Origin of the sequence: Herbaspirillum sp. SJZ107 (assembly GCF_006715485.1) — a bacterium.
Taxonomy (GTDB): domain Bacteria; phylum Pseudomonadota; class Gammaproteobacteria; order Burkholderiales; family Burkholderiaceae_D; genus Telluria.
The window spans coordinates 971,934-1,027,818 of the sequence record NZ_VFNH01000003.1 but is presented as its reverse complement, the minus strand read 5'-3'; the positions used below and the strand labels follow the sequence as shown (position 1 = coordinate 1,027,818).

The window sequence follows — 55,885 nt, the reverse complement described above, 5'->3', positions numbered from 1 at the left end:
GGTGTTAGCGCAAAAACCTAGATTCTTCGGTGCAGGATCAACTAAACAGAATGAAATATTGCCTAAACAGAGCCAAAAATCACATCCGCGCCAGTGCTCCCCGCGTCACGAAATGTCACATTCGTATTGAGCCATATCAAACGCGCCTCAATGTTCTTTGACAAATAAAAAAGGCCGCGATCGCTCGCGGCCTTTTTGTCAACCAGCTGACGGGATCAGAAGTTGCCCTTGAACTGCACACCGTAGGTGCGCGGCTCGTTGGTGAAACCGGTCAGGTTGTTGAAGTCGATGGCACCGGTGATGCGGCGCTGGTCGAGGATGTTGCGGCCGAAGGCGGCGATTTCATACTTGCCGCCGGCCCAGTTGTAGCCCACGCGCAGGCCGCCTTCGGTCAGCGGCTTGCCGGTGTATTCCACTGCTTCGTACAGGAAGAAATTGATCTTCGTACGGTAGGACCAGTCCGTGAAGACGAAGAACTCGCCGTCGCCCATCGGGATGCTGTAGCGTGCGGTGGCGTTGAAGATCCACTTCGGTGCCTGCGGCAGCGGGTTGCCGTTGATCGACACCAGGCCGTTGGCGCCGACCGGATCGGTGACGGTACCGGTCGTGGAACGGGTCACGTACAGGTTCGGGTCTTCGATCTTGGTGAAGTTGTAGCTGGCGCTGCCGGTCAGGCGCAGCGACGGGCTGACGATGCCTTCGACGTCGAACTCGGCGCCCTGGCCCTTGGTCTTGTTGGCGTTGATCAGCTTGGTGATGTTCGAGTTGCCACCCACCACGGTCAGCTGCTGGTTCTTGACTTCGTAGTCATAGATCGAGAAGTTGGCGCGGGCGCGGCGCTCGAACAGGTCGGCCTTGATGCCGGCTTCGTACGAGGTGATGGTTTCGGCATCGGCCACGGTGACCGGCACGGTCGCCGAAGCGGCGGCGATACTCGGGGCGCGGAAGCCGGTCGCCACGCGGGCGTAGGCGTTCACGTCGCGGTTGATTTTATAGGTACCCGACAGGTCCCAGCTGACCTTGCTCTTGCTCTCGCTGACGCCGGCCGGTCCGATCAGGGTGACGTTGGTGTGCTCGAGGGTATTGAAATCCTTCTTGTCGTCGGTGTAGCGGATACCGCCGCGCACGGTGAGGTCGTCGCTGACCGTGTAGTTCACGGAACCGAAGGCGGCCCAGGCCTTGTTCTTCTGGTTCGAGACCACGCGCGAGGTTTGCTGCTGGGCGTTGTCGAAGTTGTCGCTGCCGCCGGTCGCATCTTCATCGAAGTAGTACAGGCCGGCCTGCCAGTTCAGCGGACCCGCGTTCTTCGATTCGACACGGAATTCCTGCGAATACTGCTTCAGGTCGGTCATGCGGCTGGCGGTCTGCACCTGGAAGGGCACGCCGGTCTGGCCGGGGACGCCGCCGTCGATGTCGCCGCGGCTGTTGTAATGGTTGACGGTTTCGTAGCCGGTGATCGAGTACAGCTTGACCGCGCCCAGATCCCACGACAGGCGCATGTTGGCGCCTTGCGTCTTCAGGTCCTGGCCGTTCAAGGCGTTGCTGACCAGGCTGTCGAGGTCGGTGCCCGGTGCGAAGCCGTTGGTGCCGCGCCCGATCAGGTTGGCGCGGAACAGGCGCGCGCTGCCGGTGGTGGTGCGCTGGTGCACGTTGAACAGCGCGTTGAAGGTCGAATCCGGGCTGTACAGGAACTGCACGCGCTCGGCGTGTTCGTTGTAGCCGTCCAGCTCGCCGGTCTTGTTGGTTTTCGCGACGTCGCTGTAGTTGTCGACGTAGTCGTCGCGGTGCTGGCGCAGGGTCGAGACGCGCATCGCCCACTTGTCCGACAGCGGCACGTTGACGGCGCCGTCGACGTTGGCCGTGCCGTGGGTGCCGTAGGACAGGTTGTAGTAGCCCTCGACCTTTTTCAGGTTCGGCTTTTCGGATTCGATCTTGACCACGCCGGCCGGGGTGTTACGGCCGAACAGGGTGCCCTGCGGGCCGCGCAGCACTTCGACGCCGGCGACGTCGAAGATCGGGAAGCCTTTCAGGATCGGGTTTTCCTGCACGATGTCGTCGACGATCAGCGACACCGGCTGCGAGGCGAACAGCGAGAAGTCGGTGTTGCCGTAGCCACGGATATAGAAACGCGGGAAGGTGCGGCCGTTGGAAGACTCGATGTTCAGGCTCGGTACCTTACCGGCCAGCAGACGGATGTCGTCGCCGCCCGATACCAGCACATCCAGCCGTTCGCCCTTGATGGCGCTGACCGATACCGGCACTTCCTTGATGTTTTCGGTACGGCGCTGGGCGGTCACGGTGACCGTCTGCAGCTCGTTGGCCTGGGCTGCCTGGGCCAGGGCGGAGCCAGCCGGCAGGACGGACAGTGCGAGCACCGCACCATGCGCGGCAACGACGCGCTTGTGCATCTTGGACATCTTGATCATTGAGTTTTCCTAAGGGAAGGGTGAAAGAATTCCGCGTGTCTCCGCTATTTCCTTCGGCCGCCTTAAGTCGGCCTGCGCCGGCAACGCATCTTGTTGACGTCTATATATTGCCGGTTTGTAAAAGCATAATTGTCAGGCATGTACATAAGCTTATGCAAGAAATTACGCAGTCCATACGCAGGCATACAACAGTCGATGCCCAGCCCCCGCCACAGGAAATGTTCACTTTTTTCCGTAAAGGCCTTGCATCATTTCAAATGGATACGCTATGATGCGTGCCTCTTCGGACGTGATGACAAACGCCTGACAGAGATACTGGATAGTGAATCCGGGCGCTTAGCTCAGTTGGTAGAGCGGATCCCTTACAAGGATTAGGTCGGGAGTTCGAGCCTCTCAGCGCCCACCAGACAGTATCTCGAAGCACGAAGAAAAGATCAGAGTAAAACGGAGCGGTAGTTCAGTTGGTTAGAATACCGGCCTGTCACGCCGGGGGTCGCGGGTTCGAGCCCCGTCCGCTCCGCCAGTATTTGGTAGTACCGAAAAAGGTCCGATTCGTCGGACCTTTTTTCGTTTCTGCCTTCGTTTATTCTGACTTTTACGCGCATACGATCTCGATGCACACCTACACCCGGTTCCGGATCCGGCTCACGCTGCAAACGCTCGCGCAGTTGACGGCGCGCCTGCGCAGTTCCGGCGAAATCGTGGTGCTGGCGCTCGGCCCGGCCCTCCTCGGCCTGCTGGCCGTGGCGGCGCTGCCGCCGATGTATTTCACTTCTTGCCCACCGGTGACCGCCCTCGGTCTGCTGGTACTGCATGCGCTGGCGATGAGCCTGCCCGTGGCGCTGCTGCGGCCGCGCATCCTGCCCGCCGCCGTGCAGGCCTGGCTGGCGCCGCTGCCGGTGCCGCCCGCCCTGCTGCTGCGCGCATCGCTGCTGGTGGCCGGCCTGCTGCTGGCGCCGCTGGCGCTGGCCTATGCCGCGTCGCTGGCGATCTGGCTGCTCCAGCATGCGCGTCCGGCCTGGCTGCTGCCGCTGCGCGCCATCGCCGGCACCCTGTTCTCGTTCCTGCTGACCTGGGCCTGCGCCTGCGGGTTGCTGGTGCACGGCGCCCTGCGCCCGCCGGCGCCACGCGCATCGTCTACCGCCAGCGCTGCGGCCGGTGGCGCCGGGTATGTGCCGCAGCCGCGGCCGGGATGGCGCTTCCTGTGGCGCCACCTGTTCTGGCTGCCGCTGTGGCGCCAGGGCAGCCTGGCCGGCCTGCGCCAGGCGGCGCTGCTGGGCGGGACGGTCCTGGCGAGCGCACTCTGGATGGCGCGGCCGGCGCTGCTGCCGCACCCGGCCGGCGCGCTCATGGCCAGCGTGCTGCTGGTACTGTTCGTGCACGAGGCCGACGATGCGCTGCGCAGCCAGCTGGTCCGGCTGCAGGCTGCGGTTGCCGGCCTGCCGCTGATGGCGGGCACGCTCGGCTGGCGCGCGCGCGCCACGCTGCTGGCCGGCCTGGCGCTGCCGCTGCTGGCGCTCACTGCGGGCGGGCTGGCGGCCGGCGCCTGGACCCATACGGCAGGCTACGCCTGGCTGGCGCTGGCCTGGAGCATGGGACCGCTGCTGGTGTGCACGCCGCCGTTCACGCCGCGTGGCCGCACGGCGCTGGTCGCGCTGTGCATGCTGTTGTTGTGCGCAACCGGAAGCAGGATATGGAATTAGACAAAAACGTGCAGCCGCGGACGGAGGTCGAGATCGAGGTCGACGCCCTCGCCTTCCACTTCAAGACACGCAGCGTGTTCACCGGCCTGGACCTGCGCCTGGGCGCGGGCCTGACCTGGCTGCGCGGACGCAATGGCCGCGGCAAGACCACGCTGTTGAAACTGCTGGGTGGGGCGCTGGCACCGGCCGGCGGCAGCATCCGGCTGAACGGCATGGACAGCCGGCGCGACGCCCTCGCCTACCGCCGCCACACTTTTTATTGCGGCGGCGAAGCCCCGCAACTCGACTGGCTGACGGCCGGCGAATGGCTCGACCTGCACCTGTCGCTGTACCCGCAGGCCGACCTGGCGGCGCTGCAGGCCCGCCTCGGCCTGTTCCACATCGCCGACGTGGCGCGCCAGCCGGTCGGCGGCCTGTCGCTGGGCCAGTATAAAAAGCTGCAGCTTTCCCTGGCGCTGGCCCTGCCGCTGCAGCTGCTGCTGATCGACGAGCCGTTCAACGGCCTCGATGCGCAGGCGGTCGAGGTGCTGCAGCAAGACCTGGCGCGGCGCGCGGCGGCGCGCGCCGGCTGCATCGTGCTGACCAGCCACCTGGCGCTGCGCGTGGCCCCGACCGTGACGCTGGACCTGGACGCGCAGCCCGGCGTACCGCTGTAGATGTGGATCAGGACAGCGCCAGGCGGCCTGCCGGCGCCGTCATGTGCCGGTCCTGTCCGCGCACGTCGCCATGCGCCAGCTTGAAGGTGCCGACCACCTGTTCCAGCTCGCCGGCCTGGTCCTGCATCGCCTGCGCCGCGGCGCTGGCCTGCTCGACCAGCGCGGCATTCTGCTGGGTCACGCGGTCCATCTCGACGATCGCGTGATTCACCTGCTCGATGCCGGCGCGTTGCTCTTCGCTGGCGCTGGCGATCTCGTTCATGATGACGGTCACCTGGCCGATGCTCCTGACGATCTCGGTCATGGTGGTGCCGGCGCGGTCGACCTGGCTGCTGCCGGCCTGCACCTTCTGCACCGAATCGTCGATCAGGGCCTTGATTTCCTTGGCCGCGGTGGCCGAACGCTGGGCCAGGTTGCGCACCTCGGAGGCGACCACGGCAAAGCCGCGGCCCTGCTCGCCGGCGCGCGCCGCTTCCACCGCCGCGTTCAAGGCCAGGATATTGGTCTGGAAGGCGATACCGTCGATGACGCTGATGATGTCGACGATCTTGCGCGACGAGGCATCGATCGATCCCATAGTGGCGACCACTTCGGCCACCATCGCGCCGCCCTGGTCGGCGATGCTCGACGCCTGCGCCGCCAGCGTGTTGGCCTGGCGCGCGTTTTCCGCGTTCTGCTTCACGGTGGAGGTCAGTTCTTCCATCGAGGCCGCGGTTTCCTCGAGCGAGCCGGCCTGCTGTTCGGTGCGCGCGGACAGGTCCTGGTTGCCGGCCGCGATCTCGCCGGCGGCAACCGTGATGGTGCCGGTACCGCTGCGCACCCGGCCGACGATCTCGGCCAGGCTGTCGTTCATCGCGCCCAGCGCGCGCATCAGCTGGCCGGTCTCGTCGCGGCTGGTGGCCTGGATGCGGCTGCTCAAGTCGCCCGACGCCACTTTTTCGGCCAGCGCCACGGCCTGGTGGATCGGCGCCGTGATCGAACGCGTGATCAGGATGGCGCAGGCGATGCCGAGGCCGATCGCGGCCAGTCCGAGGACGATCAGGAGGGTGCGCGTGCTGGCGTAGGAGTCGAGGATGGTGGTGGCGACGCCGTCGGCCGCCGTGATCTGCATGGTTGCCAGCTTGGAAATGGCTGTGGTGAAGGCGGCGGTGGCCGGCTTCATGCGGTCGCGGTAGATGGTGACCGCCAGTGGGTCATTGGCCTCCAGCTTGGCCTTGAACAGGGCTTCGCGCGCCGCCAGGTAGGTCATGCGCGTTTCCTTGACCACCTTGAACTGCGCCTTGACGCCCTCGTTGCGCAGCGAGCCTTCGATCGCCTCCTGCAGTTCATTCGAGCGGCTCGACGCTGCCTTCATGCGCTCCGCCACATCGCGGACGATCGCCGGATCGCTGGCGACGAACACGGTTTCGATCATCGCGCTGTTCAACTCGATGAGCTTGGCCCATTCGGCCACGTTGCGCTGGTTCTTGATGCTCGTATTCACCAGGCGGTAGGTCAGGTCGCCCGCCGACTGCATGCGCCCCAGCGCGGTCACGGTCAGTACGAGCAACAAGGATAGGACAATGGCAAAGCCGATGCCGAGCCGGGCACCGATCTTGAGGTTCTTCACGGGTGGATTCCTTCTGATGGAGCAGCGCGCCGGAGGCGGCGACGCAGGAGACTTGCTGGTGACGCCGGGGGATCGCCCCGGTCAGGCTGCAAACCAGCGCGGATGGCTGGTGCAGCACGGAGGCAGTATAACAGCGCACTGCCGGATTTTGATGCTCTGCGGCAAAATTACGACACGTATCCGGCGCGCGGATTCCACAATTTACAGACTGTTCACGCCCGTTTCAGCATCGCCGGTCCGACTTCGACGCGGTTGCGTCCAGTGGTCTTCGCCACATACAGGGCGTGGTCGGCGCGGGCCAGCGCCGCCGTCAATTCCTCGCCCGTGTCGATCATCACCAGGCCGATGCTGACCGTCATCCGGTAGCTGCCGGCACACGACAGCAGCGGCGCTTCGGCCACGGCGACGCGCAGGCGTTCGGCCGCGTGCAGCGCGCCCTCCAGCCCGGTGCCGGGCAGCGCCAGGGCGAATTCCTCGCCGCCCAGGCGGCCCATCAGGTCGTGGTCGCGCAGCACGCCGCGCGCGGTATCGGCGAACACGCGCAGGGCTTCGTCGCCGCAGGCGTGGCCGAAGCCGTCGTTCAGGCGCTTGAAATGGTCGAGGTCGAGCATCATCAGCGCGATCGGCTTGCGCAGGCGCAGCGCCAGCAGGCGCGCACTTTCGGCGCGTTCGAAGAAGGCGCGCCGGTTCAGGGTGTCGGTCAGGCCGTCGATGGTGGCCAGGCGCTGCATCTGCAGGTCGTCCTTTTGCTTGCACAGCAACAGGAAACCGAAGCCGTTGACGATCATCATCATATAGCTGAGCAGGTAGGTCGCGCCGCCCACCGGCGTGATGGCGACGTCCAGCCGGCCATGCTCGAACACGATCCAGGCGCCGATCGCCAGCGCGAACAGGGCGTCGTTGACGCCGATGATCCGCTGCAGCAGCGACGCCCCGCGCTCGCGCAGCAGGAGCACCGCGGCGCAGGCGGCGAACCACGCCATGATGAGCGATACGATCCATTGCATCTGCAGGCGCGACACGCCTGCCGCCATCGCCCCCACCAGCACCAGTCCCGATGCCAGCGCGGCCAGGTAGGCCAGGCGGCGCCAATGCGGCATGCCGAAGAACAGGCAGTAAGCGGCCACTTCGATGATCACGCCGCCGATCCAGGCGAACGGCGTCAGTATGTCGATCACGGGCAGGTTGACGACCGGCGCCAGCCACCAGCACGCCTGGCCGACGCCGCCGAGCAGGCGTGCCCACATCCAGTAGCGCAGCGCAGGGGTGTTGTCGACATTGCGCATGTAGCCCGCCATCAGCAGGGCAAACACAATGTTGCCGACGCCGATCGCCAACATGAAGGTTTGATTATCGATCACTGATTATCCTCGGGGCGCTATCCATACAGCATCGATGTATTTTATATAACGCATATTTCCCAAAAGAACTATATTACACAATTTCAAGTTGGGGGGTTGCACGGCAGAATTCCCGACCCGGGCGACATATGTTGCTTCACAGCAGCGCACACTTGAAAACAGTTTGCCTTACAGCAACCACCCATTCTATAGTGACAGACCTTACCAAGACGAAACATTTATGCCACAAGGTTGCAAAGAATGAAACTCAACCGCATCGGCATCGCCCTGATCGCAGGCGCATTGGTCGTCATTGCCCTGGTCGTCATCCTCCTCGTGCATCGCCAGCAGTCCAGCCGCAGCGCCGAAGTGCGCGCCAGCGGCGTCAGCCTCGTGCGCGCGCTCAGCAGGATCCCGTTCAAATACCTCGACAGTGACTCCCAGGGTCCGAGTGTACTGAATACCCTGTTCGCGTACCAGAACAATGGTGAGCTCGCTTACGCCGCCATCCTGGATGCGAACGGTCGTACGCTGGCCGACGTCGCCGGCCGCGGCACCTTCGTGCCGGGCGCCGCACTGCCGCCGGAAGCGGCCACCAGCTTCGGCCAGCGCACCCTGCCGAACGGACTGATCGAATTCTATGGCCCACTCTACGACCGCAGTGCAGGCCAGGCTTTCGTGCGGGTCGGCTTCCACCAGCCGGGCTACGCGGTGCTGGCGCGCGACGTCCAGTTCCTGGCCTTGCTGGCGCTGACGATGTTCCTGCTGGTACCGCTGGTGTATGTCGTGATCAAGCGCGAAATGGCGCCGCTGGATGCGCTTGGGCGCCAGTTGCGCCAGCTCGGCGATGTTGGAATTGCACAACAGGCGAGCGCCAGCGACGTGCGCGAACTGGCCGGCAGCCTGCAGGCCTACCTGGAATTCGCCAGCCAGCGCATCGCCCAGCTCGAACGCGGCAGCCTGAACGCCAGCGCCGACAACCAGGTCCTCCAGTACGGCAGCAAGAAGCTGACCGCCGCCCTGCAGTCGCTGCCGGACGGCCTGCTGATGCTGGCGCCGGGCGGACTGGTGACCTTCGCCTCGGACAAGGTCGAGCCCCTGCTCGGCGTGGCCGTCGACGCCATCCTCGAGCAGCCGGTCGATGCCTGGTGCCGCGATCCGGCGCTGCGCACCCTGCTGGCCCGCTATGCAGGCAACCAGCGCGACACCCTGCATGCGCACAGCGTCGACTTCACCCCGGCCAACGTCGAAGGCAAGTACCTGTCGGCGACGGTACAGCCGCTCACGGCGGCCCACGGCGCGATGGCCTTCGGCACCCTGGTGGTGCTGCGCGACGTCACCCGCGAACAGCTGGCGCGCCAGGCCGGCAACGATTTCGTCGCCCACGTCTCGCACGAACTGAAGTCGCCGCTGAACGTGATCGGCATGTACGCCGAAACCCTGGCCGATGCCGACGCCGACGACGAGACCCTGCGCGTCGAATCGCTGAACGTGATCCAGGACGAGATCGAGCGCATGAATGCGCTGGTCGGCAACCTGCTCAACGTCAGCAAGCTGGAAACCGGCAGCATGAGCCCGGAACGCAACCGCGTGCGCCTCGACGACCTGCTGCGCGACGCCTACGAGCACGCCCTGCCGCGCGCCGAAGGCAAGCAGCTGCGCGTGTCGCTCGACCTGCCGCGCGAACTGGAAGCGGTGGCGATCGACAAGGACCTGTTCCGCATCGCCCTGAACAACTTGCTCACGAATGCCATCAAGTACAACCGCCCGGGCGGCAGCGTGCTGCTGTCGGCCCGTAACGAAGACCACGAGATCGTGATCAGCGTGCGCGATACCGGCATCGGCATCGCCGGCGCCGACCGCGAGCGCGTCTTCGACAAGTTCTACCGCGTCAGCGAGCGCGATGCCAAGGTGGCGCGCGGCGGCCACGGCCTCGGCCTGTACCTGGCGGCGCAGATCGTCGAGCTGCACCATGGCCGCATCGCGCTCGACAGCGAGCCCGGCATCGGCAGCACCTTCTCCATTCACCTCAAGATTGCGCCGGCAGCCACCGGCGTGGTGACCTTATGACCCAACGACATATCCTGCTCGTCGACGACGAACCCCACGTCACGCGCGTGCTGCGCCTGGCACTGGAAAAGGCCGGCTATGCCGTGACGGTCGCGCACGACGGCCATGCGGCGCTGGCCTGCATGGCGCAGCAGCTGCCGGACGTCCTGATCAGCGACATCCAGATGGACGGCATGGACGGGCGCACCCTGTGCCCGCTCGCGCGTTCCACCTATCCGGACCACGACTTCCCGATCTTCGTGATGACGTCCATGACCGCGCTCGAGGAGCGCGACTGGGCCCGTGCCTTGTCCAACACCGAATTCCTCGAAAAGCCCCTGAGTCCGCGCCAGCTGGTGGCGCGCCTCGCCAGGTACTTCGCTTGAACCCCGCTGGAGCCTCCATGTCCCCCCTTCTTCCCGCCCTGCCCGACCTCGATCTCGACTACGACCGCTACGCCCGCTGGCTGCAGCGCAGCTGCGGCAAGGAACTCGCGCTGCTGGTCTGCGATGCCGCCGGCATGCCCTGCTGGACCGCGCCCGGGCACGGCGACCTGGCGGCCTGGCTGGACGGCCTGGCCGCAGGCGGTTTCGCCTGGAGCGCCAGCGGCGACGGCATGCAGCGCCATGACGCCGGCGGCTTCTCCCTTTTATATGCCCCGGTGACGGTCAAGGGCAAAGTCGCCGGCTGGATCGGCGTGCGCGAAGCCGCCGCGCCGCCGGAGGGCGGCGTGCCCTTCGCATGGGATGCGCTGGCCGAGGGCCTGGAAGACGTCGCCGCCGCGCTGGCCGACGAATGCCGGCGCCAGGGCGAACTCGACCAGATGGCCGGCGAGCTGTCCGACCGCTACGAAGAGCTGCACCTGGTGTACGCGATCGACCGCCAGGTACAGGACATGGACAATGGCGAAGACGTGTTCGGCAGCCTGCTGGAGAGCTGGGCCGAGCACATGGACGCCGACGTCGCCGCCTTCATCAAGCCGGGCGAGAACCTGTGCGTGTCGGCCACCAACCTGTCGAAGCCGATCCACAACCTCGATTTGGTGCTGGTCGAGATGCGCGGCGATTTGTACCGCTTCGCCCACTCCTCGCGCCAGCCGATCGTCATGAACGAGCCGGGCGACCCGCGCCGCGCCTACATCTTCACCGACATGCCCTTTAAAATCCTGTGCTGCCCGGTGTTCCAGGACAAGTCGGTGGTGGCGATCCTGGTGCTGCTGAACCACGCGCACAAGGAAGATTTCAGCAACAGCGACCGCAAGCTGGGCGAGGTGCTGGCCAATCACCTGTCCAGCCTGTCGCGCATGCACAGCATGCTGGCCGAGACCAGCAAGTTCAACCAGCAGATGGCGGCGGCGCTGATCGAGGCGGTGGAAGCCAAGGACCCGTACACGCGCGGCCACTCCGAGCGCGTGCACCACATCGCGATGGAGATCGGACGCGCGCTGCGCCTGCCGGCGCGCGAGCTGGACAACCTGTTCTGGGGCTCGCTGCTGCACGACGTCGGCAAGATCGGCATCCCGGACGCGGTGTTGTGCAAACCAGGCCGCCTGACCCGCGACGAGTTCACCTTCATCATGGTGCACCCGGAGCGCAGCTACGAGATCCTGCGCCACATCGACCGCCTGCACGGTGCGGTCCCCGGCGCGCGCCACCACCAGGAAAAATACGACGGCACCGGCTATCCGCATGGCCTGGCCGGCAACGACATCCCGTACAACGCGCGCATCATCGCGGTGGCCGACACCTACGATTCGATCACCAGCTCGCGCGCCTACCGCGCCGGCCGCAGCCACGAGGTCGCGATGGCGGAAATCGTGCGCGTGGCCGGCACCCAGCTCGATCCGGGCGTGATCGCCGTGTTCGAACAGGTGTGCCGCCTCGAGCCCGAATGGATCGCGCGCTTCGGCATCCAGCGCGATCCGGCGCCGGCCGCCGCCGAGATGGCATGAACGACAGCGCTTTATCCGCCGCTGCCAACGCCGGCGCGAGCAGCATCACGCGCAGCCGCATCGGCGCGATGACCTATCTCGCCCCCGGCGCGGCGCTGGTCGCCGACGAGGCGGTGAAGGACCTGCAGGAGGCCCTCAGCGAATGCATCGGCCGCCACCAGGTCGCGATCGTGATCGACCTGGCCAAGGTGACCCTGCTGTCGGGGCGCGCGCTCGGCATGCTGGCCGACATGGGCGAACGCCTGGCCGGCCTGGGCGGCTGGCTCAAGCTCGCCTATCCGAGTCCGCTGCTGCAGGAAATCCTGGCCGCCACCGGCCTGCAGGAACAGCTGCCGCTGTTCGATGCGAAAACCGGCGCGCCCAGGAAGGCGGCGCAGGCCGGCGCCAAGCTGGGCGACCTGCTGGTCGAACGCGGCGCCGCCAGCGCCGAGCAGGTGGCCGAGGCGGCGCGCCTGCAGGACCAGACCGGCAAGCGCATGGGCCTGATCATGGTCGAGAAAAAATGGATCACCGAGACGGTGCTGTACCAGGCGCTGGCCGACCAGCTCGGGCTCACCTACGTCAGCCTGCGCGCCGGCATGTACGATCCGGCCGCGCTGGCACTGCTGGAGCGCGACGTGGCGCGCCGCCTGAACGTGCTGCCGCTGTTCAGCGTGCGCGGCACGCTGACCGTGGCCACCGCCGAGCCGCAGGCGATCCATTACTTCGACGAGATGCGCACCCGCACCGGCTGCAAGATCCGGGTGGTGGTGGCGCCGCCGGCCGACATCCGGCGCCTGGCCGACGATGCCTACGGCGGCTCCCTGCCCGAATTCGTGCACAGCGAGGCCAACGACCTCGAGCTGATCCAGTCCACGATCCCGGACGACTACACCCAGATCGACGAGATGGCCGGCGCCAGCCCCGTCATCAACATGGTCAACGCGGTGATCCAGCGCGCGATCCGCGACAGCGCCAGCGACATCCACATCGAGATCTCGCGCAACCGCGCGCGCATCCGCCTGCGCATCGACGGCGTGCTGTACGAGATCATGGCGCCCAAGGTCGAGCAGCACCCGGCCATCGTCTCGCGCCTGAAAGTGATGGCGAACCTCGACATCGCCGAACGGCGCCTGCCGCAGGACGGCCGCATCCAGGTCGCGACCCAGGGCCGCACGGTCGACCTGCGCTTTTCCTCGCTGCCCGGCATCTACGGCGAAAAGGTGGTGCTGCGCGTGCTCGACAAGAACCAGTCGATCCTCGACGTCGACAAGCTCGGCATGAACGAGACCGCGGTCGGTTCCTTCAAGCGCCTGCTGGGGCGCAGCCACGGCCTGATCCTGGTGACCGGCCCGACCGGCAGCGGCAAGACCACCAGCCTGTACGCCGCGATCAGCCACCTCAAGAGCATCGAAAAGAACATCGTCACGATCGAGGACCCGGTCGAATACCAGCTCGACATCATCAACCAGAACCAGGTCAACGATGCAATCGGCTTGACCTTCCCGAAGATCCTGAAGCACGTGCTGCGCCAGGACCCGGACATCATCATGATCGGCGAGGTGCGCGACCGCCAGACCGCGGAAATCGCGGTGCAGGCGGCGCTGACCGGCCACCTGGTGCTGACCACGCTGCACACCAACGACACGCTGGGCGCGGTCTCGCGCCTGGTGGAGATGGGGGTGGAACCGTACCTGCTGTCGTCGGCCCTGATCGGCGTGATGGCGCAGCGCCTGGTGCGGCGCGTCTGCCAGGGCTGCCGCACCAGCTATCTCGCCACGCCGGAAATGGCGGCGGCCTACCGCTGGCGCGGCAAGGGCGACCTGCGCCTGGTGCGCGGACGCGGCTGCCCGGCCTGCTACGACTCGGGCTACAAGGGACGCCTGGGCATCTACGAATTGCTGGAAGTCGGCCCCGATCTGCAGCGCATGATCGTCGCCAACGCCAGCAAGGAGCAGATGGCCACCCACGTCGCCGCCACCGGTCACCACGACCTGTACGCCGACGGCATGGCGCGCGCCTTCGACGGCCACACCACGCCCGAGGAAATCGCGCGCGTGGTGCATTCGCTGTAAGCCATGCCGATCGAATTCGACCTGCCTGCCGCCGGCGCGGACGCGCCCGCAGCCACCGCGGCGGCCCCCTGGTACAAGCTGGGAAGCCGGCCGCTGGGCGTGCGCGAGCGCGTGCTGTTCACCGAACGCCTGGCGCTGCTGCTGGAGACCGGGGTGCCGCTACACACCGCCCTGCAATCGCTGTATGAGCAGAGCGAGCAGCCCGCGCTGCGCGCCATGATCACGGCGATATCGGACGATATCCTGGCCGGCGAACGTTTTTCGAGCGCGCTGACCAGGCATGCGCTGTTCCCGACAACCTACGTCAACCTGGTCGCGGCCAGCGAAGCCGGCGGCTTCCTGCCCGCGGTGCTCGACCAGCTGGTCGAGATGGACGAGAAGGAAGAACGGCTGCGCCGGACCCTGGTGTCGGCGCTGTCGTACCCGCTGATCCTGATGACGTTTTCGGTGGCGGTGGTGCTGTTCATCCTGATCTCGGTGTTTCCCAAGTTTGCCGTGATGTTCGAGGGTATCCGCGACAGGCTGCCCTGGACCACGCGCGTGCTGATGGACGTGAGCAAGCTGCTGACCGCGCATGGCGCCATCGTGGCGGCATGCGTGGCCGGCCTGTGCGCACTCGGCTGGATGCTGGCGCGCCGCCCCGAAGCCCGGCTCGCGATCGACCGCGCCACCCTGCGCCTGCCGCTGCTGCGCGACGTGTTCGCCAAGATCTACCTGACCCGCCTGCTGCGCGTGATGGGCATTTCGCTGGAGCGCGGCGTGACCGTGCTGGCCACGCTGGAAGCCTGCCGCGCGGTGGTCGCCAACCACGACGTGCAGCAATTCATCCTGGGGCTGGAAAGCGACGTCACCGAAGGCAAGGGCATCTCGTCCGGCTTCCAGCGCAGCCCGTTCATTCCCCCGGCCGTGCGCCAGATGGTGGCGACCGGCGAAGCCACCGGCACCCTCGGCCGCGTGATGGGACGCATCGCCGACGCCTACGACCGCGATCTCACCCGGCAGCTGGCGCAACTGTCGAAGCTGGCCGAGCCGGTGATGCTGATTGTGATGGGCGCCGTGGTCGGCACGATCGTCAGTTCACTGATTTTGCCGATTTTCAAGCTCTCCAGCGCGATCCACTGAGCATCATTGTTAAAGCTACGCCACAGTTGCTCGATAGATAGAAACTTGCCGAGGATTACCAATAATTTCGTGTTACTCTGCGGAACTATCAGATTCGTCACATTAAGTCGTCACCCGATGACCCAAATCAAAATGAGAACTCAAAATATGTCCTCCGTTATTAAGCGCAGCGTTGCACGCGGCTTTACCCTGATCGAACTGCTGATCGTTGTCATTATCCTGGCGATTCTGGCGGCGATTGCCATTCCGCAGTTTTCGTCCAGCACCGTCGATGCACAGTTGTCGGCGCTTGATTCCAACTTGGCGACCGTGCGTTCCGCGATCGAGCAGTATCGGGTGCAGCACAACGGCAACGTGTATCCGGGCGCGGTTGCCGTTGCCGGCGGTACGGTCTGCCCGAACAACGGCGGCAACTCGGTTGCGGCAGCAGTCGGCGAGGCCGCCTTGCGGGCACAGCTGTCCATGTTCACCAACGCGGCCGGTGAAGCCTGCCCGACCGGCGACACCACCTTCCGCTTCGGTCCTTACCTGCGCCAGGGCATCCCCACCGAGCCGTTCAGTAATTCGAATGCTGTGACCGTTCCCGCCAACGGCGCCGCCCCAGTCGCGGTAGCAGCCGGCCTAGGCTGGGCATACAGCACCGGCACCGGCCAGTTCATCAAGAACAATACCGCTGCGGATGGTGGCGTCAACAACCGTCCCTTCAACCAGCACTGATCTTAACTTCCGGCATGCCTGAACGCCGCCGCAGCCGCGGCCTTACGCTGGTCGAGCTGCTGGCGGTATGTACCGTGATCTCGATCGCTGCGGCGGTCGCCCTGCCCTCGGCGCAGCCGGTAACCGAAGTCCGCGCCGATACTGCCGCCGGCGAAGTCGTCCAGGCACTGCGCTTCGCGCGCCAGGAAGCCATGCGCAGCGGCGCCTACCGCATGCTGCGCTGCGACGCCGTCCGCAACGAGGTGTCGGTCTACATACCCGACACCAACGGCGCCGCCGCCACCATGCTGAAGCACCCACTGAGCAAAATGGACTACACGGTCAACCTGGCCCAGGCGCCTGCCGGCAGCAATATCGCGCTCACCGGCTGCCGCTTCCAGTTCGCCGACCGCACCACCGCCGCGACACTGGCCTTCGACGGCAACGGCAATCCGGTGCGCGGTACCGGCACGGCGTCCGACCAGGCCCAGGCACTCAGCAGCGGCGCCGTCGTGCTCGGCGCCGGCAACGTGACCCGCACGGTCGCGGTCGACGTCAACGGCCGCGTCACCACCTCCTGATCATGGGCAGCTCCGGGAACCGCCATCGGACCCGCCGCAGCGGCGGTTTCACGCTGCTCGAGGCCGTCATTGCCATGATGCTGCTCGCCGTCTGCCTGCTGCCCGCCGCGAGCGCGCTGCGCGACGCGGCGGCGGCGCCAAGCGTGGCCGCCACCGCAGCGCGCAACCTCGATTGCGTCAGTTCGCTGATGGAGACCGTGCTGGCCGAACCCTACAACCGCCTGCTGTCGCTGGCGACGACCGCGGATGCCTCGGCCTATCCGGTGGCGCTGGACCCCGCCTGCCCGGCGCGCACGGTGCGCATTGCGCGCTACGGTGCCAACGGCACCCGCAAGATCGGCCCCGGGGCAACCGACGATTATCTGCTGTACGTGAGCGTCGCCCTGGCCGATCCCGCCGACGGCAATCCGTACACCCTGGTCACGCTGGTGTCGCGATGAGATGCAAGGCTGTTCAACGCGGCATGACCCTGGTCGAGCTGCTGCTCGGCCTGGCCATCACGGCGGTCCTGATGGTGCCGCTCGGCGCCATGTTCCAGAATGCGTCCAGCGGCGCCGCCGCCGTCCAGAACGCGCTCGGCCTGAACGGCGAGCTGCGTTTCGCCATCGACCGCATCGCCCGCCGCGCCCCGACGGCCTCGATCCTGAGCGACGCCTCGGGCGTGGTCCTGCAGCCCGGCGTCGCGCCGGCACCGGCGCTGACGTATGCGATCAGCGGAACCGACCTGGTCGAGACCGAAAACGCCACCACCACGTCGCTGCTGGGGGCCATCGTCACGACGCTGCTGCCGTCGCCGCCGCGCGTCAGCGTGATCGCGTCGAATGCCATCGCCTTCAAGCTGTCGGCGCCGGCCAGCGCCAGCCAGCCGCTGCTGAAGATCGACCTGACCCTGCGTGCGCCGGACGGCACCACCGTCAGCGCCAGCCGGACCATCCGCATCGGAAGCCCGTCATGAGCCGGGCGCCGATGCTGTCGAATCCGGTGCGTGCCCGGCGCCGCGAGTCGGGCGTGCTGGCGCTCACGGTGGCGCTGCTGCTGGCCGTGATGGCGGCCGCGGCGTTCGGCATGCACCGCGCCGCCGGCATGGATGTGCAGGCCGTGAGCGCCGAGTACGACCGCCGCAGCGCCGCCTACCTGGCCGAAGCCGGCGTCGCCGCCGGCAAATGGTACAACCAGATCAAGTGCGGCAACGCCGTCCCGTCGGCGTTTTCCCTGGTGCCGGGCGCCACGCTGAACATCAACGTCGCCAAGGTGGCGCCGCACCAGATTGCGGTCAGCGCCACCGCGACCACGGCCGCCGGCAGCACCAGCACGCTGGTGCGCAACCCGATCGATATCTATAACCTCGGCAGCACCGAACAAAAGGCGCTGGGCGGCGGGGTCAGGGACACCTATATCGACGCCAGCCTGACCGCGCCGAAGAACACCGACACCAGCCTGGTGCTGTCAAGCCAGTCGAATGCCCTGCTGTTCTGGGACACGAAGGATATTCCCAAGGATTCCATGGTCCTGTCGGCCTTCCTCACGCTGGTGCAGAACGGCAGCAGCGGCGAAAAGCGCACGGTCAACCTGCACCGGGTGACCACGCAGTGGGATGACAAGGCGACCTGGACCACTCCCCGTCCCGGCGTGGCCTGGAACGGCGGCGACTACGATCCGCAGGTCATCGCCAGTTTCGACGCCAGGAGCGACAGCAGCTACACCCTTGACCTGACCGCGCTCGTGAGTGCCTGGTACAACGGCACCCAGCCAGTCTACGGCATGCTGCTGCGCCTGCCCAACCCCGGCCAGGGCGTGACCTTCTACAGCCGCGAGGCGCCCACCGTCCAGGAACCGGCGCTGAACGTAACCTTCAGCAAATTGTGCCCGTGATTGAAATAATGCCCTTCCAGCGGAGCCTGTCCGCATGAGCCTGCGCACGCTTGCGGCAAGGTTCGCCTTGCCTGCGCGGTCCCCGACGCCGCCGATCGGCGCCGACTTTGCCGCCCATGGCCTGAACCTGGTGCAGGCGGCACCGCGCGACGGTGGCTTCAGCCTGATGGCGGCCGCCTCGCTGCCCTACCCGATCCCGCGCGCCGACCTGCTGGCGGCGCCGGCCGAGCTGGCGCGCTTCGTCGCCGGTGCCCTGGCATCCGCGCCGTTCAAGGGCCGCCGCGTGATCTCGGCGCTGCCGCCGGCCGACGTCCGCATCCTGCCGCTGACGCTGCCGGTGGCGCCGAACCAGTCCGAAGCCCAGGCCGTGGCCAAGGCCGCCACCGAGCAGCTCGGCGTGGACGCCGCCAATGCCGTGCTGGATTATTACCCGATCCGCGGCGCCGACGGCGACACCAGCGGGCGCCAGGTGCTGGTGGCAGCAAGCGACAAGGCGCGCGTACTGGATTACCTGGCAACGCTGGAAGCGGCGCGCCTGGAACCGGTGGCGCTCGACATCGGCCCGGCCGCGATCGCGCGTTTGCTGGCCGCGATCCACGGCAGCGATATCGGCCAGTCGACCCTGCTGCTGAATTTCGGCAGCGCCCGCAGCTTCGTCACCGTGATCTGGGGCCGCCGCCTGATGCTCGACCGCGAGATCGATTTCGGCGAAGCGCAGCTGGCCGCCACGCTGGCGGCGGCGCTCGAGCTGCCGCCGGAAACCGCCACCAGCCTGCTGCGCGAACACGGCATCGGCATGGGCACGCGCGGCCATGCCGATGGCGCCAACACGGAATTACGGCGCACCATCCACGAGGTGCTGCATCCGGCCTGCCTGGGCCTGGCCGACGAGCTGGCGCACACCCAGGTGTACGTGGCCTCGCGCACGCGCGGCAGCACCATCAGCCGCGTCTACCTGAACGGCAGCCTGGCGCGCTACCCGGACATCCAGGCGCGCATCGGCGAACTGATCGACGTGCCGGTGCACCTGCTGGATCCGTTCGGCGCTTTCCATGAAGGTGCGGGCAAGGACCAGGACCGCATCGGCCGCGAGATCGCCCTGGCGTCCGGGCTGGCGCTGCGGGGAGCCGTGCATGGCTGACATCGACATGATCCCGCGCGAATACCGCGACGGCGTACGCGTGCGCCGCACCCTGCGCCTGGCCGGCATCGCCTTGGCGCTGGTGGTCGCGGCAGGTAGCGTCGCCGGCGTCGGCCTGCGCTGGCGCACTGCGGCGCTGGAACGCAGCGCGACCGCGCTGGAGGCCGTGGCCGCGCAGGCGCAGGCCGACAGTGCGCGCGGCGCCGAGCAGCAGGCCGAGCGCAGCCGCCAGGAGCAGGTCCACGCCGTCCTGCGCACGCTGCGGCGCCAGGGCGAGCTGGCGGCGCTGGCCCGGGGCCTCGACGCATCGCTGGGCGACGCGGTCTGGCTGACCGGCCTGCGGATCGAGCGCGACGTGCAGGGCGCCCCTGCCGCCGCCAATGTGGCGGCTGCCGCGCTGCCGGAGGGCACCGAGACCTTCAGCGCACCCGGCGCCAGCCCTGCCGCCCCGGTCCAGACCTGGCACCTGCGCAGCGCCATCGAACTGAATGGCCAGGCGGCCAGCTACGAAGCCGTCACCGCCTTCCTGGCCACGCTCGGACGCCAGCCCGGCATCGCCGGCCTGCAGCTGGTCAGCAGCAGTATCGCCGAAGGCGGCGCCATCGACTTCCGCGCTACCGGCGCGCTGGTCCATCAAGGAAAAACACCATGACACCTTCCCTGCGCCAAGCGCTGGCGGCCATGCCGGCGCGCCAGCTGAACCTGGTCGCGATCGGCGCCGTCGCCATCGTCGCCGCCCTGATGTGGACGCTGGCGATCCGGGCGCCGCTGGCGGCGCTGCGCCAGCAGCAGATACGGCTGGTGTCGCTGCGCGCGGCCCAGGCGAACGCGCCGGCACCGCTGCCCGCCGCTACCCAGACGTCCTTGCCGCCGCTGCCGGCGGCGCCGGCCCCGCTGGCGCTGATCGCCGCCGCCGGCGCCAGCGCCCGTGCCGCCGGATTGACGGTGGGCGGCGCGGTGCCGGGTGCGCAGCGCAGCATCGCCGGCCTGCGCCAGCAGACCCTCGACATCGAGGCCAGCGGCAGCTACGGCGCCATCCTCGAGTGGCTGGACGGGATCGAGGCGCGCCAGCCGGCGGTCGGGATCGTGCGCCTGAACCTGCGCGCTGTGCCGGAAGAAGCGCGCCGCCTGGTGCAGCTGCAGCTCGGCGCCTATGAAGCGGAGGCGAAGCGATGATGCGCACCATGGCCATGCTGGCGCTGCTGTGCGTCGCCCTGGCGACCATGGCCGCGGCCCTCCCGCCGGTCACCGCGGCCCTGCCGGCAGCGGCGCCGGCACTGCGCACGCTGCGCGATCCCTTCGTGCGCCCGGCACCGCCGCCGCCGGCGCCTGCGGCTGCGCTACCAGCCGAACCGGCGCCCGAACCGCCGCCGCTGCACCTGCGCGCCGTGATCCTGAACGGTGCCCGCTCGGTTGCCAACATCGACGGCGACATCGTCGGCGCCGGCGACCAGGCGCGCGACTACACCGTCGTCCGCATCGACGCCCACGGCGTGCTGGTGACGCGCGCCGGCAAGCGGCAACTCCTGACAATGACTGAAAAGGACAAGCAATGAAACTCCGGCAATCGCTCCTGGCGCTGTGCCTGCTGGCGCCGGCCCTGCATGCCGAGGTACGCACGGCGTCCACCCCTGCCGCCCCTACGGCAGCAGCGAACGTGATGTCCTATACCTTCCGCGACACGCCGATCGCCGAGCTGTTCAACATGATCGCGCACACCGCCCACATCAACATCGTGCTGGCGCGCGGCGTCACCGGCAACGTGTCGATCAGCCTGTACGACATGACGGTGCGCGAGGCGATCGAGGCCATCGCCGAAGCCGGCGGCTATGCGGTGACCGAGCGTGCCGGCGGCTTCCTGATCTCGGACGCCAAGGTGGCGCAGAAGGAAATGGCGGCCTCGATGCAGGTGCGTGCGATGAAGGTGCGCTACACCGACGTCAAGAAGGCCGGCGACATCCTGATGCGCCAGGTCGGCGCCAACGGCACGGTGACGGTGCTGGAGCCGACCCGCACGCTGGTGGTGGAATCGAACGAGGCCGGCCTGGCACGCGCGGCCAAGGTGCTGCGCGAGATCGACAGCCCGCCGCGCCAGATCCTGATCGAAGCCAAGATCCTCGAGATCACGCTGGACCGCAGCGACGTCTTCGGGGTCGACTGGACCCGCATCTTCAACGAGAACGGGCCGAACAACGCGGGCGCCACCGGGCTGTCGACCGCGGTCGGCCCGCGCTTCTTCCTGAATGTCGTCAACAGCAATATCGAAGCCCACCTGACGGCGCTGACCAACAAAGGCCGCGTGCACACGCTGGCGACGCCGCGCCTGCTGGCGCTGGAAGACCAGGAAGCCAGCACCAACGTCGGCGACCAGCTCGGCTACCGTCTCACCACCACCATCAACAACGTCACCACCGAGTCGATCCAGTTCCTCGACACCGGCGTGATCCTGCGCGTGACCCCGTCGATCGACATCGACGGCCGCATCATGATGAAGGTGCGGCCGGAAGTCAGCTCGGGCTCGGTCTCGGGCGGCATCCCGTCCAAGAAAACCACCGAAGTCAACACCCAGCTGATCGCGCACGACGGCCAGCCGGTGCTGATCGGGGGCCTGATCAAGAGCAGCAGCAATTACCGGCGCCAGGGCATCCCGCTGCTGAGCGACGTGCCGCTGCTGGGCCGCGCGTTTTCTAGCACCGACGACGGCGGCAGCACCACCGAGACCATCGTGCTGATCACGCCGCGCATCGTGGGCGTGGACGGACCGGCCGTGGATGCGGTGACGGAGAAGAAGGTGGACGAGGCGGAACGGGTACTGAAGGTGCGGGGGGAGGTGCTGGAGCAGAAGATCGAGCGGATCATGCCGGCGCGGACCGGGCCTGGGATTGAATAGCGGCCCGCGGCTTGAAACCGTCGCCCCTGCGAAGGCAGGGGTCTAAGTTGCACGCGTATCGTTAACGCTCGCAGAACTTGGACCCCTGCCTACGCAGGGGCGACGTGCATCGGCCAACAAAAGAATAACGCTTACTTCCGGGCGCCTTTCGGCTTGCTCTTGATGGTCGACAGGATCGACGGCTTGACCTTCGACGGCGGCGCCATGAACGGCGTGCTCGCCGGGACCCGGTCGCCACCGCGCGTCTTGGCGCCGGCGCGGCCTGCAGCGCCACGCTCAGTGCCACGTTTGGGCGCCACCTCGATCACCCGCCCGCGCGGCACCGCATCGCTGCGCGGCCCCATCGGCGCATTCGGCGCCGGACGGCGATCGCCGCGCCCCTGCTGCAGGGCGGCCTCTTCGCCACCTTGCGCCGGCACCAGGTGCCGCTCGCCATTGCCGATCAGGTCGCCGCGGCCCATGCGGCGCAGACCCTCGCGCAGGGTCGGCCAGTTTTCCGGATCGTAGTAGCGCAGGAAGGCTTTATGGAGCTTCCTGGTCTTGCCGCTCTTCGCGGTCTCGACGGTTTCAGAGTCCTCGGTCACCTTGTGCAGCGGGTTCTTGCCGCTGTGGTACATGGTGGTTGCCATCGCCATCGGGGTCGGGGTGAAGGTCTGCACCTGGTCGAGGTGGAAGTTGTTCTTCTTCAGCCACAAGGCGAGGTTCAGCATGTCCTCGTCGGTGCTGCCGGGGTGGGCCGCGATGAAGTACGGGATCAGGTACTGCTTCTTGCCGGCTTCCTTCGAATACTTGTCGAACAGCGCCTTGAACTCGTCGTAGGCGCCGATCCCCGGCTTCATCATCTTGGACAGCGTGCCCTCTTCGGTATGCTCGGGCGCGATCTTCAGCAGGCCGCCGACGTGGTGGGTGACCAGTTCCTTCACATACTCGGGCGAGCGCACGGCCAGGTCGTAGCGCAGGCCCGAGCCGATCAGGATCTTCTTGATGCCGGGGATGGCGCGCGCCTTGCGGTACAGCGAAATCAGCTTGCTGTGGTCGGTGCCCAGGTTGGAGCAGATCGTGGGATAGACGCACGACAGGCGGCGGCACGATTCCTCGATCGTCTTTTCCTTGCACGACAGCCGGTACATATTGGCGGTCGGGCCGCCCAGGTCGGTGATGGTGCCGGCGAAGTTTTTCGTGGTGTCGCGGATCAGCTCGATCTCGCGCAGGATCGACGGTTCCGAACGGCTCTGGATGATGCGGCCTTCGTGCTCGGTGATCGAGCAGAAGGTGCAGCCGCCGAAGCAGCCGCGCATGATGTTCACCGAATAACGGATCATTTCCCAGGCCGGGATGTGGGCCTTGCCGTAGCTCGGGTGCGGCGCGCGCGCGTACGGCAGGTCGTAGATGTTGTCCATCTCGTCCATGGCCAGCGGCAGCGGCGGCGGGTTCAGCCAGACGTCGCGGTCGCCGTGCGCCTGCACCAGCGCGCGCGCATTGCCCGGGTTCGACTCCAGGTGGAACACGCGCGAGGCGTGCGCATACATCACCGGGTCTTCGCTGACGGTCTCGAAACTCGGCAGGCGCACCACGGTCTTCCGCGCTTTTTCGCGGGCCGCGGCCTGGCGCTCTTCGCGCGTCATGATGACGATCGGTTTGACGACCGGCTCGGGCGCGGCGTTGTCGAGCGCGCACTGCTTCGGGTCTTCCAGCGCCATCGCGTACGGGTTCGGCTGCTTGTCGATGCGGCCCGGCACGTCCACGCGGGTGGAGTTGTGGACTGTCCATTCCTCGTCAGGCATCCAGCCCTGCGGCACCAGGAAGGCGGTGCCGCGCAGGTCGCGGATGCTCTTGATGCTCTCGCCTGCCGCGATGCGGCGGGTGACGTCGACCAGGGCGCGCTCGGCGTTGCCGAAGATGACGAGATCCGCCTTCGATTCGAACAGCACCGAGCGGCGCACCTTGTCCGACCAGTAATCGTAGTGCGCGATGCGGCGCAGCGAGGCTTCGATCGAGCCGGCGATGACCGGCACGCCCGGGAAGGCTTCGCGCGCGCGCTGGCAGTACACGGTCACGGCGCGGTCGGGACGCTTGTTCGGCGCGCCGTCCGGCGTATAGGCGTCGTCCGAGCGGATCTTGCGGTCGGCCGTGTAGCGGTTGACCATCGAGTCCATGTTGCCGGCGGTGATGCCCCAGTACAGGTTGGGCTTGCCGAGCGCGCGGAAGGGCTCGACCGAGGTCCAGTCCGGCTGGCTGATGATGCCGACGCGGTAACCCTGCGCCTCCAGCAGGCGGCCGACCAGCGCCATCCCGAAGCTCGGGTGGTCGATGTAGGCGTCGCCGGTGATCAGAATGATGTCGCACGAATCCCAGCCCAGTTTGTCCATCTCGGCACGCGACATGGGCAGGAACGGGGCGGCGGGCGCACGGCTGGAACGTTTGGCAACGTTCACGAAAAGATTGGTGGGGGAGTTCATTGGCCGGTATTCTACCGGAATTCCAGTTTATGTTCTCCTCCCCCTCCCAAAAATGGCTTGAATATCAACGACTTGGCTCAGCCATAATGGGTTTTTTGTTGTTTCAGATCCCCATGTTGGCCAGGATGTTGCCGAGCTGGCGCAGGGCCGGTTCCAGCGTCGGGTGGCGGGCCGCGAAGCGCGCCGTGATTTCCTGGCTGCGCGAGGCCAGGCCGTAGGTGTTGGCATCCGGATCGTCGGCGCGGCGCTCCAGCACCTTGTTGATGTCGCCGTCGAGCTGGCGCAGCAGCATTTCCAGTTCGTCGTCGACCTCGCCGCGCTCTTCGAGGCTGCGGTGCAGGGCCTTCAGGTGCGCCTTCAGGGTGTCTTCACGCGTTTCTTCACGCATTTGCTCGTTTTCATTCTGCATGGCGTTCCTCTAATCGTTGAACCTGGTCGCGAGATACAGCTGCTCGACCTTGTCGCGGGCCCAGGGCGTCTTGCGCAGGAACTTCAGGCTCGACTTGATGCTCGGGTCCTTGATGAAGCAGTTGATGTCGATACGGCGGCCGAGTTCGGCCCAGCCGTAGTGCCCGACCAGGCGGGTCAGCAAGGATTCTAAGGTAATACCGTGTAAGGCTTGAACACTCATTGCAGGGCAATGTTAATAGGGGGTGTTGGAGAAAGTTTATACCTGCCGGGGAAGCATTGGCGCGCGAAGAAAGAAACGTGACTTGAAAACCGTCGCCCCTGCGGAGGCAGGGGTCCAATTTTTTCGCATATTCGCGGAACTTGGGTCCCTGCCTTCGCAGGGACGACGTGCTGACGGAGCAGACCGAAATATTATCTGCCTGCTCCGCCAACCATTATTCGCCGGTGAGGCCACGCCGCTCCAGCAGCGGCTCGATCTTCGCATCGCGTCCGCGGAAGCCACGGTACATCTCCATCGCATCCATGGTGCCGCCGCGCGACAGCAGGGTCTTGCGGAAATGGTCGCCGTTCTTGCGGGTCAGGCCGCCGTGTTCCTTGAACCACTCGACGGTGTCGGCGTCCAGCTTCTCGGCCCACAGGTAGCCGTAGTAGCCGGACGAATAGCCGCCCGAGAACACGTGCGAGAAATAGGTGGTGCGGTAGCGCGGCGGGACCAGCGGGAAGTCGACGCCGGCGTCCTGCAGCGCCTTGGCTTCGAAGGCCAGCACGTCGGTCGGGATCTGGTCCGGGCCGAGCTGGTGCCAGCGCTGGTCGAGGATCGACGCCGCCAGGTACTCGGTGGTGCGGTAGCCCTCGTTGAACTTGCTCGAGGCCTGCACCTTGTCCAGCAGTTCCTTCGGCATCGGCGCGCCGGTCTGGTAGTGCTTGGCGTAGTTGGCCAGCACTTCCGGCCAGGCCATCCACATCTCGTTCACCTGCGACGGGAACTCGACGTAGTCGCGCGGCACGCGCGAACCCGAGAAGCGCGGGTATTTCACGTTCGAGAACATGCCGTGCAGCGCATGGCCGAACTCGTGGAACATGGTGCGCGCTTCGTCATAGGTCAGCAGGGTCGGCTCGCCGGCCGCGGGCTTCGGGATGTTCAGGTGGTTCGCCACCACCGGGTGCGTGCCCAGCAGCTTGTTCTGGCCGACGTAGGCATTCATCCAGGCGCCGCCGCGCTTGTTGGCGCGCGCATACGGATCGTGCAGGAAGATCGCCAGCTGCTTGCCGTCGGCATCGAACACATCGAACACGCGCACGTCCGGATCGTACACCGGCAGGTCCTTGCGTTCCTTGAAGGTGATGCCGAATTCCTTGGTGGCGGCGAAGAACACGCCGTTCACCAGCACGTTGTTGAACTCGAAATACGGACGCAGCTGGTTCTCGTCGAAGGCGTAGCGCTGGGCGCGCACCTTGTCGCTGTAGTAGTTCCAGTCGTAGGCCGCTGCCTGGAACGGGGTGGCTCCATTCGCGCCTTCGGCATCGATCACCTTCTGCAGGTCGGCCGCTTCGCGCTTGGCGTTGCGCACCGCCGGCTTGGCGAAGTCGGCCAGCAGCGTGTTGACGGCGCCGGTGGTCTTCGCCGTCTGGTCTTCCAGCATGTAGGCCGCATGGCTCGGGTAGCCCAGCAGCGCGGCACGGTCGGCGCGCGCCTTGGCCAGTTCCAGCACCAGCGCGCGGTTGTCGTAGTCGCCGCCGCGGCTGCCGCGTGCGAGCGAGGTCGCCAGCAGCTTTTCGCGGGTCGCGCGGTTGGTCAGCACCGACAGGGGCGCCTGCTGGGTGGTGTTCACGACCGGGATCACGAACTTGCCGTCCAGGCCGCGCTTTTTGGCTTCCGCCGCGGCGACGTCGATCGCCCGGTCCGACATGCCGGCCAGTTCCGCGCGGGTGTCGACCACCAGCGCCGAGGCGTTGGCTTCCTTCAGCACGTTCTGGCTGAACTGGGTCTGCAGGGCGGCGATCTTGCCGTTGTACGCCTTCAGCTTTTCCTTGTCGGCGGCGGACAGCTTGGCACCGGCGCGCACGAAGTCGGTGTGGTAGCGCTCGAGCAGGTATTTCGATTCGGCGTCCAGGTGCAGCTTGTCGCGCTTGTCGTACAGGGTCTTGATGCGTGCGTACAGCTTTTCGTTGAGGCGGATCTTGTCGCTGTGCGCGGCCAGCTTGGGCGCCAGATCCTTGTCCAGTGCATTCAGGGTGTCGTTGGTATTCGCACCGACCAGGCTCGAGAAGACGGTCGAGACGCGGTTCAGCAGCTGGCCCGAGCGCTCCATCGCGACCACCGTGTTCTCGAAAGTAGGCGCCGCCTTGTTGTTGGCGATGGCCTCGATTTCCAGCGACTGCTGGCGCATGCCTTCCTCGAACGCCGGCGCGTAGTCCTCGTTCTTGATCTTGTCGAAGGCGGGATAGTTGAACGGCAGGGTGCTCGGCTTGGCAAACGGGTTGGATGCCGGCAGCAGCGACGCCGGTTCGGCGTGCGCGAAGTTGGCGACGGCCGCGGTCACGGCCAATGCCAGGAGAGTGGAACGGTACATGGTCTTGGTCTCTCGGTGGTGGTTATTGATTGCCGGTCAGGCCGCGGCGCTCGAGCAGCGGCTCGATCCTGGCGTCACGGCCGCGGAAATTGCGGAACAGGTCCATCGCGTCGGCCGAACCGCCGCGCGACAGCAGGGTCGCGCGGAAGTGGTCGCCGTTCTTGCGCAGCAGGCCGCCGTTTTCCTTGAACCATTCGACGGTGTCGGCATCCAGCTTTTCGCTCCACAGGTAAGCGTAGTAACCGGCCGAATAGCCGCCCGAGAAGCTGTGCGAGAAATAGGTCGTGCGGTAGCGTGGCGGCACCGGCGCGAAGTCGACGCCGGCATCCTTCAGCGCCTGCGCCTCGAAGCCGGTCACGTCGGCCGGCACCTGGGCCGGGGTGATCTGGTGCCAGCACTGGTCCAGCAGCGAGGCCGCCAGGTACTCGGTCGTGATGAAGCCCATGTTGAACTTCTTCGACGCCTGCACCTTGTCCAGCAGCGCCTTCGGCATCGGCGCGCCGGTCTGGTAATGCCTGGCGTAGTTGGCCAGCACCTCCGGCCAGGTCGCCCACATCTCGTTGACCTGCGACGGATACTCGACGAAGTCGCGCGGCGTGTTGGCGCCGCCAAAGGTCGGGTAGGTCACGTTCGAGAACATGCCGTGCAGCGCGTGGCCGAACTCGTGGAAGGCGGTGCGCACTTCATCGTAGGTCAGCAGCGTCGGCTGGCCGGCGGCCGGCTTCGGGATGTTCAGGTGGTTCGCCACCACCGGCATGTTACCCAGCAGCTTCGACTGGGTGACGTACTCGTTCATCCAGGCGCCGCCCTGCTTGTTCGGACGCGCGTAGTAATCCAGGATGAAGATCGCCAGCTGCTTGCCGTTGGCATCGAACACGTCGAAGGTGCGCACGTCCGGGTCGTACACCGGCAGATCCTTGCGCTCCTTGAAGCTGATGCCGAATTCCTTGTTCGCGGCAAAGAACACGCCGTTCTGCACCACGTTGTTCAATTCAAAATACGGCTTCAGCTGGCTCTCGTCGAATGCGTACTTCGCCTGGCGCACCTTGTCGGTGTAGAACGCCCAGTCGTGCGCGGCGACCTGAAAGCCTCCCTTCTCGGCGTCGATCACCTTCTGGATTTCAAGCGCTTCCTTCTTCGCGTTGTTGACGGCCGGCGCAGCCAGCTCGCCGAGCAGCTTGTTCACGGCTTCCGGCGTCTTCGCGGTTTCCTCTTCCAGCGAATAGGCGGCATAGGTCGGGTAGCCGAGCAGCGCCGCCTTTTCGGCACGTAGCCTGGCCAGGCGCTGCACCAGCGTACGGCTGTCGAATTCGCCGCCGCGGCTGCCGCGCGCCAGCGAGGCCGCCATCAGGCGCTCGCGCGTGGCACGGTTGGTCATCAGGGCCATCGGGGGCTGGATCGTGGTGTTCACCAGCGCGATCACGTACTTGCCATCCAGGCCGCGCTTCCTGGCTTCCGCCGCGGCGGCATCGATGTCGGCGTCCGGCAGGCCGGCCAGTTCGGCGCGGGTATCGACCACCAGCGCCGAGGCGTTGGCTTCCTTCAGCACGTTCTGCGCGAACTGCGATTGCAGGCCGGCGATCTCGCCGTTGTACGCTTTCAGCTTGTCCTTGTCGGCGCTGGACAGGTTGGCGCCGGCGCGCACGAAATCGCGGTGGTAGCGCTCGACCAGGTGCTTCGATTCGGCGTCGAGTGTCAAGCTGTCGCGCTTGTCGTAGACCGTCTTCACGCGCTGCCACAGCTTCGCGTTCATGAAGATCGCGTCATGGTGCGCGGCCAGTTTCGGCGACATCTCGCGGTCGATCGCATCCAGCGCATCGTTGGTGTTCGCGCCCTGCAGATTCGAGAAGGTGACCGACACGCGCGCCAGCAGCTGGCCCGAACGCTCCAGCGCGACGATCGTGTTCTCGAAGGTCGGCGCAGCCTTGCTGGCGGCGATCGCATCGACTTCGCGCAACTGCTCGCGCATGCCGGCGTCGAAAGCCGGCTTGAAGTGCTGGTCCTTGATCTTGTCGAAGGCGGGATAGTGGAAAGGCAGCGAGCTGACTTTGGCGAAGGGGTTCGATGCGTCGAGGGAAGCGCCGGCGGGGATGGGTGCGGCGATCGCTGCCTGTGCCAGCGCAGCGGTAGCAGCGGCGGCAACGATGAAGCTGTAAGAACGATTCATTGGATCTTTCACGGACATGAAAAAAACACTGCCGGGGACCGGGCCCGGCAGCATGCGCGCGAAGATCATAGCAAAGTTATTGCCGCATCGTCACATTCGATGCGCGGCCAGTTCACGCTTCCCGCCGGTTCTCCTCAGTGACCTTTTTCTCGATGCGCCGGTCCGGGATCAGCCACATGATGGCCACGCCGACATAGACCAGGAAACCGAGCCAGGCCACGAACCAGGACGCCGCAACGCCGACCAGGTACAGCACGATCGAGATCTTGCCCTTGCGATCGTCGCCGATGGCTTCGGCCAGCCTCGCATTCTTGTCATGGTGCTGGATCAACCTGTGCACCAGCAGCGAATACGCCATCGCGCACATGAACAGCACGATGCCATAGGCGACGGTGGGCGCGGTCTCGAAATGGTTTTCGCCCATCCAGGCGGTGACGAAGGGAATCAGGGAAAGCCAGAACAGCAGGTGCAGGTTGGCCCACAGGATGCTGCCGCTGACTTCTTCGACGGCGTGCAGCATGTGGTGGTGGTTGTTCCAGTAGATGCCGACGTAGATGAAGCTGAGCACGTAGCTCATGAGGACGGGCCACAATGGGATTAAAGCCTTGAAATCGGCTTCGTGCGGGACTTTAAGTTCCAGCACCATGATGGTGATGATGATGGCGATGACGCCATCGCTGAAGGCTTCCAGGCGGTTCTTACCCATGGGCTTCCTTGTGTACGGAGGTATCAGCCTGACAAGGCTGCAAGTCCCATTCGACATACGTGTCGTGGTCTTTTACGTGAAGCATGACATGAATGCCCGTCGAAGCAGATCGCAGGATATTGATTCTTTTCTTTCCGAACACATACCACCGCGCTTCGCCGTCAGGACCTGACGATTTACGCATTTTGGACTTACGAATATTCACCCCAAGCGCGTTGAGTATTCTCTGGTCTGTCCACGCGGCAGATAAAGCGGTGTGGTAAGGCTTTTCATCGGCGCTCTTGCCTTCAACGAAACAGTTCTCGGCGGCTCCAGCGATCCGGGTAAAGAGCGAAAACGCCAAGAAGATCCATGCAGTGTGCCACCATCGCTTCATGAGCCTGCCCTAAAGTGTGGAGTAGCTTCCAGACTGGCGCTTGTTCCAGTTGATGTCGACGTAGATGCAGCCGAGCACCGAGCTCATGAGAGCAGGCCGCCAGATTTATCTGTTCTGGTCCAAGGTAACATTCACGTTCAAGCCGGAAGCATCCATTCCGCCGGCAAAACTGACGTTCAGAAGCCGATGCGAGTTTTCCCAGGTTTTTCGATCGTAACTCGACCAATACTTGTATATGTATAAGTCCCTGGTAAAGCTCGTGCTGCCGACGACAGATTGTTCATTCTTCAGCAACGTGCCTTGGGTAGCGATTTTTATCGGAATGGGCGAGTTGGCCGGAATGTACAAAACATACTCGGTGCCGCTTGGGAACGCTTCACCCATCTTGACGACGGGAAGCGTCTGGATCCTGTCTGCAGGTGCGGGCATCATCGGTGCGCAGCCAACGGAAAGGAAAGCCATCAAGGCCATGCCCAGAGCAGTTTTTCGCATCTTATCTCGCCAGGAAAAGGGTTATCGGGTGTCTTGTTGTCAGCGCCAATACGTTGACAGCAATGCCACCCAATGTACCGCAGATTCCCATGAGTGCAATCTTATGACTGCTGAGGAATCGGCTCCAGATACTTGTCGAAGTTCGCAATGAAATCGTCGAGATTTTCGGCCATCATCTGGCGGAACTGCTCGGTGAAATAATCCAGCGCCCTTTCCTTTTCGGGCTTCATGTTTTCCGCACTGCCGGTGCCGTTGGCAACGATGAAGGCATTGAAGCGTGCCGCCGCATACATGGTGGAGGCCGTGACATGGTTCGGATCGGCCGCGTCGCACTGGGCGTTCGCTGCATTGATGATGGCGTTGACGCGCTCCCAGAACGCCTGGTCAGGATTGTTGTTGCTCATGGTTTCACGATGGAGGGGTGGTTGAGGTAAGCGGCCACTTTAGCATACGCAAGGTGTTGGGCGGCCGCCGACCTGACAGGAAGGGATTGCCGCTTCCGGCCCAACAAAAGGCGCTGCCGGCGCTGCGCAGTACGCCCTATGCGGCACTGGCATGCATCCTGCAATCGTCTGCAGTGTGCCCGGCGCCGTGCCTGGCCGTATCAAACCATCGAGGAGATTGAAATGGACAAACTGACGATCAAGGACCTGCCCGTCGCCACGGAACTCGACAAGCGCCGGATGGCCGGCGTGCTGGGCGGCATGGGGCGCACGCCGCAGCAGATCCTGGCATTCGAATTGACTGGCAAGCCGGCGACCTGGCAAGGCCTGGTGCTGGAAGAGGACAACCAGCTCCATGTGCCGGTCATCTGAGACGGCGCGGCCGGCAGTGCCAGCCGCACGGGTTACGATAACAGCTTGTTATCGTAACCCGAGCCGGCGAGTTCGTAATAGATATCGTCGAGATAAGTGGCGCTGTCTTCGGTTTCCAGTACCGACGGAATAAACAGGTCGACCGCCCCCACCGTTTCGGGTTGGCGCACCACTTCCCAGCCATCGTTTTCCCGTCGGACTTCGAGCTTGCGCCGGCCATAGATATTAAACTTCATATCACTGCGATAAGTCATGGGAAAATGTCTGGCTATTAGGCTGATGTTCATACGCCAAAGTGCGTACCAATAGAACGATGCCGCATGCAAATATTCCCGTCAATAAATAATTCAATTGTGACGCAGGGTGACAATGTTTTTCCGACGAAACTACAACACATCGGAAAATCCGATGCCAAAAAAAACACAGAATTTTGCAAAATAGAATGAACCCCGGCAAGTATTAAAGCGATAAGCGACTGCACGTTTCTTCGGCATCAACACTTTAGTGTGAAATTAAGTGCCGAGCATAAACATTTGTTTTAACGTTAATAGTGGGGTGGTTTTTCGTTGACTGGCCCCTGTCCGGCATCACGCAGCGCGCGTACGTGTTCGGCCAGCTTGGCCACCAGCGCTTCCAGCTGGTCGATGCGGCGGCCCTGTTCATAAATGGTGCGGTTCAGCGTGTCGACCAGGTTTTCCTGTTCGCCCAGCTTGATTTCGATATCGATGAAGCGGTCTTCGGCACTCACGGCGGCTCCTGAATGGATAAAAGAATAAGGGCGGCATCATACCAGCGCCCAAAAACAAAAAGCCGCATGTCTCCATGCGGCTCTGCAGTCATCGCCTGATAGCAATCAGGCCGTCAGCAGGGACAGGTGGGCGATATCGTTCTGCGGCGTGCCGACCAGCTGCGCCTGCCCTTCCGGAATGTCGATGGCCATGCTGGATGCCTGCGCATGCGCGCCGGCGCTGTTGTCGCTGCCGGTGGTCTGCTGGGCGATGCCGGCCAGGGTGTGCACCAGCTGGATCGTGCTGGCGACGCTGCCGGCACCCTGCAGGGCGGCCAGGATGCTGCCCGGCGTATAGACCGCGTTGACATTGAAGGTGGCGATGCCGCTGGCCGGCGAGGTGTTGCCGGCGGCATCGGTGGCGGTGGCGTGGATCTGCTGGCCCAGGGCGTCGCCGAAGTGGCTCAGCGTGAGGCTGAACGCGCCATTGGCATCCGCCTTGCCATTGCCGACCGGCTGGTTGTTCGCATCGTAGACGGTCACCGTGGCATTCGCTTCGGCCGAGCCGGTCACGACCGGCTTGTCGCCCTGTACGAAGCCGGCGGCGTTCTTGGTCACGGCCAGCGACGGTGCCAGCGGCGCGGTGGTGTCGGGCGACAGGATATCGGCGCGCTGGATGCTGCCGTCCGAAAAACGCAGCACTTCGATCGACGACAGGATGTCGGTGCCGTCGTTCGCGCTGCCGGTGTTGTTGACCACTTGCAGGTTGCCGTTGGCCAGATTGGTGTACGTGTACTCGCTGCGCAGGCCACGGAAGAGCGCGGTGTCGGTGCCGTTGCCGCCAAACAGCATGTCGTTGCCGCCATCGCCTTCGAGCATGTCGTTGGCGTCGGTGCCGGTGAGGCTGTCGGCGCCATTGGTGCCGGTGACGTAGCGCGCCCCGGTGGTCGAATTGATGCCCAGGGCCCCAGCCAGGCCGTCATGGCCATACAGCCAGTTGAGGGCGGCAATGTCGTCCTGGCGATAGGTCGTGTACGGTCCGCCCAGGTCGGTGTACGACATCAGGGTATTGCTGGTGTTGTCCTGCGAGCCGGGCAGGACGGCCTTGTTGTCGTCGGTGGTCTCGAACGAGTGCTTCAGGCCCAGTGCATGGCCCAGCTCATGCAGCAGGGTCTCGTAGCCGCTGCCGCCCGGCGTCAGGTTGCTGTTCTGAGGATTCCATTCGACATTATCCAGATACACATAAGCATCGGCATCGTAGCTGGCCAGCTGGGTGCCGCTGTAGCTGTAGTTGCTCAGCCAGCTGCACAGGCCGGTGACGTTGGCGCCGGCGAGGTCGATGTTGCTCAAGTGGATTTGCGCATCGGTACCGACTGCGGTTTCCAGGAACTGGATGCCGGTCAGCTGCGAGATATACGAAAACGCCGTGCGTACCGCCGCCTGCTGCGACACCGAAAAGGCCTGTAGTCCGGTTTTCCCGGCTTCGGTGCCGGACGTTACGGAAAACGTGTATTGCAGCGTATTGTTGCCCGAAAAATAATTCCAGTCAGGCCCACTATCGAGCAAGGCGTCGATATGGTTCAGGCCCGACAAGGGGGTAGTGGTGATATCAGAGACAGTTGCCATCGACGAGATGCCCGGAAATGCGGCAGATAAATTGATTTGTGAAATGTGAAGTGTCAAAAGTATTTATTGCGCCCCTCTCGAAGTCAAATAAGAATTTGAATCGTGCGGACTCCTTGCATCCGCTTCAAGGCTTATGCGCAACTCATCATGTCACGCAGCTACGACTTATTGACGATTGGGCACAACAACAGGTGACGCCGCGATAATAAGCGGCGCCTGTCCATTACACCTTGGGCGTGGCCAGCAGGGCCTTCAAGTTGGCCAGCCGTTCTTTCGGGGTCATCACTTCGGTTTCCTTGGGCGCGGCATCGCCGACTTCCAGCGCCATTTCCTTGATGAAGCGCGACGGATCGCAATGCACCAGTTCGCCAGCGCGCTTTCTCTTCTTGCACCAGGTCACGTGCAGGGTGCGCTGGGCGCGCGTGATGCCCACGTACATCAGGCGCCGCTCTTCCTGGATGCGCGCGGCGATCTTTTCGATCGCATCGTCGGGGTCGCCCTTGTGCGGCAGGATGCCTTCCTCGACGCCGACCAGGAACACGTGCGGATACTCCAGGCCCTTGGAGGCGTGCAGGGTCGACATGCGGATCGCGTCCGGCTCTTCGTCCTTGCCTTCCAACATCGACATCAGCGCCACCATCTGCGTCAGTTCGAGCAGGTTCTTTTCCTCGCCGTCGCGGTCGCGTCCGCCGCGGCCGCGTTCCTTCAGCCAGTTGGTAAATTCCAGCACGTTCTGCCACTTGCTCTGGGCGGCGCGGTCGTCGAAGTTCTCGTACAGGTAGTGCTCGTAGTTGATCTCTTTCATCATGTCGTCGAGCAGCTCGGCGGCGTTGTCGCCGCTGCCGGACGGACCGGGCCGGGTCGCGCGCGATTCCATGTCGTTGATGAAATGGCAGAACTCGCGCAGCGGATACAGCTGGCGCTCGGACAGCTTGGCTTCGATGCCGCCCTTCAGCGCCGCCTCGAACAGCGAGCAGTTCCACTGCTTCGAGAACTCGCCGAGCGCTTCGATGGTCGCCATGCCGACGCCGCGCTTGGGCGTGGTGATGGCGCGGATGAAGGCCGGGTCGTCGCCCTCGTTGGCGATCAGGCGCAGGTAAGCGATGATGTCCTTGATCTCGGCCTTGTCGAAAAAGCTCTGGCCGCCCGAGATGGTGTACGGAATGCGTTCCTTGCGCAGCGCCTGCTCGATCACGCGCGCCTGGTGGTTGCCGCGGTACAGGATCGCGTAGTCCGACCATTTGTTCTTGCGCTGGAAATGTTCCGACGAAATCATGATGGCGACCTGGTCGGCTTCCATCTCGTCGTTCGGCATGCCCAGCACCTTGATCGGCTCGCCCAGGCCGTGTTCGGACCACAGCGACTTCTCGAACAGCTTCGGGTTGTTGCCGATGACCGCATTGGCCGCCTGCAGGATGCGCGTGGTCGAGCGGTAGTTCTGCTCCAGCTTGATCACGCGCAGGTCCGGGAAATCGGTCTGCAGCGTCTTGAGGTTTTCGACCGAGGCGCCGCGCCAGGCATAGATCGCCTGGTCGTCGTCGCCCACCGCGGTGAACATCGGCTTCTTGCCGAGGCCGGTCACCATCAGCTTCACCAGCTCGTATTGGCAGGTGTTGGTGTCCTGGTACTCGTCCATCAACAGATAGCGCAGGCGGCGCTGCCAGCGGTCGCGGATCTGCTCGTTATTGCGGAACAGTTCCACCGGCAGGCGGATCAGATCATCGAAGTCGACCGCCTGGTAGGCCTGCAGCGTCGCCAGGTAGCTGCGGTAGATGCGGCCGGCTTGCGCTTCGTCCTCGTCCTTGGCGTCGCGGATCGCATCTTCCGGGTCGACCAGGCCGTTCTTCCACAGCGAAATGGCGTTCTGGATGCTGCGGATTTCCTGCTTGTCGGTGGTCAGCGCCAGATCGGACACGACGGTGTAGCAGTCGTCGGCGTCCATGATCGAAAAACGGTCCTTGAGGCCGACGCCGGCCGCTTCCTGGCGCAGGATCTTGACGCCCAGCGAGTGGAAGGTCGATACCGTCAGCTGCTTGGCCTGCTTGGGCTGCTTGAGCAGCTTGCCGATACGCTCCTGCATCTCGAGCGCGGCCTTGTTGGTGAAGGTGAGTGCGGCGATCGTGCGCGGATCGTAGCCGCGGTGCTCGATCATGTAGGCGATCTTCTGGGTGATCACGCGCGTCTTGCCCGAGCCGGCGCCGGCCAGCACCAGGCAGGGACCGTCGAGATAAAGCGCGGCTTCGCTTTGCGGACCGTTGAGGCCGAAATTCGGGGTGGTGGACATGGGATGTATTTCTGGAGGGCTAGCTCAGCATTGTAAAGGAGGCGGGCTATGCACGTAAAAGGCTGTATGCAAACGGCGACGTTGTAGTCGGCTATGCTTGTGAAAACGGCCTGGCGCCACCACATACCCCATTTGCTGAACACGACAAGAGAACGCACGATGAAATTCGAACACCTGATCGAAATTAACGACCCGCTCAACCCGCTGATCGACACCATCACACGCGAGCAGCTGTGGCGCGGCCTGGTGCTGCGCGCCGAAGACCCGAAGCGTTTCATTCCGCACCTGGACGAGTGCATCATCGGCGAGCGCGAAAGCGGCAGCTTCACGCGCCGCCAGCGTTTCGGCGAGCTGTGGATCGACGACCATGTGCACCTGACCCCGCTGGAAGAAGTGCGCTTCGAAGTGCCGGCCCAGGGCGATATTGCGCAATCGCAGCTGACCATGCGCATCGAAGCGCCTGGCAATGCCATGTTGCTGGTGCGCTTCACCTACGACGACGGGAATGCCGCCGCGACCGACGAGATGAGCAAGATGTACGAGGATTTCAAGAAATCGGCCTACCAGGAAGCCGATATCGATACGATCAAGATCGTGCGCCAGCTGGCGTCCGAGGGCAAGCTGGACGCCAGTTATCTGAATTAAGTCCCCGGCTCCATCTCGGCCGGATCGGTGCTGCTGGCATCCTTCGCCAGTTCGGTCGCCAGATCGCGCAGGGCCGTGCGCACGCCCTCCTCGATCACCGGATGGTAGAACGGCATCTCCAGCATCTGGTCCACCGTCATCCGCGCCTGCACCGCCCAGGCCAGCAAATGCCCGAGATGCTCGCCGCGCGGCGCGATCATCTCGGCGCCCAGAAAGCGCCCGCTGCCATATTCCCCATACACGCGCAGCATGCCCTTGTTCTGCAACATGACGCGGCTGCGGCCCTGGTTCTCGAACGACACCTGGCCGATCGCGAATTTCGGCTTGCCCGGCTCGCACAGGCTTTTGTAGCTGGCCCCCAGCGTGACGATGTTCGGTTCGGTGAACGCGGCGGTCAGCGGCGCGCGGCGCAGGCCGGGGCGGATGTCCGGGTAGCGGCCGGCATTGTCGCCGGCGATCTTGCCGTGGTCGGCCGCTTCCGGCAGCACCGGGCGCTCGTTGTTGGCGTCGCCGGCGATGAAGATGTGGCTGGTCCCGCACTGCATGGTGCGGCTGTCGAACAGCGGCACGCCGTTGGTCCCCAGCGCCAGTCCGGCGTGCTCGATGCCGATATCGGCCACGTTGGGCGTGCGCCCGGCGGCCATCAGCACGTACTGGAAGCGCGCGCAGCGCTCTTCGCCGCCCTCGCGCATGCACAGCACCACCTCGTCGCCATCCTGTTCCGCCTTCACGATCTCGGTCTGGAAATGCAGGTCGATCTCTTCGCGCAGCACTTGGCCGGCCTTGCGCAGCACCACCGGGTCGGTCAGTTGGGCGACGCTGCCGCCGCGCGCGTACAGGCTCACGCGCACGCCCAGGCGCGCCAGCGCCTGGCCCAGTTCCAGGCCGATCACGCCGGTGCCGATCACGGCGACCGAGCGCGGCAGATCGTGCCAGTCGAACACCTCGTCGCTGGTGATCACGCCGGGGCCGACGTTCTCCAGCTTCGGCAGGCGGGTCGGCGTGGAGCCGCTGGCGATCACCACGCGCGCCGCTTCCACTTCGCTGACCCTGCCGGCGCCGTCGTCAACCACCAGCGTGTGCGGTCCCGTGAAACGCGCATGGCCACGCAGCTTGTCGGCGTCCGGGATGCTGTCGACGCCATCCAGCACGAAACCGACGAAGCGGTCGCGCTCGCGCCGCACGCGGTCCATCACGGCCACCCCATCGATGCGCTTTTCCCCTGCGTGCACGCCGAACCCCGCCGCCGCATCGAGCATGTGCGCCGCCTCGGCCGCCGCGATCAGGAGCTTGCTCGGCATGCAGCCGACCCTGGCGCAGGTGGTGCCGTAATGGCCGCCTTCGATCATCACGGTGCGCGCGCCCTGTGCCCTGGCGGCGCGGTAGGCCACCAGTCCCGCCGTGCCGGCGCCGATCACGGCGACGTCGACCTTCAGTATCTGCATGTGTTTCTCCGCTGGTTTTCGCGCCATGACGATACGCCATTTTCAAGCGCTGAGCCACGCAGGATAAAAAAAAGCCCGCTCGAGAGCGGGCTTGAATCTATTCCTTGTGGAGAATAGAGGAGACAGGTGCAATCATGACGCAGCGCAAAATATATGTCCAATGATCGTTTCTGATCTCAGCAATAAAGAAAAGCTATATCTCTTCAAATATCGAGCGGATCGACTTCCAGCGACCAGCGCACCCGGCTCTTCATCGCGCGCAGGGCATCGACCCAGGCGGTCAGGAAGGCTTGCAGCGCCGGGCGCGAATTCGACTCGACCAGCAGCTGGGCGCGCTCGACGTTGTGCACGCGGGTCATGGTCATCGGGATGGGATCGTTGACGGTCACCGCATCGGACGCCACGGCGTCGCGCGCGCCCTCCAGGAATTCGATGGCGGTCGCCAGCTCGGGTGCCTCGGCGCGCAGCAGCGCCTGGTACATATAGGGCGGCAGCGCAGCCTGGTGGCGTTCTGCCAGCAGGTCGCCGGCAAAGCGGTCGTAGTCGTGGCGCATCACCGCCCCGTACAGCGGGTGGGTGCAATAGCGCGACTGGATCAGCACTTCCGATTCCAGCCCGGCGCGCCCGGCCCGCCCCGCCACCTGCATCAACTGGGCGAACAGGCGCTCGCTGGCCCGGTAGTCCTGCGAGAACAGGGCGGTGTCCGGGTTCAGCACGCCGACCAGCGTCAGCTTTTTGAAGTCGTGGCCCTTGGCCACCATCTGGGTGCCGATCAGGATATCGACCTCGCCGCGGTGCACGGTGTCGAACGCGGCCTGGGCGCTGCCCTTGTGGCGCGTCGAATCGGCGTCGATGCGCAGGATGCGCGCTTCCGGGAACAGTGCCTGCAGCCCTTCCTCGATGCGCTGGGTGCCGCGTCCCAGCGGCTGCAGGTCGATGTTGCCGCAGGTCGGGCAGGCGTGCGGGATGCGCAGCTCCAGGCTGCAGTGGTGGCAGCGCAGGCGGCGCTCGGGGCGGTGCAGCACCATGTTGGCGGTGCAGCGGGTGCAGTTGCTGATCCAGCCGCAGGACTCGCAGCACAGCACCGGCGCATAGCCGCGCCGGTTCAGGAACAGCAGCGACTGTTCGCCGCGTTCCAGGCGCTGGCGCAGCGCCCGTACCAGGGTCGGGGTCAGGCCCTCCTTCGGCCGGTCGCGCTCCATGTCGATCAGGTACACGCGCGGCAGCACGGCGTCGCGCACGGCGCGCTCGCGCAACTCCAGCTTGCGGTAACGCCCGGTCTGGGCGTGGTGCCAGCTCTCCAGCGACGGCGTGGCGGACCCCAGCACGATCGGGATCCCGAGCTGGTGCGCGCGCCACACGGCCAGGTCGCGCGCCGAATAGCGCAGGCCTTCCTGCTGTTTATACGAGGGGTCATGCTCTTCGTCGATGACGATCAGCTGCAGATGCGGCAGCGAGGCCAGGATCGCCAGCCGGGTGCCGAGCACGATGCGTGCGCGGCCCTGGTGCGCGGCCAGCCAGTGCAGCATGCGCTCGCCTTCCGACAGGCTGCTGTGCAGGGTGGCCAGCATCACGCCGGGGAAGCGCGCGCGGATATTGGCTTCGAGCTGCGGCGTCAGGTTGATCTCGGGGACGAGCACCAGGATCTGCGCGTGTTCGTCCCGCGCCAGCACCTGGGCGCAGGCTTGCAGGTACACCTCGGTCTTGCCGCTGCCGGTGACGCCGTACAGCAGCAGCGGGCTGAAACCTGCGGCGCCGCCGATGGCGTCGGCAGCTTGCTGCTGCTCCGGGTTCAGGACCGGCATGTCGGCCGGGGTGGCATCGTGCGCATCCGGCAGCTTGGCCAGTTTTTTCAGCGCGCGGTCCAGCGCCACCGTGGTCGACAGGCGCAGGTTCTTGGGCAGGCCGGGCATCGCCACTTCGCCCAGCGGACGGTGGTAATAACCGGCGGCGAAACGTGCCAGCGCCAGCCATTTGCCGGACAGCGGCGCCAGTTGGCCGCGCACCGCCAGTGCGTCCTTCAGTTTGTCCGCCGGGACGTCGCTGTCCTGCTTGATGGCGACGATCACACCCACCGCCTCGCGCCGGCCGAAGTTGACCAGCGCCAGCTGGCCGACTTGCGGTTCTTCCCCGGGCGCGCAGGGCCAGCGGTAGTCGAACACGCTGTCGAGCGGCGTATCGAGGGCGATTTGCAGGATGCAGTACGGCACGTGTTGAAAACCTTCTGGCGAGCTGTGGAGAACTGTGGAAAACTTTGTGGAAAATGGAAAACTTGACCGGGACAAAGGTTTACGTTAGCTCAAGGCACTTGGCAATTCTCTAAGTCCACAAAACATTTTCCTCTTTCAATTCAATGACTTAGAAAAATAGTACCGGAGCTCGTGAAATTCTTTATCGCTCGCCAGCTTCTGTGCATAACTGGGCATTTCCAGTGAAGAACTCAAGCGCAGTGCAGCAAAATCTTGATGGAATACTTGAAGAAATCCCGTAAACCCCGGTAAACGAAGCACTTTTTGGGATTATGCACAGAAGCTGTGTATAACTTTGTGAACAAGGCACTGAACAGTTTGCCTGGGACGCGCTGCAGGCCTCCAAAGCGCCCTGGCACCGTGTTCACAGCACGAGCTAAACACTATAAAAATCAATTACTTACGTTGAGAGCGCAAGCACTGTACATTTTCCCAGCCAGCCCTGTGCGAGCCGGCGTTTTTGTGAATAAGTGTGATTTTGCAGGATTTAGGCAGCACGTTGACGGCGGCTGAAGTCGTGTACCGCCTCGACCATGGCCGTCACCGATTCCGGTGGCGTGAACTGCGAGATGCCGTGGCCCAGGTTGAACACATGGCCGTGGCCGGCGCTCGGGGTGCCGTAGCTGGCCAGCGCTTTTTCCACTTCGGTACGTACCTGGTCCGGCGCCGCGAACAGGATCGCCGGGTCGAGGTTGCCCTGCAGGGCCACGCGGTCGCCAACCAGGGCGCGCGCGCGGCCCAGGTTCACGGTCCAGTCCAGGCCGAGTGCATCGGCGCCGATATCGGCCATCTCGTCCAGCCACAGGCCGCCGCCCTTGGTGAACACGATCGCCGGGATGCGCACGCCGTCCTTCTCGCGCTGCAGCTGGGCCACCACCTTCTGCATGTACTGCAGCGAGAAGGCCTGGTAGGCGCCGTCGGCCAGCGCGCCGCCCCAGGAGTCGAAGATCATGACGGCCTGGGCGCCGGCGTCGATCTGGGCGTTCAGGTATTGCGCCACCGCGTCGGCATTCGTTTGCAGGACGCGGTGCATCAGGTCGGGACGCGAGTACAGCATCTTCTTGACCGTGTGGAATTCGCGCGAGCCCTGGCCTTCGACCATGTAGCAGGCCAGGGTCCAGGGGCTGCCCGAAAAGCCGATCAGCGGCACGCGGCCGTTCAGCGCGGTGCGGATCTGGGTCACGGCCTTGAAGACGTAGTCGAGCGATGCCATGTCCGGCACGCGCAAGGCCGCGACGTCTTCCTCGGTGCGCACGGTGCGCTCGAACTTCGGGCCTTCGCCCTCTTCGAAATACAGGCCCAGGCCCATCGCGTCGGGCACCGTCAGGATGTCCGAGAACAGGATCGAGGCGTCCAGCGGGTAGCGGTCGATCGGCTGCAGCGTCACCTCGGTGGCGAAATCCGGACTCTTGGCCAGGCCCAGGAAGGAGCCGGCACGCGCCCGGCTGGCGCGGTATTCCGGCAGGTAGCGCCCCGCCTGGCGCATCAGCCACACCGGCGTGTAGTCGGTCGGCTGGCGCAGCAGCGCACGCAGGAAAGTGTCGTTCTGGAGCGGGGCGAATTGTGGCATGGATGACAACCTGAAAAGGAAAGCTGACGCTGGAAGCGGGGGCAGATCGCTGGGTAAACCGCTGGGCAAACATCTATTATCGCATTCCTCGGGCAATCGCACCGCATCGTTTGCCGGCCGACATGCCGGAGGGAGCACACTTATAATGTGTCCCTACCCATCTGCCAGGACCCCATCCCATGCCAGACCCATCCCGCAAACAGGCGCCCTGCGGCACCTGGACTTCCCCGATCACCGCCGACGTGGTTGCCGCCGGCGCCACGCCCCTGTCCTCGGTTGCGCTCGATGGCGGCGACGTCTACTGGCTGGCCGGCCGCGCCAGCGAAGGCGGCCGCACCACGCTGCTGCGCAAGCGCGGCAACAGCGTCACCGAGCTGACCCCGGCGCCGTTCAACGTGCGCACCCGCGTGCACGAGTACGGCGGCGGCGCGCTGCTGGCGGCCGATGGCGTGGTGTGGTTCTCGAATTTTGCCGACAACCGTATTTATCGCATCGGACCCGAGGGCGGCGAGCCGGCGCCGCTCAGCGCCGGCGGCGCGCTGCGCCATGCGGACTTTGTGCTGGACGCGGCACGCCATCGCCTGCTGTCGGTACGCGAAGACCATTCGCAAGGCGCCACCTACCCGGTCAACACGATCTGCGCATTGTCCTTCGATGGCAGCGAGACCGTCCTGGTCGACGGCAACGATTTTTATTCGTCGCCGCGCCTGTCGCCGGACGGCAGCCAGCTGGCCTGGCTGAGTTGGGACCATCCGCGCATGCCCTGGCAGGGCACCGAATTGTGGCTGGCCGATATCGCCGCCGACGGCACGCTGGTGAATGGCCGCCTGATCGCCGGCGGAGAAAACGAATCGGTCGGCCAGCCGGAATGGTCGCCGGGCGGCCTGCTGCACTTCGTGTCCGACCGCAGCGGCTGGTGGAACCTGTACCGCTTCGACCATGGCGTGGTCCATCCTCTGTGCCCGCGCGACGCCGAATTCGGCGGCCCGCACTGGGTGTTCGGCAATGCGATGTACGGTTTCATGTCCGACAGCGAGATCGCCTGCACCTATATCGAGGATGGCGTGAGCCGCCTGGCGCGCCTGGACACCGGCAGCGGCGCACTCACCCCGGTCGACAATCCCTACGAAGAGATCCGCGAACTGCGCGTGCAGGGCACTGCCCTCGCCTTCCTGGGCGGAGCGCCGACCATCGCCACCGAAATCGCGCAAATCGATGCGCGCAGCGGCCAGCGCCAGGTGCTGGCCCGTTCGATCGAGCAGTTGCCGGACATCGGCTACCTGTCGGTCCCGCACAGCATCCGCTACCCCAGCGCCGACGGCCGCACGGCCTACGCCTTTTATTACCCGCCGCAGAACCAGGACGCCGAGCCGCTCCCGGGCGAGCTGCCGCCGCTGATGGTGATCGGCCACGGCGGCCCGACCAGCATGGCCACCAGCACGCTGAAACTGGCGACCCAGTTCTGGACCAGCCGCGGCATCGCCGTGCTCGACGTGAACTACGGCGGCAGCACCGGCTTCGGCCGCGCCTACCGCGACCTGCTGCGTGGCCGGTGGGGCGTGGTCGACGTCGAGGATTGCGTGGCCGGTGCCCAGTATTTAGCTGGCCAGGGCCTGGTCGACCGCGAGCGCCTGGTGATCCGCGGCGGCAGCGCCGGCGGCCTCACCACGCTGTGCGCCCTCGCCTTCCACGACGTGTTCAAGGCCGGCGCCAGCTACTACGGCGTGTCCGATCTGAAGGGGCTGGACGCCGATTCGCACAAGTTCGAATCGCGCTACAACGAATACCTGATCGCCCCCAAGGCGCAGGCCGATGCCGTGTATGCCGAACGCTCGCCGATCAACCACAGCGACAAGCTGGCGCGCCCGATGATCTTCTTCCAGGGCCTGGACGACAAGGTGGTGCCGCCGCCGCAATCCGAGGTGATGGTCGACGCCCTGCGCGCGCGCGGCGTGCCGGTGGCCTACCTGACGCTCGAAGGCGAAGGCCACGGCTTCCGCAAGGCGGACAGCATCGTGCGTACCTTGCAGGCCGAGCTGGTTTTCTATCTGCGCGTCTTCAACATCCCGGTGCCTGAGGATTTGCCGGCGGTCGAGATCGAGAATCTCGCGCAATGAGCGAAGGCACGACCGCAGAGGCATTGCGCGAGCGTGTCGACGCCTGCGATTCGCGCGACAAGCTGATCCTGGCGCTGCTGGCGCTGGCCGGCGAGCCGATGGGCCGGCGCCGCATTCACGAGCATCTGTCGCCGCTCGAGGAAAGCGCGATTGAGGACGACCTGGCCGAGCCGCTGGAACGCCTGCGCGCCGCCGGCCTGGTCGGCGAACTGCCCTCGCGCGGCTACGTGATCGCCCAGGAAGCGGCATGGCCGGCGATCGCCTGGTCGCTGCAGGCGCGCCAGTTCAATGCGCTGCGCGAGGTGTACCAGACGGTGACGCCGCTGCGCACCGACTGGCAGGGCACGCCCATGCTGCGCAGCTACCGCCAGGGCGTGGCGCTGCTGCGCATGGCACTGATCGGCGGCGAAGGACCGAAGACGGTGGCGACGCTGCTCACCGCCTGCCTGCGCTGCCACGAGGCGGCCTACCTGCACCCGCTGGTCGACATCTGCGCGCGCCCCTTCGAACCCGAACTGCTGGAGCGCATCAACGGCGCCGTGCGCGACGACGTGCTGGCGGTGCTGGTCAACCAGGTCCAGCGCGAACCGGCGAACGCCCCGGCGATCCGCCACTACGCCGAAGAAACGGTGGCGCAGGGCGGCGCGTCCATGGGTCTGCGCACCGCGCTGGCCGAACACCTGATCCTGTGCGGCCGCCTGGACGCCGCGCGCGCGCTGCTGCACGACCTCGACGATTCCACTGCCCTGTATTACGTCAGCGTGCTGCAACTGCTGCGCGGCGACGTCGACGACGCCCTGGCCGGCTTCGACAAGGCATTGAAACTGCTGCGGCGCGAGACCGGCAAGCGAAAAGCCGTGTTCGAGGGCATCGGCGGCCACCTGTACGTGACCGCCCTGCTGCGCAGCAGCGACCCGAAGCACCAGAAGGCGCTCGACGGCTACCTCGACGCCGCCACCCGCGCCGTGCAGAGCCACGACACCGCGGTCTACCAGCAGCTGTCGATGCTGCGCCAGATCCGCGGCGGCACCGTCGATGCCGAAGTGCTCCCCTCGCGCAACTGGGAGACCGCCCTGCAGCCGGTGATGTTCCGCGCCCTGCTGCACCACTGGCTCGCGATGCCGCAGCTGGTCGACAAGGCGGCGCTGCTCGAACAGCAGATGACGGTCGCGGAAGCAGCCGGCTTCGACTTCATCGCGGCCCAGATCGGCTCGGTGCTGGGTGCGCTCGGCATGGTCGGCGTGGAAAAGCGCGCCATCGCGCTGCGCCAGCAGCACCGCTTCGTCGACATGGCGCTGTGGTTCGAGCGCGAAGAGCCGTGGGAGCGCCAGCTGAACGCCTTGATCAACCTGCAGCCGGCGGTGAACGTGGAAGTGGTGAAGGAATCGCGCCTGGCCTGGATGATCGCTTACGACGAGCACCTCGGCATCCGTGCGATCGAACCGCGCGAGCAGAAGCGCGACGCCCAGGGCGGCTGGAGCCGCGGCCGCGCCATCGGCCTGAAGCGCCTGGCCGAGGAAGCCGCCGGACTGGATTTCCTGACTGCCCAGGATATCCAGGTGGCGTCCGCCATCGGCGCCCACCGCTACTACAGCGGCACCGGCACCCGCTACGAATTCGACCTCGACCGCGCGGTGGCGGCGCTGGCCGGCCACCCGCTGCTGTTCTGGATGGATGCCGGCACCCGCATCGAACTGCTGCCGGGCGAACCGCAGCTGATGGTGCGCGCCGGCGGTGGCAAGGTCCACATCACGCTGCAGCCGAAACTGGCCGAGCAGCAGGGCGAAGTCGTGGTCACGCGCGAGACGCCGACGCGACTGCGCATCGTGCGCATCCGCGACGAGCACCGCCGCATCGGCGCCATCGTCGGCGACGGCCTGGTGGTGCCGCTCGAAGCCGAACGGCGCGTGCTGCAGGCGATCAGCGCGATCTCCACCGTCGTCACCGTGCAGTCCGACATCGGCGGCAGCCCCGGCGACCTGGAACAGGTGGCGGCCGACCCGCGCCTGCACCTGCACCTGCTGCCCTACCAGCAGGGCTTGCGCATCCGCATCCTGGTGCGCCCGCTGCCCGATGCCGGCCCGTATCTGCGGCCCGGCGACGGTGCCGAGAGCGTGATCGCCGACGTGAACGGCATCCGCATGGAAGCGCGGCGCGACCTGAACGCCGAGCGCGAGGCCGAGCGCCAGCTGATCGCCGATTGCCGCGCGCTGGAAGCCGCCGAGGACGAACATGGCGAGTGGCTGCTGGGCTCGCCGATCGGGTGCCTGGAGCTGCTGGCCGAGCTGCAGGAGTTGCAGGAGCGGGACCCCGGCCGGGTGATCGTCGGCTGGCCCGAAGGCGAGTCCTTCCGCGTGACCAAAAAGGTGAGCTCGAAATCGGTGCGCATCCAGATCCGGCGCGACAAGGACTGGTTCGCGGCCAACGGCGAGGTGCAGGTCGACGAGAATAAAGTGATGGACTTGCGCGACCTGCTGTCGCGCCTGAAGGAAGACCGTTTCATTGCCCTCGGCGACAACCAGTTCCTGGCGCTGACGCACGAACTGCACCGCCGCCTGATGGACCTGTCGGCCTACAGCGATGCCGATGACGAGGCGCTGCGCTTCCACCCGCTGGCCAGCTTCGCGCTGGAAGAGATGGCGCAGGATGCCGGCGAAGTCGATGCCGACGCCGCCTGGCGCAAGCACATCCAGCACATGCAGGAGAATGCCGGTTACCGCCCGCAGCTGCCGTCCACGCTGCAGGCCGAACTGCGCGACTACCAGCTCGAAGGCTTCGAATGGCTGGCGAGATTGGCGCACTGGGGCGTCGGCGCCTGCCTGGCCGACGACATGGGTCTTGGTAAAACGCTGCAGGCGCTGGCGCTGATCCTGTCGCGCGCCCCCGGCGGTCCGACGCTGGTGGTGGCGCCGACCTCGGTGGCGACCAACTGGATGGCGGAAGCCGCGCGCTTCGCGCCGACCCTGAACATCAAATTGTTCGGCAGTGGCGACCGCGCGGCGATGCTGAAGGAGGCCGGCGCCTACGACGTGATCGTCGCCAGCTACGGCCTGCTGCAGCTGGAAGCCGAACGCTTTGCAGGCACGCGCTGGCATACCATCGTGCTCGACGAGGCGCAGGCGATCAAGAATGCGCACACGCGGCGCTCGCAGGCGGTGATGGCGCTGCGCGGCGATTTTAGAATGGTCGCCACCGGCACGCCGCTGGAAAACCACCTGGGCGAGCTGTGGAACCTGTTCAGGTTCATCAATCCGGGCCTGCTCGGCAGCAGCGATCAATTCAACTTGCGCTTCGCCGGCCCGATCGAAAAGGCGCAAGACAAGCGCGCCGAACTGGCGGCGCGCACGCGCCTGCGCCGCCTGACGCAGCCTTTCATCTTGCGCCGTACCAAGTCGCAGGTACTATCGGAGCTGCCGCCGCGTACCGAGATCGTGCTGCCGGTGGAACTGAGCCAGGAAGAGACGGCGCTGTACGAATCGCTGCGCCGCGAAGCGCTGGACCGGCTGGCCACGCTGGAGGCCCCGCAGAGCCAGAAGCAGATCCAGATCCTGGCCGAGATGATGAAGCTGCGCCGCGCCTGCTGCAATCCGCAGCTAGTGGCGCCCGACAGCGGTATCCGCAGCAGCAAGCTGGAAACCTTCGCGCGCCTGCTTGATGAACTGCTGGAGAACCGCCACAAGGCGCTGGTGTTCAGCCAGTTCGTCGACCACCTGACCCTGATCCGCAAGCATCTGGACGAACGCGGCATCCGCTATCAATACCTGGATGGCGCCACCCCGATGCAGGAACGTAAACGCCGCGTGGACGCCTTCCAGGCCGGCGACGGCGACCTGTTCCTGATTTCGCTGAAGGCGGGCGGCGTCGGCATCAACCTGACCGCGGCGGATTATGTGATCCACATGGACCCGTGGTGGAATCCGGCGGTCGAAGACCAGGCCTCGGACCGCGCCCACCGCATGGGCCAGCAGCGCCCGGTGACGATCTACCGCCTGGTGGCGCGCCACACGATCGAGGAAGGCATCGTCGACCTGCACCGCCACAAGCGCGACCTGGCCGACAGCCTGCTCGAAGGCAGCGACCTGGCCGCGCGCATGTCGCCCGCCGACATGCTGGCCATGCTGCAGGCCGGCCTCTCGGGGAGCCGCCCGGCCTCTATCGCGGACTGGCAATCCATGTGATGATTGGCCTTTTGCAGGAACCGGTCGCCAATCGTGACGTATTGTTTCAAGGTTCCGCAGGGCCGGCGAATGGTGCTAACCTGTCGCCCCGCCGCCTGCCTCGCCGGTGGGGGCGCCATCTGGCCCTTTCTCTTTATCAGGCAGACAGATCAATGAAGACATCCAAACTCGCGCTTGCCGTCCTGCTGGCCAGCGTCGCGCTGGCGCCGGTCCAGGCGCGTCCTTCCAAGGCGGCCAAGGCCAAGCCCGCCAGCAGCGCCAAGGCCAAAGCATCGGCCAAAGCCAAACCGGGCAAGACCGCCAAGGCTGCCAAGGCGGCCGCCGTCGCGGCGCCGGTTGCCGCCGCGGCAGCGGCAGCCAGCGCCGACACCCCCACTGCACCCGCCGCCCCCGCGATTTCGCAGAACCGCAACGACCGTTTCATGGACACGCTGTCGATGCAGTTCCTGACCGCGCTGTGGCGCGTCGATCCCGAGAGCGGCATCTACGTCGGCAAGTTCGACGCCGCCGCCAAGCTGACCCTTCCCGACGTCGCCACCCGCACCCGGCAGCTCGCCTTTATCGACGAGTGGCTCGACAAGTTCGGCAAGCTGAATGCCGACAAGCTCTCGCCCAACCAGCGCACCGACCTGGCGCTGCTGTTGAATAAACTGCGCGCCGACCGCTGGCGCCTGACCACCCTGCGCGAGTTCGAGTGGAACCCGGCGCAGTACAACGTGGCCCAGCCGCTCGACCTGATCCTGAATACGGAATACGCCGCCAAGCCGCAGCGCCTGCGCACCATCCTGAAGCGCCTGGCCGACGTGCCGGCGTACTACCAGGCGGCGCGGGGCACGATCGTCAACCCGACGCACGAACATACCCGCCTCGCGCTCGAGCAGGCACCGGGTACGCTGGTGGTGCTGGCGGACCTCGGCAAGGCGGCCCAGGAATCGATCCTGTCGGCACAGGAAAAGACGATCTTCGCGCAGCGCATCGCGAATGCCGGCAGCGCGGTGCTGGGCTGGGTCGACTACCTGAACGACCTCGATCGGTCGCAGGTGCAGATGCAGCGCGGCCGCTCCTTCCGCATCGGCAAGGCCCTGTACGAGCAGAAGTTCGCATTCGAGATCCAGTCCGCCAGCAGCGCCGAGCAAACCTACCGCAAGGCCCTGGCCGCGCGCGAAGAACTGCTCACGCGCATGGACGGCCTGGCCGACGGGTTGTGGGACAAGACGATGGGCCGCACCGCCAAGCCGCAGGACCGCTATAAAAAGATCGGCATGGTGATCGACCGCCTGTCGCTGCAGCACACGACGCCGGCCAACTTCCTGCCCGAGATCCGGCGCCAGATCCCGCAGCTGCAGGAGTACGTCATCAGGAACAACCTGGTGACGATCGACCCCAGCAAACCGCTGGTGGTGCGCGAGACCCCGCTGTACCAGCGCGGCGTGGCCGGCGCCAGCATCGATGCGCCGGGTCCCTACCGTCCGAAGGACAAGACCTATTACAACGTCACGCCGCTGGACGGCTTGAGCCCGGCACAGGCAGAGAGCAGCCTGCGCGAGTACAACAACTGGATGCTGCAGATCCTGAACATCCACGAGGCGATCCCGGGCCACTACACCCAGCTGATGAACGCCAACCGTTCGCCCTCGCTGGTGAAGGCGCTGTTCGGCAACGGTGCGATGGTCGAAGGCTGGGCCGTGTATGGCGAACGCATGATGCTGGAGTCGGGCTATGGCGACAACGCGCCGGAGCTGTGGCTGATGTGGTGCAAGTGGAACCTGCGCAGCGTCTCGAATACCATCCTCGACTACAGCGTGCACGTGCTGGGCATGACGCGCGAACAGGCGCTCGACCTGCTGGTGCGCCAGGCCTTCCAGACGCCGCAGGAAGCCGCCGAAAAATGGAAGCGTGCGCAGCTGTCGTCGGTGCAGCTGACCAGCTATTTCAGCGGCTACAGCGACATCATGGATTTGCGCGAACGGCGCAAGCAGCAGCTGGGCGACAAGTTCGACCTGAAGGCCTTCCACGACCAGTTCCTGGGCTACGGGAATGCGCCGGTCAGCGTGATCGGGCAGCTGATGCAATAAAACGAGGGACCCGTGGGTCCCTTTTTTCCATTCATTGCGTGCTCACAAGGGCAGCAGCCGCACCCGGCCTTACGATGGCGTGTTTCCATTAAGAAAGGAATCCGCCATCATGCCACGCCCATCCCTGCTGTTGCTCCTGCCGCTCGCCCTGCTGTCCGCCTGCTCCACCCCGCCGAATATCGGCGCCGCCGGCGCCAAGACCGTTGCCACCGGCGCCGCCGCCGGCGCCACCTCGATCGGCGCCAGCAGCCAGCTCGAGCACTGCGACCGCTCGCTCGGCACGCTCGCCATCGTCGAGGAGTCGAACCAGCCCTGGGTGCACCAGCTGACGGCGCAATACCGTACCCAGAGCACGGTGCCGCTGCTGCGCATGATCATCCAGCAATCGAACTGCTTCGCGGTCGTCGAGCGCGGCCAGGCGATGCGCCAGATGCAGGGCGAACGCCAACTGATGGCGTCAGGCGAGCTGCGCAAAACCAGCAACATCGGCAAGGGCCAGATGGTCGCCGCCGACTACACGCTGACGCCGTCGATCACCTTCACCCAGGGCGGCGCCAGCGGCGTCAGCGGCCTGCTCGGCGGGCGCATCGGTGCGGTTGCCTCGCTGGTGGGCGGCTCGCTCAAATCCAACGAAGCCTCGACCATGCTGCTGCTGACCGACAACCGCTCCGGCCTGCAGTTGTCGGCCGCCGAGGGCAGCGCGCGCAACTGGGACATGGGGGCGATGGGCGCCTTCTTCCGCCACGGCTTCGGCGGTGCGAACGGCTTCAGCAATACACCGGAAGGCAAGCTGCTGGCCGCCTCGTTCATGGATTCGTACAACCAGATGGTGAAAGCGGTGCGCGCCTACAAGCCGCAGTCGGTCGATGGCGGGCTCGGCAACGGTGGCCTGTTGCGCACTAATTGATACCCTCGACGGACCATGCAAAACGGCGCCCGCGGGCGCCGTTGTCGTTGGCGGGCTGCGCTCAGCGCCGCGCGGCACGGCGGCGCCGTACCAGCGCCATGCCGAGCAGGCCGGCACCCAGCAGGCCGACCGACAGCGGTTCCGGTACGTCCGCGGTGGCATCGGCAGCGCTGATGCGGAACGCGTAATTCACGTAGGGATACGGGTCCGCACCCTGGTAATAATGGTCCATGACCATGGCCGAGGCATCGTGCCAGCGTCGTACACACCTGGTGCGCCGCCGTCTTGCGTGTAATCCTGGGCAAAGATATGCGGCGCGAAACCGGACTCGTCATACCAGGCCTGGTAATCGATGGTGGCGGCGTCGCGGCCGGCCGTCGAGATCACGTAATCACCGGGATTGCCGCCGAACAGGGCAGCGGCGGCTTGCTGGCCGGTGTACAGCTGCGGCAGTTCTGGCGCGGCATAATACGGACCGCTGTACAGGTTCCAGGACCCGGCGAACAGCGGTGAGTTGGACGCGATCGCGCCTGCGCTCAACACGCCAGCGACCAGGCCAAGGAAAAACGTGGGTTTGATCAGCTTCATAGTATCTCCGACTCGTTACGGGAATACTATGAAGCAATAATGATGCCTACTGGAAAATATTTTTCAAAATCAATAGCTTGCTTGAAGGCATCTAAGCAAACGGCAAGCTTTTGTAAGATTTTCCGACAGGCAAAATTCAGGCATGTTCCTGCGGCGCCTGGCTGACACGCACGAATACCGGCGCCAGTAGCAGTCCCAGTTCGAACAGCAGGCACATCGGCACTGCCAGGGCCAGCATGCTGACCGCATCCGGCGGCGTGACCACGGCGGCGATGGCAAAGGCGCCGACGATCGCATACGGACGGATCGAGCGCAGCTTTTCGACGCTGACGATGCCCATGCGCACCAGGATCACGACCACCACCGGCACCTCGAAGGTGGCGCCGAAGGCCAGGCACATCGACATCACGAAATCGAGATAGTTCTCGATGTCCGGCATGACCGCGATCGAGGCCGGCGCGAAATTGGCGATGAAGTGGAACACGCGGCCGAACACGAAGAAGTAGCAGAACGCCACCCCGGCCATGAACAGCAGCGACGACGAGATCACCAGCGGCAGCACCAGCCGCTTTTCGTGGGCGTACAGGCCGGGCGCGATGAAGGCCCAGGCCTGGTAGAACACCCAGGGCAGCGACAGGATCAGGGCCAGCACCAGCGTCACCTTCATCGGCACCAGGAAAGGTGCGGTGACGCCGGTGGCGATCATCTTGGCGCCCGCGGGCAGCGAGGCCAGCATCGGCGCGGCCAGGTAATCGTAGATTTCCGCCGCACCGGGCCATGAGAACAGCGCGGCGCAGACGATCGCCACGCCGATCGCAGCCTTGACCAGGCGGTCACGCAGCTCGACCAGGTGGGAAATGAATGTTTCTTCGCCCGAGGCTTCTTGGGTCATCAGAAAAAGGATGTGTTGGATTTGACGCCGGGGCGGAATTTCCGGACGCGTGCGGCGCCGGACAGCACGTGCTGCCGCGTTCCCTGGCGATTCTTGAACCAGGCCGGCACGTTCGAGGTGCGCACCAGCTTCTTGCGCCGGAATTCGCGCGCCTTGCGCTCGATGTCGTCCTGCGATACGTAGCTCGGTGCCGGCTCGGTGGATGCCGATGCGCCGTGGTCGTCACCGCGCCAGGCCGCTTCGACCTCGCCCATGTGCGACGACACCGTGTCCTCGACGTCGGTCTTGAAGGTATCGACGCCGGACTTGAAGCTGTGCGCGCTTTCCTGCACTTCCTTGTGCAGGTTGCGCAGCTCTTCCATCTCGATCTCGCGCGACACCTCGGTCTTCACCTGTGCCAGGTAGCGCTGGGCACGGCCGTACAGCGTCCCGGCCATGCGGGCCACCTTCGGCAGTTTTTCCGGCCCGATGACGACCAGCGCCACCGCGCCGATCACGGCGAGTTTGGTAAGACCGAGATCGATCATGGTGCCGGATCAGAAGCGGCTTTTTTCGCGGGTCTCGACGTCGATGGTGCCCTTGTCGGCCACCTGTTGCGGCGGGACCGGGGTCTGGGTGGTCGTGGTGCCGGGCTTGTCTTCATCGCCCTTCACGCCATCCTTGAAGCCCTTGACGGCCTTGCCCAGGTCCGAGCCGGCGTTTTTCAGCTTGCCGGTGCCAAAAATGATCACCACGACGACCAGCAGGATCACCCAGTGCCAAATACTCAATCCACCCATCATTTTCTCCTTGCCGGGCAAGTGCCCGATATGCGTGCAGCAAAGTCCTTGCTTTCACGCGCAGTATAAGCCATGCAGGGCAGGAACGCCCTCTTTCCAACCGTAAATATGACCCGCGGCGCCTCAGGTACCCAGGCCGCGCCACGGACGCTTGCCGCCATACACGTGCAGGTGCAGGTGATACACCTCCTGCCCGCCGTCCGGGCCGACATTGAACAGGGTCTTGTAGCCCCCGCTGCGTTGTCCGTCCGCATCCTGCTGGACGGCAATGCCATGTTCGGCAGCCAGTTTCGGCGCCAGCGCCAGCATCCGGCCCAGCAGCGGCGCATGGGCGTCGGTGCAGTCGGAGAGCGAGGCCACGTGCTGTTTCGGAATCACCAGCAGGTGCACCGGCGCGGCCGGGTTGATGTCCTTGAACGCGAGCAATTCGTCGTCTTCGTACACCACGCTCGCCGGAATCTGCTTCGCGGCGATCTTGCAGAAAATGCAGTTATCCATAGTCTCTCCAAAAGCTTATCTTGTGGCGGCCCCACCTCTCCACAAGAGACGGGCGCGTTAGTCTATCCGGCCGGCATGACGGCAGCGTGACGTGGCGGGTCAGTCCGCCGGACGCGCTGCCTTTTCGGCGATACCGGACACGCCTTCGCGGCGCGCCAGCTCATCGATCACCTGCTGCGGCGTCAAACCGAAGCGCGCCAGCAGCACCATCGAATGGAACCACAGGTCGGCGGTTTCGTACAGCAGCTTGGATGGGTCGGCGCCGGCGCGCACGTCCTTGGCCGCCATCACGGTCTCGACCGCTTCTTCGCCGATCTTTTTCAGGATCGCGTCGTCGCCCTTGGCGAACAGTTTCGCCACGTAGGAAGTGGCAGGGTCGCCGCCGTGCTCCGGCTTGCGCGACTCGATCACGGCTGCCAGTTGGTCCAGGTTGAAGCTCATGTGTCCTTCTTTGGCTGCGTTTTCTTCGGGTGCGCTTTTTTCGCATCCGTATAAATGGTGGCAGGGTCCTGCAGCACCGGCTCGACGCTGTGCCAGTCGCCGTTGTCGAACTTCTGGAAGAAGCACGAGTGGCGTCCGGTATGGCAGGCGATGCCGCCCGCCTGCTCCACCTTCAGCAGCACCACGTCTTCGTCGCAGTCGAGGCGGATCTCCAGCACTTTCTGGACGTGGCCGGACTCTTCGCCCTTGTGCCACAGTTTCTTGCGCGAGCGGCTCCAGTACACCGCTTCGCCCAGCTCGACGGTCTTGGCCAGGGCCTCGCGGTTCATCCAGGCGAACATCAGGATGTCGCCGCTGCCCGCTTCCTGGGCGATCACCGGCACCAGGCCGTGTTCGTCCCACTTGATTTTCTTGAGCCAGGGTTGGCCGGGGATCGATGGGGTCGTGGTCGGGGTTGCCATGTGTTCTCTGTCAGTCCAGGCGCATCGGAATGCCGCGATCGGCCATGAAGCGCTTGGCTTCACCGACCGTGTGCTGCCCGTAGTGGAAAATGCTCGCGGCCAGCACCGCATCGGCGTGGCCTTGCAGGACGCCGTCGGCCAGGCAGCTCAGTCCGCCGACGCCGCCCGAGGCGATGACCGGGATGCCGACCGCGTCCGACACGGCGCGCGTCAGGCCCAGGTCGAATCCGGATTTGGTGCCGTCGCGGTCCATGGAAGTGAGCAGCAGCTCGCCGGCGCCCAGGCTTTCCATCTTGCGCGCCCACTCCACCGCG

Annotated in this window: 51 protein-coding genes and 2 tRNA genes (1 of these 53 running past the window's edge); 25 read left to right on the top strand and 28 right to left on the bottom strand. The window is 65.4% G+C overall.

The features are described 5' to 3' along the window. Positions 1-215: 215 nt before the first annotated feature. Complete coding sequence (locus tag FBX97_RS22710; protein ID WP_141836849.1) at positions 216-2,426, bottom strand: TonB-dependent receptor; 2,211 nt, start codon at positions 2,424-2,426, stop codon at positions 216-218. Between the two features lie 330 nt (positions 2,427-2,756). On the opposite strand from FBX97_RS22710, the gene FBX97_RS22705 reads away from it, so the two are divergent. From FBX97_RS22705 to FBX97_RS22690, 4 genes are all read left to right on the top strand, one after another. After that, positions 2,757-2,832: transfer RNA gene (locus tag FBX97_RS22705), tRNA-Val, on the top strand. A gap of 40 nt (positions 2,833-2,872) precedes the next feature. Next, positions 2,873-2,949, top strand: a tRNA-Asp gene (locus FBX97_RS22700). 91 nt (positions 2,950-3,040) lie between these two features. Beyond that, complete coding sequence (locus FBX97_RS22695; protein ID WP_141836847.1) at positions 3,041-4,129, top strand: hypothetical protein; 1,089 nt, start codon at positions 3,041-3,043, stop codon at positions 4,127-4,129. After that, on the top strand, positions 4,120-4,785 hold the full coding sequence (locus FBX97_RS22690; protein ID WP_141836845.1) for an ATP-binding cassette domain-containing protein: 666 nt from the start codon (positions 4,120-4,122) through the stop codon (positions 4,783-4,785). Before FBX97_RS22695 ends, FBX97_RS22690 begins: the two co-directional genes overlap by 10 nt. 7 nt (positions 4,786-4,792) lie before the next feature. On the opposite strand, the gene FBX97_RS22685 is transcribed toward FBX97_RS22690, so the two are convergent. Further along, positions 4,793-6,394 (bottom strand): methyl-accepting chemotaxis protein, encoded by a 1,602-nt coding sequence (locus FBX97_RS22685; RefSeq protein WP_141836843.1) that lies wholly within the window; start codon positions 6,392-6,394, stop codon positions 4,793-4,795. Positions 6,395-6,606: 212 nt separating this feature from the next. Beyond that, complete coding sequence (locus tag FBX97_RS22680) at positions 6,607-7,755, bottom strand: GGDEF domain-containing protein (RefSeq protein ID WP_141836841.1); 1,149 nt, start codon at positions 7,753-7,755, stop codon at positions 6,607-6,609. 240 nt (positions 7,756-7,995) lie between these two features. Here FBX97_RS22680 and FBX97_RS22675 point away from each other — a divergent pair, with 240 nt between their 5' ends. The 15 genes from FBX97_RS22675 (at position 7,996) to FBX97_RS22610 (ending at position 22,090) form a co-directional block, all read left to right on the top strand. Next, the gene (locus FBX97_RS22675; protein WP_141836839.1) at positions 7,996-9,804 is read left to right on the top strand and encodes a cell wall metabolism sensor histidine kinase WalK; all 1,809 of its coding nucleotides are present in this window, start codon (positions 7,996-7,998) and stop codon (positions 9,802-9,804) included. Next, positions 9,801-10,169 carry a response regulator gene (locus FBX97_RS22670; RefSeq protein WP_141836838.1) on the top strand — a complete coding sequence of 123 codons (369 nt, stop codon included), beginning with the start codon at positions 9,801-9,803 and terminating at the stop codon, positions 10,167-10,169. Before FBX97_RS22675 ends, FBX97_RS22670 begins: the two co-directional genes overlap by 4 nt. 17 nt (positions 10,170-10,186) lie before the next feature. Next, positions 10,187-11,734 carry an HD-GYP domain-containing protein gene (locus tag FBX97_RS22665; protein ID WP_141836836.1) on the top strand — a complete coding sequence of 516 codons (1,548 nt, stop codon included), beginning with the start codon at positions 10,187-10,189 and terminating at the stop codon, positions 11,732-11,734. Beyond that, complete coding sequence (locus FBX97_RS22660; protein ID WP_185748698.1) at positions 11,731-13,788, top strand: ATPase, T2SS/T4P/T4SS family; 2,058 nt, start codon at positions 11,731-11,733, stop codon at positions 13,786-13,788. Before FBX97_RS22665 ends, FBX97_RS22660 begins: the two co-directional genes overlap by 4 nt. 3 nt (positions 13,789-13,791) lie before the next feature. After that, on the top strand, positions 13,792-14,910 hold the full coding sequence (locus FBX97_RS22655) for a type II secretion system F family protein (protein ID WP_141836832.1): 1,119 nt from the start codon (positions 13,792-13,794) through the stop codon (positions 14,908-14,910). 117 nt (positions 14,911-15,027) lie between these two features. Further along, a complete protein-coding gene (locus FBX97_RS22650) occupies positions 15,028-15,627 on the top strand; it encodes a prepilin-type N-terminal cleavage/methylation domain-containing protein (RefSeq protein ID WP_221631853.1) in 600 nt (199 codons plus the stop codon). Positions 15,628-15,641: 14 nt separating this feature from the next. After that, positions 15,642-16,187, top strand: a complete 546-nt coding sequence (locus tag FBX97_RS29710; RefSeq protein WP_185748697.1) for a Tfp pilus assembly protein FimT/FimU — start codon at positions 15,642-15,644, stop codon at positions 16,185-16,187. A gap of 2 nt (positions 16,188-16,189) precedes the next feature. Then, the gene (locus FBX97_RS29705; protein WP_185748696.1) at positions 16,190-16,627 is read left to right on the top strand and encodes a prepilin-type N-terminal cleavage/methylation domain-containing protein; all 438 of its coding nucleotides are present in this window, start codon (positions 16,190-16,192) and stop codon (positions 16,625-16,627) included. Further along, positions 16,624-17,142: a PilW family protein gene (locus tag FBX97_RS22640; protein WP_141836830.1), complete on the top strand. Its 519-nt coding sequence runs from the start codon at positions 16,624-16,626 to the stop codon at positions 17,140-17,142. The genes FBX97_RS29705 and FBX97_RS22640 overlap by 4 nt, the downstream gene beginning before the upstream one ends. Beyond that, the gene (locus tag FBX97_RS29700; protein ID WP_185748694.1) at positions 17,139-18,059 is read left to right on the top strand and encodes a DNRLRE domain-containing protein; all 921 of its coding nucleotides are present in this window, start codon (positions 17,139-17,141) and stop codon (positions 18,057-18,059) included. Before FBX97_RS22640 ends, FBX97_RS29700 begins: the two co-directional genes overlap by 4 nt. Positions 18,060-18,093: 34 nt before the next feature. Further along, positions 18,094-19,200 (top strand): pilus assembly protein PilM, encoded by a 1,107-nt coding sequence (pilM, locus tag FBX97_RS22630; RefSeq protein ID WP_141836826.1) that lies wholly within the window; start codon positions 18,094-18,096, stop codon positions 19,198-19,200. Further along, the gene (locus FBX97_RS22625; protein WP_141836824.1) at positions 19,193-19,852 is read left to right on the top strand and encodes a PilN domain-containing protein; all 660 of its coding nucleotides are present in this window, start codon (positions 19,193-19,195) and stop codon (positions 19,850-19,852) included. The genes pilM and FBX97_RS22625 overlap by 8 nt, the downstream gene beginning before the upstream one ends. Further along, positions 19,849-20,376 (top strand): hypothetical protein, encoded by a 528-nt coding sequence (locus FBX97_RS22620; RefSeq protein WP_141836822.1) that lies wholly within the window; start codon positions 19,849-19,851, stop codon positions 20,374-20,376. Before FBX97_RS22625 ends, FBX97_RS22620 begins: the two co-directional genes overlap by 4 nt. Further along, entirely contained in the window at positions 20,373-20,756 is a 384-nt protein-coding gene (locus FBX97_RS22615) for a hypothetical protein (RefSeq protein WP_141836820.1), read from the top strand. The genes FBX97_RS22620 and FBX97_RS22615 overlap by 4 nt, the downstream gene beginning before the upstream one ends. After that, a complete protein-coding gene (locus FBX97_RS22610; RefSeq protein ID WP_141836818.1) occupies positions 20,753-22,090 on the top strand; it encodes a type II secretion system protein GspD in 1,338 nt (445 codons plus the stop codon). Before FBX97_RS22615 ends, FBX97_RS22610 begins: the two co-directional genes overlap by 4 nt. Positions 22,091-22,221: 131 nt before the next feature. Here the strand turns inward: FBX97_RS22610 and FBX97_RS22605 are convergent, their stop codons facing one another. The 9 genes from FBX97_RS22605 to FBX97_RS22565 form a co-directional block, all read right to left on the bottom strand. After that, the gene (locus FBX97_RS22605) at positions 22,222-24,549 is read right to left on the bottom strand and encodes a YgiQ family radical SAM protein (protein ID WP_141836816.1); all 2,328 of its coding nucleotides are present in this window, start codon (positions 24,547-24,549) and stop codon (positions 22,222-22,224) included. Positions 24,550-24,652: 103 nt separating this feature from the next. Beyond that, a complete protein-coding gene (locus tag FBX97_RS22600; protein WP_141837143.1) occupies positions 24,653-24,937 on the bottom strand; it encodes a DUF4404 family protein in 285 nt (94 codons plus the stop codon). Between the two features lie 30 nt (positions 24,938-24,967). Beyond that, positions 24,968-25,180, bottom strand: a complete 213-nt coding sequence (locus FBX97_RS22595) for a VF530 family DNA-binding protein (RefSeq protein ID WP_141836814.1) — start codon at positions 25,178-25,180, stop codon at positions 24,968-24,970. 214 nt (positions 25,181-25,394) lie between these two features. Continuing rightward, positions 25,395-27,533, bottom strand: a complete 2,139-nt coding sequence (locus FBX97_RS22590) for a M3 family metallopeptidase (RefSeq protein WP_141836813.1) — start codon at positions 27,531-27,533, stop codon at positions 25,395-25,397. A gap of 22 nt (positions 27,534-27,555) precedes the next feature. Beyond that, positions 27,556-29,700, bottom strand: a complete 2,145-nt coding sequence (locus FBX97_RS22585; protein ID WP_141836811.1) for a M3 family metallopeptidase — start codon at positions 29,698-29,700, stop codon at positions 27,556-27,558. 112 nt (positions 29,701-29,812) lie between these two features. Continuing rightward, complete coding sequence (locus FBX97_RS22580; protein ID WP_141836809.1) at positions 29,813-30,406, bottom strand: TMEM175 family protein; 594 nt, start codon at positions 30,404-30,406, stop codon at positions 29,813-29,815. After that, a complete protein-coding gene (locus FBX97_RS22575; RefSeq protein WP_141836807.1) occupies positions 30,399-30,782 on the bottom strand; it encodes a hypothetical protein in 384 nt (127 codons plus the stop codon). Before FBX97_RS22575 ends, FBX97_RS22580 begins: the two co-directional genes overlap by 8 nt. Before the next feature lie 105 nt (positions 30,783-30,887). Continuing rightward, entirely contained in the window at positions 30,888-31,274 is a 387-nt protein-coding gene (locus FBX97_RS22570; protein WP_141836805.1) for a hypothetical protein, read from the bottom strand. Between the two features lie 101 nt (positions 31,275-31,375). After that, entirely contained in the window at positions 31,376-31,678 is a 303-nt protein-coding gene (locus FBX97_RS22565; protein ID WP_141836803.1) for a DUF3144 domain-containing protein, read from the bottom strand. A 222-nt stretch (positions 31,679-31,900) separates the two neighbouring features. Here FBX97_RS22565 and FBX97_RS22560 point away from each other — a divergent pair, with 222 nt between their 5' ends. Then, on the top strand, positions 31,901-32,089 hold the full coding sequence (locus tag FBX97_RS22560) for a ClbS/DfsB family four-helix bundle protein (protein WP_141836801.1): 189 nt from the start codon (positions 31,901-31,903) through the stop codon (positions 32,087-32,089). Between the two features lie 32 nt (positions 32,090-32,121). On the opposite strand, the gene FBX97_RS22555 is transcribed toward FBX97_RS22560, so the two are convergent. The 4 genes from FBX97_RS22555 to FBX97_RS22540 form a co-directional block, all read right to left on the bottom strand. Then, complete coding sequence (locus FBX97_RS22555; RefSeq protein ID WP_221631852.1) at positions 32,122-32,343, bottom strand: hypothetical protein; 222 nt, start codon at positions 32,341-32,343, stop codon at positions 32,122-32,124. Between the two features lie 290 nt (positions 32,344-32,633). Then, positions 32,634-32,837 carry a SlyX family protein gene (locus tag FBX97_RS22550; RefSeq protein WP_141836799.1) on the bottom strand — a complete coding sequence of 68 codons (204 nt, stop codon included), beginning with the start codon at positions 32,835-32,837 and terminating at the stop codon, positions 32,634-32,636. Positions 32,838-32,942: 105 nt separating this feature from the next. Next, positions 32,943-34,442: an Ig-like domain-containing protein gene (locus FBX97_RS22545; protein ID WP_141836797.1), complete on the bottom strand. Its 1,500-nt coding sequence runs from the start codon at positions 34,440-34,442 to the stop codon at positions 32,943-32,945. 223 nt (positions 34,443-34,665) lie between these two features. Next, entirely contained in the window at positions 34,666-36,726 is a 2,061-nt protein-coding gene (locus tag FBX97_RS22540) for a UvrD-helicase domain-containing protein (protein WP_141836795.1), read from the bottom strand. Positions 36,727-36,885: 159 nt separating this feature from the next. Here FBX97_RS22540 and FBX97_RS22535 point away from each other — a divergent pair, with 159 nt between their 5' ends. Next, positions 36,886-37,371 (top strand): SRPBCC family protein, encoded by a 486-nt coding sequence (locus tag FBX97_RS22535; RefSeq protein ID WP_141836793.1) that lies wholly within the window; start codon positions 36,886-36,888, stop codon positions 37,369-37,371. Here FBX97_RS22535 and FBX97_RS22530 read toward each other — a convergent pair. The 3 genes from FBX97_RS22530 to hemE form a co-directional block, all read right to left on the bottom strand. Further along, on the bottom strand, positions 37,368-38,816 hold the full coding sequence (locus FBX97_RS22530) for a dihydrolipoyl dehydrogenase (protein ID WP_141836790.1): 1,449 nt from the start codon (positions 38,814-38,816) through the stop codon (positions 37,368-37,370). The genes FBX97_RS22535 and FBX97_RS22530 overlap by 4 nt on opposite strands. 203 nt (positions 38,817-39,019) lie before the next feature. After that, on the bottom strand, positions 39,020-41,026 hold the full coding sequence (locus FBX97_RS22525; protein ID WP_141836788.1) for a primosomal protein N': 2,007 nt from the start codon (positions 41,024-41,026) through the stop codon (positions 39,020-39,022). A 526-nt stretch (positions 41,027-41,552) separates the two neighbouring features. After that, on the bottom strand, positions 41,553-42,635 hold the full coding sequence (hemE, locus tag FBX97_RS22520; protein ID WP_141836786.1) for a uroporphyrinogen decarboxylase: 1,083 nt from the start codon (positions 42,633-42,635) through the stop codon (positions 41,553-41,555). Between the two features lie 179 nt (positions 42,636-42,814). On the opposite strand from hemE, the gene FBX97_RS22515 reads away from it, so the two are divergent. The 4 genes from FBX97_RS22515 (at position 42,815) to FBX97_RS22500 (ending at position 51,912) form a co-directional block, all read left to right on the top strand. Beyond that, positions 42,815-44,752, top strand: a complete 1,938-nt coding sequence (locus tag FBX97_RS22515) for a S9 family peptidase (RefSeq protein WP_141836784.1) — start codon at positions 42,815-42,817, stop codon at positions 44,750-44,752. Beyond that, positions 44,749-48,930: a DEAD/DEAH box helicase gene (locus FBX97_RS22510; RefSeq protein ID WP_141836782.1), complete on the top strand. Its 4,182-nt coding sequence runs from the start codon at positions 44,749-44,751 to the stop codon at positions 48,928-48,930. The genes FBX97_RS22515 and FBX97_RS22510 overlap by 4 nt, the downstream gene beginning before the upstream one ends. 152 nt (positions 48,931-49,082) lie before the next feature. Beyond that, positions 49,083-51,005, top strand: a complete 1,923-nt coding sequence (locus FBX97_RS22505) for a DUF885 domain-containing protein (protein WP_141836780.1) — start codon at positions 49,083-49,085, stop codon at positions 51,003-51,005. 109 nt (positions 51,006-51,114) lie between these two features. Beyond that, positions 51,115-51,912, top strand: a complete 798-nt coding sequence (locus FBX97_RS22500; protein ID WP_141836778.1) for a CsgG/HfaB family protein — start codon at positions 51,115-51,117, stop codon at positions 51,910-51,912. A gap of 61 nt (positions 51,913-51,973) precedes the next feature. On the opposite strand, the gene FBX97_RS22495 is transcribed toward FBX97_RS22500, so the two are convergent. The 9 genes from FBX97_RS22495 to hisF all read right to left on the bottom strand — a co-directional run. Further along, entirely contained in the window at positions 51,974-52,144 is a 171-nt protein-coding gene (locus FBX97_RS22495) for a PEP-CTERM sorting domain-containing protein (RefSeq protein WP_185748693.1), read from the bottom strand. After that, positions 52,102-52,500 carry a hypothetical protein gene (locus tag FBX97_RS22490; RefSeq protein ID WP_141836774.1) on the bottom strand — a complete coding sequence of 133 codons (399 nt, stop codon included), beginning with the start codon at positions 52,498-52,500 and terminating at the stop codon, positions 52,102-52,104. Before FBX97_RS22490 ends, FBX97_RS22495 begins: the two co-directional genes overlap by 43 nt. 136 nt (positions 52,501-52,636) lie before the next feature. Then, entirely contained in the window at positions 52,637-53,392 is a 756-nt protein-coding gene (tatC, locus tag FBX97_RS22485) for a twin-arginine translocase subunit TatC (RefSeq protein ID WP_141836772.1), read from the bottom strand. Next, on the bottom strand, positions 53,392-53,919 hold the full coding sequence (gene tatB, locus FBX97_RS22480; protein WP_141836770.1) for a Sec-independent protein translocase protein TatB: 528 nt from the start codon (positions 53,917-53,919) through the stop codon (positions 53,392-53,394). Before tatB ends, tatC begins: the two co-directional genes overlap by 1 nt. 9 nt (positions 53,920-53,928) lie before the next feature. Then, positions 53,929-54,171, bottom strand: a complete 243-nt coding sequence (tatA, locus tag FBX97_RS22475; protein ID WP_141837140.1) for a Sec-independent protein translocase subunit TatA — start codon at positions 54,169-54,171, stop codon at positions 53,929-53,931. Between the two features lie 123 nt (positions 54,172-54,294). Then, on the bottom strand, positions 54,295-54,669 hold the full coding sequence (locus tag FBX97_RS22470) for a histidine triad nucleotide-binding protein (protein ID WP_141836768.1): 375 nt from the start codon (positions 54,667-54,669) through the stop codon (positions 54,295-54,297). Positions 54,670-54,768: 99 nt separating this feature from the next. After that, positions 54,769-55,110: a phosphoribosyl-ATP diphosphatase gene (locus FBX97_RS22465; protein WP_141836765.1), complete on the bottom strand. Its 342-nt coding sequence runs from the start codon at positions 55,108-55,110 to the stop codon at positions 54,769-54,771. Next, positions 55,107-55,571: a phosphoribosyl-AMP cyclohydrolase gene (gene hisI, locus FBX97_RS22460; protein ID WP_141836763.1), complete on the bottom strand. Its 465-nt coding sequence runs from the start codon at positions 55,569-55,571 to the stop codon at positions 55,107-55,109. Before hisI ends, FBX97_RS22465 begins: the two co-directional genes overlap by 4 nt. A 10-nt stretch (positions 55,572-55,581) precedes the next feature. Beyond that, positions 55,582-55,885, bottom strand: the 3' portion of a protein-coding gene (gene hisF / locus FBX97_RS22455) for an imidazole glycerol phosphate synthase subunit HisF (protein WP_141836761.1). Its footprint extends 458 nt past the window's final position; the window shows 304 of its 762 coding nt (coding positions 459-762); its start codon lies off the right edge, out of view; it ends in the stop codon at positions 55,582-55,584.

What these genes read in the sequence shown, in the direction of transcription:
- FBX97_RS22710 (WP_141836849.1), bottom strand. Translation starts at nt 2,426, where the DNA reads ATGATCAAGATGTCCAAGATGCACAAGCGCGTCGTTGCCGCGCATGGT.
- FBX97_RS22695 (WP_141836847.1), top strand. Translation starts at nt 3,041, where the DNA reads ATGCACACCTACACCCGGTTCCGGATCCGGCTCACGCTGCAAACGCTC.
- FBX97_RS22690 (WP_141836845.1), top strand. Translation starts at nt 4,120, where the DNA reads ATGGAATTAGACAAAAACGTGCAGCCGCGGACGGAGGTCGAGATCGAG.
- FBX97_RS22675 (WP_141836839.1), top strand. Translation starts at nt 7,996, where the DNA reads ATGAAACTCAACCGCATCGGCATCGCCCTGATCGCAGGCGCATTGGTC.
- FBX97_RS22670 (WP_141836838.1), top strand. Translation starts at nt 9,801, where the DNA reads ATGACCCAACGACATATCCTGCTCGTCGACGACGAACCCCACGTCACG.
- FBX97_RS22665 (WP_141836836.1), top strand. Translation starts at nt 10,187, where the DNA reads ATGTCCCCCCTTCTTCCCGCCCTGCCCGACCTCGATCTCGACTACGAC.
- FBX97_RS22660 (WP_185748698.1), top strand. Translation starts at nt 11,731, where the DNA reads ATGAACGACAGCGCTTTATCCGCCGCTGCCAACGCCGGCGCGAGCAGC.
- FBX97_RS22655 (WP_141836832.1), top strand. Translation starts at nt 13,792, where the DNA reads ATGCCGATCGAATTCGACCTGCCTGCCGCCGGCGCGGACGCGCCCGCA.
- FBX97_RS22650 (WP_221631853.1), top strand. Translation starts at nt 15,028, where the DNA reads ATGACCCAAATCAAAATGAGAACTCAAAATATGTCCTCCGTTATTAAG.
- FBX97_RS29710 (WP_185748697.1), top strand. Translation starts at nt 15,642, where the DNA reads ATGCCTGAACGCCGCCGCAGCCGCGGCCTTACGCTGGTCGAGCTGCTG.
- FBX97_RS29705 (WP_185748696.1), top strand. Translation starts at nt 16,190, where the DNA reads ATGGGCAGCTCCGGGAACCGCCATCGGACCCGCCGCAGCGGCGGTTTC.
- FBX97_RS22640 (WP_141836830.1), top strand. Translation starts at nt 16,624, where the DNA reads ATGAGATGCAAGGCTGTTCAACGCGGCATGACCCTGGTCGAGCTGCTG.
- FBX97_RS29700 (WP_185748694.1), top strand. Translation starts at nt 17,139, where the DNA reads ATGAGCCGGGCGCCGATGCTGTCGAATCCGGTGCGTGCCCGGCGCCGC.
- pilM (WP_141836826.1), top strand. Translation starts at nt 18,094, where the DNA reads ATGAGCCTGCGCACGCTTGCGGCAAGGTTCGCCTTGCCTGCGCGGTCC.
- FBX97_RS22625 (WP_141836824.1), top strand. Translation starts at nt 19,193, where the DNA reads ATGGCTGACATCGACATGATCCCGCGCGAATACCGCGACGGCGTACGC.
- FBX97_RS22620 (WP_141836822.1), top strand. Translation starts at nt 19,849, where the DNA reads ATGACACCTTCCCTGCGCCAAGCGCTGGCGGCCATGCCGGCGCGCCAG.
- FBX97_RS22615 (WP_141836820.1), top strand. Translation starts at nt 20,373, where the DNA reads ATGATGCGCACCATGGCCATGCTGGCGCTGCTGTGCGTCGCCCTGGCG.
- FBX97_RS22610 (WP_141836818.1), top strand. Translation starts at nt 20,753, where the DNA reads ATGAAACTCCGGCAATCGCTCCTGGCGCTGTGCCTGCTGGCGCCGGCC.
- FBX97_RS22605 (WP_141836816.1), bottom strand. Translation starts at nt 24,549, where the DNA reads ATGAACTCCCCCACCAATCTTTTCGTGAACGTTGCCAAACGTTCCAGC.
- FBX97_RS22600 (WP_141837143.1), bottom strand. Translation starts at nt 24,937, where the DNA reads ATGCGTGAAGAAACGCGTGAAGACACCCTGAAGGCGCACCTGAAGGCC.
- FBX97_RS22595 (WP_141836814.1), bottom strand. Translation starts at nt 25,180, where the DNA reads ATGAGTGTTCAAGCCTTACACGGTATTACCTTAGAATCCTTGCTGACC.
- FBX97_RS22590 (WP_141836813.1), bottom strand. Translation starts at nt 27,533, where the DNA reads ATGTACCGTTCCACTCTCCTGGCATTGGCCGTGACCGCGGCCGTCGCC.
- FBX97_RS22585 (WP_141836811.1), bottom strand. Translation starts at nt 29,700, where the DNA reads ATGAATCGTTCTTACAGCTTCATCGTTGCCGCCGCTGCTACCGCTGCG.
- FBX97_RS22580 (WP_141836809.1), bottom strand. Translation starts at nt 30,406, where the DNA reads ATGGGTAAGAACCGCCTGGAAGCCTTCAGCGATGGCGTCATCGCCATC.
- FBX97_RS22575 (WP_141836807.1), bottom strand. Translation starts at nt 30,782, where the DNA reads ATGAAGCGATGGTGGCACACTGCATGGATCTTCTTGGCGTTTTCGCTC.
- FBX97_RS22570 (WP_141836805.1), bottom strand. Translation starts at nt 31,274, where the DNA reads ATGCGAAAAACTGCTCTGGGCATGGCCTTGATGGCTTTCCTTTCCGTT.
- FBX97_RS22565 (WP_141836803.1), bottom strand. Translation starts at nt 31,678, where the DNA reads ATGAGCAACAACAATCCTGACCAGGCGTTCTGGGAGCGCGTCAACGCC.
- FBX97_RS22560 (WP_141836801.1), top strand. Translation starts at nt 31,901, where the DNA reads ATGGACAAACTGACGATCAAGGACCTGCCCGTCGCCACGGAACTCGAC.
- FBX97_RS22555 (WP_221631852.1), bottom strand. Translation starts at nt 32,343, where the DNA reads ATGACTTATCGCAGTGATATGAAGTTTAATATCTATGGCCGGCGCAAG.
- FBX97_RS22545 (WP_141836797.1), bottom strand. Translation starts at nt 34,442, where the DNA reads ATGGCAACTGTCTCTGATATCACCACTACCCCCTTGTCGGGCCTGAAC.
- FBX97_RS22540 (WP_141836795.1), bottom strand. Translation starts at nt 36,726, where the DNA reads ATGTCCACCACCCCGAATTTCGGCCTCAACGGTCCGCAAAGCGAAGCC.
- FBX97_RS22535 (WP_141836793.1), top strand. Translation starts at nt 36,886, where the DNA reads ATGAAATTCGAACACCTGATCGAAATTAACGACCCGCTCAACCCGCTG.
- FBX97_RS22530 (WP_141836790.1), bottom strand. Translation starts at nt 38,816, where the DNA reads ATGCAGATACTGAAGGTCGACGTCGCCGTGATCGGCGCCGGCACGGCG.
- hemE (WP_141836786.1), bottom strand. Translation starts at nt 42,635, where the DNA reads ATGCCACAATTCGCCCCGCTCCAGAACGACACTTTCCTGCGTGCGCTG.
- FBX97_RS22515 (WP_141836784.1), top strand. Translation starts at nt 42,815, where the DNA reads ATGCCAGACCCATCCCGCAAACAGGCGCCCTGCGGCACCTGGACTTCC.
- FBX97_RS22510 (WP_141836782.1), top strand. Translation starts at nt 44,749, where the DNA reads ATGAGCGAAGGCACGACCGCAGAGGCATTGCGCGAGCGTGTCGACGCC.
- FBX97_RS22505 (WP_141836780.1), top strand. Translation starts at nt 49,083, where the DNA reads ATGAAGACATCCAAACTCGCGCTTGCCGTCCTGCTGGCCAGCGTCGCG.
- FBX97_RS22500 (WP_141836778.1), top strand. Translation starts at nt 51,115, where the DNA reads ATGCCACGCCCATCCCTGCTGTTGCTCCTGCCGCTCGCCCTGCTGTCC.
- FBX97_RS22495 (WP_185748693.1), bottom strand. Translation starts at nt 52,144, where the DNA reads ATGGACCATTATTACCAGGGTGCGGACCCGTATCCCTACGTGAATTAC.
- FBX97_RS22490 (WP_141836774.1), bottom strand. Translation starts at nt 52,500, where the DNA reads ATGAAGCTGATCAAACCCACGTTTTTCCTTGGCCTGGTCGCTGGCGTG.
- tatC (WP_141836772.1), bottom strand. Translation starts at nt 53,392, where the DNA reads ATGACCCAAGAAGCCTCGGGCGAAGAAACATTCATTTCCCACCTGGTC.
- tatB (WP_141836770.1), bottom strand. Translation starts at nt 53,919, where the DNA reads ATGATCGATCTCGGTCTTACCAAACTCGCCGTGATCGGCGCGGTGGCG.
- tatA (WP_141837140.1), bottom strand. Translation starts at nt 54,171, where the DNA reads ATGGGTGGATTGAGTATTTGGCACTGGGTGATCCTGCTGGTCGTCGTG.
- FBX97_RS22470 (WP_141836768.1), bottom strand. Translation starts at nt 54,669, where the DNA reads ATGGATAACTGCATTTTCTGCAAGATCGCCGCGAAGCAGATTCCGGCG.
- FBX97_RS22465 (WP_141836765.1), bottom strand. Translation starts at nt 55,110, where the DNA reads ATGAGCTTCAACCTGGACCAACTGGCAGCCGTGATCGAGTCGCGCAAG.
- hisI (WP_141836763.1), bottom strand. Translation starts at nt 55,571, where the DNA reads ATGGCAACCCCGACCACGACCCCATCGATCCCCGGCCAACCCTGGCTC.